This window comes from Pigmentiphaga humi (assembly GCF_900606115.1).
Taxonomy (GTDB): domain Bacteria; phylum Pseudomonadota; class Gammaproteobacteria; order Burkholderiales; family Burkholderiaceae_B; genus Pigmentiphaga; species Pigmentiphaga humi.
This window is the reverse complement of the sequence record NZ_UWPJ01000036.1, coordinates 1-57,287: the sequence shown is the minus strand read 5'-3', so window position 1 is coordinate 57,287 and position 57,287 is coordinate 1. Positions and strand designations below refer to the sequence as shown.

The window sequence follows — 57,287 nt, the reverse complement described above, 5'->3', positions numbered from 1 at the left end:
GCATGCTGATGGGCCTGGGCGGCCTGTTCGAGCACGGCCTGATCGACTGGATGACCAGCATGACCTACCAGGCCGCCTCGGGCGGCGGCGCGCAGCACATGCGCGAACTGCTGACTCAGTTCGGCCTGCTCAACGCCACTGTGTCCGGCCTGCTGGCCGACCCGGCCTCGGCCATCCTGGAAATCGACCGCACCGTGCTGGCCAAGCAGCAGGACGCCTCGCTGCCGCAGGAACACTTCGGCGTGCCGCTGGCCGGCAACCTGATCCCGTGGATCGACAAGGACCTGGGCAACGGCATCTCGCGCGAGGAATGGAAGGGCGGCGCGGAGACCAACAAGATCCTGGGCCGCGGCGAAGGCTTCGGCTCGTCGCCGATCCCCATCGACGGCCTGTGCGTGCGCATCGGCGCGATGCGCTGCCACAGCCAGGCGCTCACGATCAAGCTGAAGAAAGACGTGCCGCTGGACGAGATCGAGGGCATGCTGCGAGAGAACAACCAGTGGGCCAAGGTCGTGCCCAACACGCGCGAAGCTTCGATGGAATCGCTGACCCCGGTGGCCGTGACCGGTACGCTCGACATCCCCGTCGGCCGCATGCGCAAGCTGGCCATGGGCCCCGAGTACCTGAGCGCTTTCACCGTGGGCGACCAACTGCTGTGGGGTGCCGCCGAGCCGCTGCGCCGCATGCTGCGCATCGCCTTGGGCGAGCTCTGACCGGTTCCTACGCGGCGGGAGCGGCCGCGCGCCTCGCTCCGCTCCTGTCCGCGCCTCATCGGCCGCGCGTCCTCGCGCTTGCGGGGGCAAGGAAACAGGAATGAATGGAACTCCCTATCGAGAGCCGGGCGGCGCTGCGTCTCCCGCCCGATGCCGTCCCGCGGCGTCTCCTTCGGCCCGCGTGCTGGCGCTTGCGCTGGCGGCGGCCTTTCCTCTCGCGGCGTCGGCCGCGGACCTGGGCAGCCTCAGGATGTTGTCCGCGTCCGGCGATCCGCTGCGCGCCGAGATCGCCGTCAACACCCTGACCCCGCGCGAAGCCGCCACCCTGCAGGTAGCCATCGCACCGCGCGCGGTCTACGAGCAGGCCGGGCTGGACTACAGCGATGCGCTGGCCAAGCTGCAGCTCGGCATACAAGACCGTCCGGACGGACGCAAGGTCGTCAGTATTTCTTCCTCGTCGCCCATCGATGCGCCGGTGCTGGACCTGCTGGTCGACCTGAGCTGGAACATGGGACGGTTCATCCGCCAATACTCGTTCGTGCTGCATGCGCGGCCGGTGGCCGCTCTGGCTCCAGAGGCCGGCACGGCCAGCCTGCAGGTCCAGCGTGGCGATACGCTGTCGCAGCTTGCCGGGCAGGTGCAGCCGGACCGCGCTTCGCTGGCGCAAACCCTGGCGGCGCTGCTGCGCGCGAACCCGCAGGCGTTCATCGACGGCAATATGAACCGGCTGCGTGCCGGCGCGTTGCTGTCCGTACCGGCCGCCGCCGAAATCCAGGCCATCGATCCGAAGCAGGCCGCGGCGCTGCAAGCCGAACAGGCCCGGCAATTCGAGGACTATCGCCAGCGCCTGGCGGGCGCGGCAGGCCGCAAGCCGGCCGAGAGCGCGCCAGTGGGGGCCGGGGCGGCAGGGAGGATCGCCGACGAACCGGCGCCCGAGCAGCCCGGATCGTCGGAGGATGCCCTCAAGCTGTCGAGCGGCGGCCAGGCTGAATCGGGCACCGAGCGCGCCACGCGCGATCGCCTCGAGGAAGAGCGGGACGCCACGGCCAGAGCCATGCACGAGGCCGAGTCGCGCATGCAGGCCTTGCAAGGCAATGTCGAGCAGATGCGCAATCTGCTGGAAGCGCAGGACGAGACGCTCGCCGGTATGGAGCAGCGCGCGCGCGAGCGGGCGCAAGAGAGCGCGGCAGCGCAGGAGCCCGGTTCCGAGCCGGCTTCCGAGCCAGCTTCCGAGCCAGCTTCCGAGCAGGCGGCCGGCACGGAGCCGCAGGCTGCCGTACCTGCCGCCGCGCCGCAGGCTACCGTCCTGGGACAGGTGCGGGACCACAGTGTGGCGGTGCTGGGCGGCCTGGCCGCCGTGCTGGCGGTGGTGCTCGGCGTCTTCGCGCTGCGCCGGCGCAGCGAGCGCCGGGACGCGGCCGCCTGGGAGTCCGCGCGCCGGCAGGCCGAAGAACCCGGGCATGAAACCGGCTCAGGGAATGCGGCGAGCAGCGGCGGGGGGCAACCACCCGGCCGGGTCAACCACCTGCGGGACTGGGACGACATTCCCCCGTTTCCCATCCCCGCCGACGCCCCCCGTGTTTCCGAGGCGCCGGACGACTATCCCGACGATGACGAACCCGAGGGCGAAGCGCCGTCGCGGCCAACCATCCCGCCGGGCGCGATGGCGGCATTCGGCCTGGACCTGGATCTGCCTTCCGGCGCGGAGCCGTCCGGCCCCGTCGCAGCCAAGCTGGGGCTGGCCAAGGCGCTCGCCGGCAGCGGCGATACGGCCGGGTCCCGCGCCTTGCTAGAAGACGTCCTGCGCGAGGGCGACCCCGCGCAGCGCGAGCAGGCGCAGGCGCTGCTGGCGGCGCTGTAGGATCCCCGCCATGGCCCGAATCGCCCTGGGGGTGAGCTACGACGGCGGCCCCTGGCAGGGCTGGCAGACCCAGCCGCACGGCCGGACGGTCCAGGACACGCTGGAAACGGCGCTCGGTCATTTCCTGGGAGCGCCCGTCGGCACGGTGTGCGCGGGCCGCACCGATACCGGTGTGCATGCAGTCCAGCAGGTCGTGCACCTGGATACGCCGCTCGAACGGCCCGAGCAGGCCTGGGTGCGCGGCGTCAACGCCCACCTGCCCGCCAGCATCGCGGTGCGCTGGGCGCGTCCCGTGGCCGACGATTTTCACGCCCGTTTCTCCGCGCGCTCGCGCGCCTATGTCTATCTGCTGCTGGACGATCCCGTGCGTTCGCCGCTGTGGGCGGGCCGCGCAGGATGGAGCTTCCGCCCGCTCGACGTCGAAGCCATGCGCACTGGCGCGCGCCATCTGCTGGGCGAGCAGGACTTCAGCAGCTTCCGCTCTTCGCAATGCCAGGCGGCCTCGCCGGTGCGCACCATGCATGAACTCGACATCGCGCGGCGCGGCCGCATGGTGGTGTTCACCCTGCGCGCCAATGCCTTCCTGCATCACATGGTGCGCAACATCGTCGGCGCCCTGGTCTACGTCGGGCAGGGCAGGCAGCCGGCGGACTGGATGGGCGCGCTGCTGGCCGAACGCAACCGCTCCAAGGCCGCCCCCACCTTTTCGCCGGACGGGCTGTACCTGACGGCGGTGGGGTATCCCGCCGGGCACGGCTTGCCGGATACCGACGCGACCGACGAGGTCCGGCTGGGGGTGTGAGTTTGGTTGCGGGGACTCGCTACAGCACATAGAGCGGATCGAAGCTGCGCAGAGCGGCCGTTTGATCTCGTTGCGCCTGCGACGACGTCCCTTGTTGCAGGGTCGGGGGCTGGCCGCAGCGGATGCGGCGGGACAACAGGCCCGAATCCCGGGTCCAAGGCGGGCTGGCGGGTTTCGCTGTTCGCGCAGGCGCAGATGGCAATGGCTCGGCGGCCCGAATATTGGGGTATATTTTTTGAATCGGGACTTACGCGGAAGGGTGCCTGCCGTCCGAGTCAGATCGTCCTGATCCGCAGTCACCGCTCGGATAGGAGGCTCTCTGATGCGTTGCCCCAGCATTCCGAATGACGAATCCGAACGCCTGGCCGCACTGGCCAGCTATGGCCTGGGTCCGGATCGCCCGTTGCCTTCACTTGATTCGGTGGTGCAGATCGCCTGTCGCGTGTTCGGAACACCGGTTGCCGCCGTGAACATGATTGGCAGCGAGCACGTCTTCCTCGCGGCCCAGATCGGCATCGACGTGCTGGATCCGAGGCGCGATGTTTCCTTCTGTGGCCATGCGATCAACTACGACGGCGTGATGGTAGTGAACGACTCCCGCCTGGACGAGCGCTTTCATGACAATCCATTGGTTACCGGCTCGGCCAATCTTCGCTTCTACGCGGGAGTCCGTCTGCTGGCGCCTAGTGGGCATGCGCTGGGCGTCCTGTGCGTGATCGACGGCAAACCCCGGGCATTTTCCGAGGACGATTGCGAGCAGCTTCGTGAGCTGGCCAGGATGGCAGTGGATCGCCTCGAGCTCAGACGCCTTGAGATTTCGACCGAAGTCTCTCGACGACCGTTCGATGCTTTTGCCCGCAACTCTCCTACAGCGATCATCTGGTTCGATGTCGATCGCCGCGTCGTTCGCTGGAACCAGGCCGCGGCGATGCTGCATGGCTACGCAATCGAGGATGGCCCTGGCATGCTGATGGATGATCTGATGCCCGAGACCGACAGGCCCGCGCTCCAGCAGGCGGTCGCCCAGGCTCGGATAGACGGCAGTTTCGATGCGATACCCATTCCCGAGAATCTCACCGGACTGCGTCGCGACGGCTCCCGATTCGAGCTGGGCCTGTCGCTGTTTTGCTGGAAGGAAAACGGCGCTCTGATCTTTAACGCCCATTTGCAGGATGTGACCGAACAGAAGCGCAAAGCGGGCGAACTGCATCGCATGGCGACGACGGATCTCCTTACCGGACTTGCGAACCGGGTGTGCCTCTATCGGGCGGTCGAAGACTCACTGGTGGAAGGTGATGGAGAAGCCACGGTCCTGATGCTGGATCTGGACGGCTTCAAAGATATAAACGACACATTGGGGCATGCGGTTGGCGATAGCATCCTGTGCGAAGTGGCGCGCAGGCTGGCGGCGGTGGCTGGCCCGCACAGCCTGTGCGCGCGCATCGGCGGCGACGAATTCGCTGTGCTGTTGCGAAGTGTGGCCGATCTCGAACAGGCTCAGGTACTGGCGGATCGAATGATCGCGCTCGTGTCCCGGCCCATCGTGGTGGACCAGCACGAGGTGCGGGTTTCGGCAAGCTGCGGTGTTGCCGCGGCTCCAGGGCATGCCCACGAGCCGGTGGCGCTGATCGGCGGGGCGGATCTGGCGCTCTTCCAGGCAAAGCGGCGCGGCGGAGGACAATCTTTTGTTTTCATTCCCGCCTTGCGGATGGAAGCTGAAGCGCGCCATCTTTATGGCCTGGAGTTGCATCGCGCAGTCCAGGAGGGCGAGTTCGTCCTGTTCTACCAGCCGCAGATTCGGCTGTCCGACGGCATATTGACGGGAGCGGAAGCGCTCATTCGATGGCGCCATCCAAAGCGCGGCCTGTTGTCTCCGGCGGCGTTTCTTCCCGCACTCGAGCAAGGCCCCTTGGCCGCGATAGCCGGCGCATGGGTGCTGGAGGAAGCGTGCGCCCAGGCGGCGCAGTGGCGGCGGCTGGGCATGTCGAACTTCCACATGGGCGTCAATCTTTTCGGGGCCCAGTTCCTGGTGGATGATTTGGCCTCCGATGTGGCGGCAGCCCTGTCCCGGCATGGCCTGCCACCTGACGCACTGGAGCTGGAGATCACCGAAAACATCGTGCTGGATCACGACGAGCAGGTACTGCAGTCCCTACGACGGTTGCGGGATGGGGGCGTGGGCGTCGCGTTCGATGACTTTGGCACAGGGTATGCCTCATTGAGCCTGCTCAAGCGGTATCCCCTCAGCCGGATAAAGATCGACCGTTCTTTCGTGCAGGACATGCTCGACTCACCACAGGATCGGGCCGTGATCGATGCCGTACTCAGCATGGCGAACGCCTTTTCACTGGAGACGATCGCGGAGGGCGTGGAAACCGATGCACAACGCCGGGCTCTGGGGGAAGCCGGGTGCATGGAAGGCCAGGGCTATCTGTTTTCCCGACCATTGCCAGTACAGGAGTTCAACAGGATGTTCGGGGTCGAATTGCCCGTGGCATCACGGTGCGCGTAGGGCAGAAGAGCCGGAGCAGGGCTTTCGGGAGAGCGTCCGCATTCGAGCGCGCGTCGCTACAGGGCAGCGTATCCCAACTGGCCACGCTGCCGGTCCCGGACTTCACCGAGCTGTTCGCCCAAGTATCGCTGCGGTTGGAATCGACCATGAACGAGGGCACGCCGCGCGCCTGCACGGCAAACCGGTATCATAGCCAGATGTCCCGTACCCGTATCAAGATCTGCGGCCTGACCCGCGAGCAGGATGTCGAGGCCGCCGTCGCGGCCGGCGCCGACGCCATCGGCCTGGTGTTCTATCCACCCAGCAAGCGGGCGCTGGCGCCGGCGCGCGCCGCCGAGCTGCGGCGCCTGGTGCCGCCCTTCGTCGACGTCGTGGCGTTGTTCGTCAATGCCGCCGAGGCCGAGGTCCGGGCGGTGCTCGAGCAGGTCCGGCCCGACCTGCTGCAGTTCCATGGCGACGAGACCCCCGCGCAGTGCGAGCGCTACGGCCATCGCTACCTGAAGGCTTTCCGGGTGGGCGGCCCGGGTACGGAGACCTCGCAGGCTTTGCTAAAATCGTGCGAACCATACGGTAGCGCCGCCGGCTGGTTGTTCGACAGCCATTCGGAAGGATACGGCGGCAGCGGGAGGGTGTTCGATTGGTCTCTGCTCGGCAACGCAAGCGTGCGTCCGGTCGTTTTGTCTGGTGGGTTGCATGCCGAAAATGTGGTGCAAGCCATCGCTTCGGTGCGTCCTTTTGCCGTTGACGTAAGCAGCGGCGTCGAGCAGTCCGCCGGCATCAAGTGCGCCGACAGGATTGCGCGGTTCGTGGCCCGCGTCGCCGAGGCCGACACAGCCGCTGACGCTTTCGCAATATCGCCGGCCCGCCTTGCGCGAGGCCGGTTCTCCTAGCCGGGACCATCCCAGTGAAAACCTACGATTTCCCTGATGCGCGGGGCCATTTCGGCCCTTATGGCGGCGTATTCGTCGCCGAGACGCTGATGCACGCGCTCGACGAGCTGCGCCGCAACTACGAGCGCTACCAGAACGATCCCGAATTCATCGCCGAATTCCATTACGAGCTCAAGCACTTCGTCGGCCGTCCCAGCCCGGTCTACCACGCCAAGCGCTGGTCCGAAGAGCTGGGCGGCGCGCAGATCTGGCTCAAGCGCGAAGACCTGAACCATACCGGCGCGCACAAGGTGAACAACTGTATCGGCCAGGCGCTGCTGGCGCGGCGCATGGGCAAGCAGCGCGTGATCGCCGAGACCGGCGCGGGCCAGCACGGCGTGGCCACCGCGACGGTGGCGGCGCGCTACGGCATGGAATGCGTGGTCTACATGGGCAGCGAAGACGTCAAGCGCCAGGCCGCCAACGTCTACCGGATGAAGCTGCTGGGCGCGACGGTGGTACCGGTGGAGTCCGGTTCGCGCACGCTCAAGGACGCGCTCAACGAAGCCATGCGCGACTGGGTGACGAATGTCGAAGATACCTTCTACATCATCGGCACGGTGGCGGGACCGCACCCCTATCCCATGCTGGTGCGCGATTTCCAGACGGTGATCGGCAAGGAGTGCCTGGTGCAGATGCCCGAGGCCGCCGGCCGCCAGCCCGACGTGGTCATCGCCGCGGTGGGCGGCGGTTCGAACGCCATGGGCATTTTCCATCCCTATATCCCCTACGACGAGGTCCAGCTGGTGGGCGTCGAGGCGGCGGGCGAGGGAATGGATACGGGACGCCATGCGGCCTCGCTGGCCGGCGGACTGCCGGGCGTGCTGCACGGCAACCGCACCTACGTGCTGCAGGACGAAAACGGCCAGATCATCGATACTCATTCGATTTCCGCCGGCCTGGACTATCCGGGCGTGGGGCCCGAGCACGCCTGGCTGATGGACAGCGGCCGCGCCACCTATGTCGGTGTTACCGACGAGGAAGCGCTGGCCGCTTTCCATAGTTGCTGCCGGATCGAGGGGATCATTCCCGCTCTGGAGTCCTCGCACGCGATCGCGCATGCCGTCCGGCTGGCGCCCACGCTGCCCAAGGACAAGATCCTGCTGGTCAATCTTTCCGGGCGCGGCGACAAGGATATGCATACCGTCGCCGAACGTTCGGGCATCGTTCTCTGAAAGGCGGTCATATGTCGACATCTTCACGCATCGCCGCAGCTTTCGCCCGTCGCGCCGCCATGCCCGGCCGCTGCGCGCTGGTACCCTACGTTACCGCCGGCTATCCCGATGCGGCCAGCACCGTTCCCATCATGCATGCCTTGGTGGCGGCCGGTGCCGACGTGATCGAGCTTGGGGTGCCGTTTTCCGATCCCATGGCCGACGGCCCGGTAATCCAGCGTTCCAGCCAGCATGCGCTGGAGCAGGGCGTGGGCTTGCGCCACGTGCTCGATATGGTCCGGGAGTTCCGCGCCACCGATGCCAGTACGCCCGTGGTGCTGATGGGCTATGCCAATCCCGTCGAACGCATGGGCCAGGCCGAGTTCGCGGCCGCCGCCCAGGCTGCCGGGGTGGACGGCTGCCTGGTGGTGGATTACCCGCCCGAAGAAACCGAAACCTTCGCCGGCCTGCTGGACCGGCACGGCATCGACCCGATTTTCCTGCTGGCGCCCACCACGACCGACGAGCGCATGCAGGCCGTCGCCAAGGTGGCGCGCGGCTATGTCTATTATGTCTCGCTCAAGGGCGTGACCGGCGCAGGCAATCTGGACGTGGCCGAGGTGTCCCGCCGCGTGGCGCGGATCCGCCAGTTCGTTTCGGTGCCGGTGGGCGTGGGCTTCGGCATCCGCGACGCCGCCAGCGCCCAGGCGCTGGGCGCTGCGGCCGACGCGGTGATCATCGGCAGCCGGCTGATCCAGGAACTGGAAGCCGCTTCTGCCGGCGTGCCAGCGGAGCAACTGCCGGAAATCTGCGCTCGCGCGGCGGGCGCCTGGTTGCGTACAATCCGGGACGCGCTCGACGTCCTGCCTCCGGGCGACGCGACCAATGAATCAAGGAAATCCGCATGAGCTGGATAGAGAAACTGCTCCCGCCCCGCATCAAGACCACCGACGGGTCCGCGCGCCGCGTTCCGGAGGGTCTGTGGGTCAAGTGCCCGTCGTGCGAATCGGTGCTGTATCGCGACGATCTCGACAAGAACCTGAACGTTTGCCCCAAATGCGAACATCATATGCGCATAGGCGCGCGCCAGCGCATCGACGCGCTGCTCGATGCCGAGGGCCGCTACGAAATCGGCATCGGCACGCTGCCGGTCGATAGCCTGAAGTTCAAGGACACCAAGAAGTATCCCGACCGCCTGCAGGACGCCATGGCCCAGACCGGCGAGACCGATGCGCTGGTGGTGATGGGGGGCGCCATGCACACCCTGCCGGTGGTGGTGGCATGCTTCGAGTTCGAGTTCATGGGCGGGTCCATGGGCTCGGTGGTGGGCGAGCGCTTCGTGCGCGGCGTTCAGGCCGCCATCGAGCAGAAAGTGCCGTTCATCTGCGTGGCTGCTTCCGGCGGCGCGCGCATGCAGGAAGGGCTGCTCTCGCTGATGCAGATGGCCAAGACCACCGCTGCGCTGACCTTGTTGGCCCAGCGCAGACTGCCTTTCATCAGTGTGCTGTCCGATCCGACGATGGGCGGCGTGTCCGCCAGCTTCGCCTTCATGGGCGACGTGGTCATCGTCGAGCCCAAGGCGCTGGTCGGTTTCGCCGGACCGCGCGTGATCGAGCAGACCGTCCGCGAAAAACTTCCCGAAGGCTTCCAGCGCGCCGAGTTCCTGCTCGAAAAAGGCGCGATCGACATGATCGTCGATCGCCGCCGGATGCGTGAAGAAATTGCACGTTTGCTGGCATTGCTGACGCAGCAGCCGGCCGACGCCGTCGTCTGACCACCACCCAGGCAAAATCCATGAAAAAAATAGCCCTTCTTGCCGCGCTTCTTCCGCTTGCAGTCCTTCCGGCGCATGCCGAGCCCACAGGCGGGTTTGCCAATGGCGGCTGGAGCGCCCAATACGGCAAGCTCGACGGACACAACCGCCTGACGCTGAACTACGAAACGGCGCCGCTCTGGCATACCGGCCTGGGTGGCACGCGGCTGGAGCTCGTGGGCGAGCTGGGCGCTTCCTACTGGTGGGCGTCGAACGCGCTACCGGGCTATGCCAAGAACATGTGGCAGCTCAATGCAATTCCCATGTTCCGCTGGTGGCCCACCGAGCGTCTCTACGTCGAAGCCGGCATCGGCGCCACGCTGGTCAGCGAAAAACGCTTCCACGACAAGGACATCAGCTCGACCTTCCAGTTCGGCGATCACATCGGCGCGGGTTTCAAGATCAGCAACAACACTCGCCTGGGCGTGCGCGTCTCGCACTTTTCGAATGGCGGCCTCAAGGGCAAGAACCAGGGCCTGAACCAGCTCCAGCTCAATTTCGCCATGTCGTTCTGAGCACGAACCCCGGGGCCGGCCGCGCCAGCGGCGCAGCACCGGTTTCCGGACGGCTGGATGCGCGCGATGCGCCTTCAGCCGCCGATGTAGCTCATCTCTATCTTTCCGGCCCGCGGCGTATCGGCCGAACGGCGCTCGGAATAGTTGTCGTCGCGGCCTTGCCAGACATGCGCGACCGCAGCAGCCAGTTCAGCGTCGCTGGCGCCGCCGCGCAGCAGCGCGCGCAAATCGTATCCCTGCTGCGCGAACAGGCACAGGTAGAGCTGGCCCTCGGTCGAGAGCCGGGCGCGCGTACAGGTCGAACAGAAGGCCTGGGTGACGCTGGATATCACGCCGATTTCCCCGGCGCCGTCGCGGTAGCGCCAACGCTGCGCCACCTCGCCGGTATAGTGCGGCTGCAGCGTTTCCAGCGGCCAGCGGGCATCAATGCGGCGCAGTACCTCGGCCGACGCCACGACTTCATCCATTTTCCAGCCGTTCGAAGCGCCGACGTCCATGTACTCGATAAAGCGCAGAATGTGGCCCGATCTGCGGAAATGCCCGGCCATGGCCTCGATCTGGCTGTCGTTGGCCCCTTTTTTCACGACCATGTTGATCTTGATGGGCCCCAGCCCGGCCTCGGCGGCGGCATCGATGCCGCGCAGCACGTCCGACACGGGGAAGTCGACGTCGTTCATGCGGCGGAAGATCGTATCGTCGAGCGCATCCAGGCTGACGGTCACGCGCTTCAGGCCCGCATCGGCCAGCGCACGCGCCTTGCGCGCCAGCAGCGTGGCGTTGGTGGTGAGGGTCAGGTCCAGGGGCTGGCCGCCAGGCGTGTGCAGCTCGGCCAATTGGGCAACCAGCGTTTCGATATTCTTGCGCAGCAGCGGCTCGCCGCCGGTCAGCCGGATCTTCTCCACGCCGTGCGCGACGAACACGCGCGCCAGCCGGACGATTTCCTCGAAGCTGAGCAAGGCGTCGTGCGGCAGGTAGGGGTAATCCTTGCCGAAGACTTCCTTGGGCATGCAATACACGCAGCGGAAGTTGCAGCGATCGGTGACCGAGATGCGCAGATCGTGCAGCCGCCGCCCGCGCTTGTCGTCCAGCATGCCGGAGGGCGGCTCGGGCAGGGCGGGAACCACAGGCACGAGGCGGTGCAGGCGGTGGTCGGCTAGCAGGATGGTCTTCTGGGTCACGTCGGGCAAGCGGCAAAAGCGGGCCGGCCGGGCCGGTCCTCGTCTCCCTCAATACTACCGCATGGCGCGGATAGCCTCGGAATAGGACGCTACTAAGAGATCCTGGCTCGCTCAGACCAGTTTTCCGTGGCGCTGTCCCCGTGCCACATGAAAGTACGCCGTCCAATCCAGGAAGCGGTGGATCCGGCTCCGCCGGTCCACCCGCTTCGCCCCTGGGGGCGCGTAAGCGCGTAGGGGGGGCTTCATTGGCCGTTCAGGGCTGCCAGCACGTTGCGGGCACAGGACCGGTAGTCCTGCGTTGCCTGGCAATGGATATCGTACTCGAGGACACTCTGGTTGAACGCCAGCGCTTCGGAGACGGATTGGTCCTGGTGGACCGGCCCCACGATGCGGCTGCCGAATTCGGACCGCATGATTTGGGAAACGTCGCGAGACAGCAACCGGGAGTTGTCCACCTGATTGAGCACGAAGGTATGGTCGATGAAGTTCTGCCGGGGCAGGCAGTAGGTCTGCACCAGGCCTTCCATCATGGGTAGCGTGGCGTAGGAGGCCGCGTCGGGCAGCATGACGATCACGACCAGGTTGGCGGCCGACAGCGCCGCGCGCATGTAGATGGACGGACCGGGCGGGGTATCGAGGATGACGAGGTGATCGGGCCCGAGGTCGAGCTTGCGCAAATTGTCGGTCAGCCATGTCGGGTACTGCTCGAGATGGCGCTCGAAGGCCTGCCGGTCGTTTTCGTTGACTGCCCCATAGGGCAGCGCAACGACTCCGGAGGGGCTGATCGGGCCGATTGCGCGCCAGTCCCGCCCGCTCAGCGTGGCGCGGGAAACTCCGTCGATATGCCGGGGGGTGCCTCCGAGATGCAGGTGTAGCGCGTTTTGCGGGTCGAGGTCGACCGTGAGTACGTCTTGCCCGCCTTGCCTGAGTGCCGTGCTCAGATTGGCGGTAACCGTGGTTTTGCCCACGCCGCCTTTGGCGGAAACAATGGCGATGATTTTCACAAGCGATTCAGGCGCTCTAACAAGGATGCATGGCGGTCTTCCGCGGCAGCGGTCGGCGGCGCGGCAGACTTGGACAGACGCGAGAAAATTCCTGCCAGTCCGGCAGCAGACTGGTTCGCGCCGGAGGCGGGAGGCGCGGCGGACGATACTGCCGGGGCGCTTTCCTGCCGAACCGGGGCAGTGGCGGGCGGCGCCGCCGAAGCCGTAGGGACCGGAGCCGTGGCGGGCAATGCCGTCGAGGCGGCGCGAACCGGGGCCGGGGGCAGCCCCCGGGTACGCAACCGCTCCGGATGGGGCGGAACGAACGCTTCGGATGGCTTGGCCGGCAGCGGCGCCTGCTCTCGCTGAGCTTGCGCCGGCCTGGCCTGGGCGGGTTGCGGCGCCGGCGGCATGGCGATCCAGGGCTCCAGGCGAGGCTCGTGACGCTGGTCGGGCTGGATGGCGTCAGCAGCAGGGAAGGCAGCGGGTTCGACAGCCTGTGCGATCGGCGGCGCGAGGTCATCGCCTCGAGCGGCGGCACGGGATGCATCGGGCTGGCCGGCTGCCGCCGACGCGGCGATTTCGACAGGCGGGGCTTGGGCGGGACGCTCGGGATCGACCGAGGCCAGCAGCGGCCAACGCTCGCGGGAGACGCGAGCTTCGTTGGCGCGGCCGATCTCCTGGTATTGGTTCGCCTGGCCGCCAAAATGCTTGAAAAGCTTGGCGATGTCGTCGGATTCGTTCATGCCTTATCTCCCCATAAGCCTGGGCCGGCGGTATGGACTGGACTGCTGATTATTCTTACCGGCCGAGCCGGAGTTCGACGCAGCCCATGGCGTCCACCTCGGACGCCTGTGTGACCATAAGGTGGCTGCCCGCTCCGAGCTGCTCGAACCATTTCTGGTATACCCCTTCGAGAAAGGCGGCGATCCAGGCGCTCGAGTGCGGCCCGAACGCGGCATGGAGCGGCGAGCAGTTATGGGTAATCCGCAGCGCGTCATGTTGCTCGTCGACGGTGGCCCAGCCCCAGTCTTGATCCATCCAGACCAGATTCATGGAGCGTTGCGCATCGTCCAGCGTTTCGCAGCGGGAGAGCGCGGACTGCTCGGCAAAGCGGATTCCGACGCGCCGCATGAGCGCACGCAGGTCGGCCTCGGGAAGCGCGCCGGAAAACTCCAGCGCCAGGGCAGCCAGAAATTTCTTCCACTGCCGCGAGGCTTGGCGGCCGCCCAGATAATCGAGAACCGTTGGATTCACCATGCCTTTCGATCTTGCAAGAAGAGATTAGGAAATTTGGAGTCCGTGTCCGGAAACTGGGCAACAATCGTTTACATTGTAGCGGATACGGGCGCGCTTCTGGCGTCTCGATTGCGGCCATAAAACCCGGTTGCCGAGACCCTGGCCCGAGCGGAACAAGGTATAAATGCCGTTTATCCGCCGACGGCGTTTGTTACTGGAGCGGGTTTTGCTTTGGTGATAATCGCTGCTGTGCGATGATTCAAATTGAAACAGTCCGGCTATGACGTGCCGCAGGTTGCGGCAGACGGACCGAACCCGAATGATTGCTCGAATTGTTCCAATGCCGACGATGATGCCCGAAACGCCGGCCACCCCGGAAACGCTGGCCGACGTTGGCGAGAAAGCGTTGCTGCTGCGCGAATTGGCCGTCCTGCTGGCCGAGCGCAGGCGGGCGGCTGTGCTGGCCATGACCATCCCCCGCGACACGCCGTCGGCGATGCGCGACGAGATCCTTTCCAGGATCCGGCGCTTCATCCGCCAGGATGATCTGATCTGTGTGCTGGATCCGGCCTGCCTGGTCATCGTGCTGCGCGACGTCAGCGACAAGCTGGGCGCCATCGGCGCCGCCCAGAGGCTGTGCGAGCGTTCGTCGCTGCTGGAAGTGCTGGGAGAGAGGCGCGGTGTAGGAGAGGCCGCCTTCGGCATCGTGATGCTGCCCAGCGACATGGCCGAAGCGGCGAACGTGCTGCTACGGGCCCAGCAGGCCGCTCGCTATGCGCTGCGTACGCGCGCGCGGTGGGTATGCTGGAGCGACGGGCCGGAAGATCTCGACCGCGGCCTGCTCATGCGCGAGGATTCCTTCGCGGCCGAGGTCGCCTCGGGGTTGAAGCGCGGCGAGTTCGAGCTGTACTACCAGCCCCAGCTCGAGATCGGCAGCGGTCGCTTGCGCGGGTTCGAAGCGCTGGTGCGCTGGCACCGCCGTGGCGTTCTGGTGCAGCCGGCCGATTTCATTCCCCAGATCGAATCGTCCGGCCTGAGCGACATGCTGGACAATTGGGTGTTGCGCACCGCGTGCGAGCAGTTGGCGGCCTGGAGCCGGCAGGGTGTGCACTGTGCCCAGGTCGCGGTCAACCTGAGCGCGGCGCAACTGCACGGCGAACTGCCTGCCACGGTAGGCCGGTTGCTGAGGGAGACGGGGGTGGATCCCCGGCGGCTCGAGATCGAGCTGACCGAATCCGTCGAGATCGCGCATCCGGACGAGGCCGTCGAGATCACGCGGCAACTGAATGAAATGGGCGTGGGATTCAGCCTGGACGATTTCGGCAGCGGCTATTCCAATTTCCTGAGGCTGCGCTCGGCCCAGTTCGGTGCCGTGAAGCTGGATCGATGCTTCGTGTCCGGCGTGCTGTACAACGATTACGATCGCGAGATGCTGCGCACCGTCATCCAGTTCTGCCGCAGCGTCGGCATGGAAACCATCGCCGAAGGCGTCGAGACTCCCGAGCAGCTCGAGGCGCTGCGGGAAATGGGTTGCGATGCCTGGCAGGGCTTCCTGTGCGCCGCGCCCATGCCCGTCGAGGCCGCCACGGAGTTCCTCCGCACGGGCTGGGAACGGGCGAACGCGTCGTCCTAGCGCCGGCGCGGCTCGGATTCCGGGCCGGCCAGCCGGAACTGGTTCTTGCCGCTGCGCTTGGCCTCGTACATGGCGTGGTCGGCGGCGTGCACGAGTTCGTCGTGAGTGCGTCCATGCACCGGCGCGATCGCCGCGCCGATGCTGGCGCCCACGCTTGCCGTGCATTCCCGGCCGTTGCGCGACAACAGATACGGCGCGCGCAGGTGCGCGCACAGGTCGCCGCATTTGCGCATCACCGTTTCCGTATCGCCGGTGCCGTTGAGCAGGACGCCGAATTCATCGCCGCCCAGGCGCGCCACCATGTCCTCCGCGCGCACGGCCGACCGCAGGCGTTGCGCAAAGGCTTGCAGCAGGAGGTCGCCCACCTGGTGGCCATGGGTGTCGTTGACCGGCTTGAAGCCGTCGATGTCCACGTAGAGCAGCGCAAAGTCCTGGATCTGCGGCAGCGCCGGATCGAGGAATCGTTCCAGCGTGTCGCCGAACAGCGCACGATTGGGCAGCCCGGTGAGTGGGTCGTGGGTGGCCTGGTGGCGCACCAGTTCTTCCACGCGGCGCCGTTCCGCAATCTCGTCCTGCAATTGCCGGTTGCGCTGCTCCAGCGAGGCCAGCGCCTGGTTCAGGCGCATCCTGCTGGTTTCCAGTTCGAGGAAGACCCGGACCTTGGAAAGCAGGATCGCATCGTTGACCGGTTTGGCGATGTAGTCCACCGCACCGCTGCGGTAGCCCTTGAGCCGGTTGATATCGTCTGTATAGGCCGCCGTGACGAAAATGATGGGGGTGTCGTGATTGAGCGGCTCGCTCGACAGCAGCGAAGCGGCCTCGTAGCCGTCCATTTCAGGCATGTTGACGTCCAGCAGGATCAGCGCGAAACGCTGGTCCAGGCAATGCATCAGGGCTTCGTTGCCGGAGGAGGCCTCGACCAGCTCGGCATCGACCTGCGACAGCAGCCGGCGCATTGCGAAGAGATTGGCTGGCGTATCGTCGACGACGAGGATTTTCGGGGCGGGGATGTCGGCGTTCAAGTCTTGCATATCCGGTTGAGTGTGGCCGCAAGGCCGGCCAGGGAAAGGCAGTGGTCGGCGCCCGCAAGGTCGAGCGCCGCCTGGGGCATGGCGGGGGCTTGCGCTTCGAGCGGGTCTTGCACCAGGGCCAGGCCGCCGTGCGCACGCACGGCGAGCAGCCCTGCCGCGCCGTCGTCGTTGGCGCCGGTGAGAATGACGCCGGCGAGCCGGTCGCGGTAAGCGGCGGCCGCCGATTCGAGCAGGACGGTGACGCTGGGCCGCACGAAACTGATCTTGGGGTCCACGCTGAGCTGGAAGTGCCGATCGGTACCGATGAGCAGATGGTAGCCCGGCGGCGCGAGTTGCAGGGTGCCGGAGCGGACGGGAGTGCGTTCCTGAGCCTCGACCACGGGCATCGAGGTCCAGGGCGCAAGCAGCTCGCACAGCAGCCCGGTATCGGCCGAGGCGGTATGGATGGCCGCCACGAAAGCGGTGGCCGGGCAGGGGGCAAGGCCCCCCAGCAATACCTGCAAGGCGCGCAAACCTCCGGTCGAGCAGCCGATTACCACCAGTTCCATGACATACCTCAGCCTGTGCGCACGGATCGGAAAATACGCGCGTTGCGGTCGACGTCGATGAAATGGGCGGCGGCCGGCGCCAGCGACAGGTTTTCCTTCGTGCCCAGGCACAGGTAGCCGCCGCGCACCAGGCAGTTGGCGAACAGCGACAAGACGTGGTCCTGCAGCGCATCGTTGAAATAGATCAGCACGTTGCGGCACAGGATCAGGTGGGCTTCGCAAAACACGCCGTCGGTGGCGAGGTTGTGGTTGGCGAATATCACGTTGCGCCGCAGGCCATCGTCCAGTTTCACCAGATCGTAGCGTGCATGGTAGTAATCGGCCAGCGTGCGGCTGCCGCCGGCCTGCTGGTAGCGCAGCGAGGCCGTGCGGGCTTCGCGGGTGGAGAAGACGCCTTCGCGTGCGCGCGCCAGCGCGGCGTCGGAGAAGTCCGTGGCGTATATCTGGCAGCGGTCGTAGAGCCCGGCTTCTTCGAGCAGGATCGCCAGCGAATACATCTCCTCGCCATGGGCGCAACCGGCTTGCCAGATGTTGATGTGCGGATACGAAGCCAGCGTCGGGAATACGAGCGTGCGCAACGCGGCAAATACGTGGGGATCGCGGAACATCTCCGAGACCGGCACCGACAGGCCCTCGATCACGCGCGGCAGGAAGGCCGCATCGCGCAGCACCCGCGAGGCCAGCGCGCCGATGTGCTCGAAGCCGTGCTGGGCAACCAGGCCTCGCACCCGCCGTTTCAGCGAAGCGCGTGCGTACCGCCCCAGGTCGTAGCCGTGGCGGCTGCGCATCGCTTCGATGAAGAAGTCCAGTTCGATCTCGTCCAGGTCCGGGTCCATGGTCGCATCAGCGGTGTAGCCATACCCGCATCATAGACAGCAGCTTGGGAATGTCCACTGGCTTGGTGAGATAGTCGCTTGCTCCGGCCGACAGGCTTTGCTCGCGGTCGCCCGGCATGGCCTTGGCCGTCAGCGAAATAATGGGCAGGTTCGCGTGGCGGGGGTTCTGGCGAATGGCTTGCGTGGTTTGGTAGCCGTCCATGACCGGCATCATGACGTCCATCAGCACGAGCTCGACGTCGGGATGCTCTTCCAACTGGCGTAGCGCCTTGCTGCCGTCCTGGGCAAGCAGCACCTGCATGCCATGGTTGCGCAATACCTTGGACAGAGCGAACAGATTGCGCATGTCGTCGTCCACCACCAGCACCTTGCGGCCTTCCAGGTCGTTGCCGGCGATGGCGGCGATGGCCGGCGATCTTCCGCGCACGCTGTGCAGGAACAGGCTGACGTCGTCGAGCAGCCGCTCGGAAGACTGTGCGCCCTTGACGATGATGCTGTCGGTATAGGGCCGGATGCGCAGTTGGTCCTCGCGCGACAACTCGCGGGCCGAGTAGACCACCACGGGCGGCCGGGGCTCGAGCGCAGCCAGTCTTTCGAGGAACTCGAAACCGGACATGCCGGGCAGGCCGAGGTCGAGCACGATGCAATCGAAGTGCTGTCCGTGCGCCTTGGCCAGGCCTTGTTCCGCCGTCTCCGCCTCTTCGATGGCGATGGGCTGCGCGGCCAGCAGGGTGCGGACGGCGGCGCGCGAGGCGGCGTCGTCGTCGATGACCAGGACGCGCCGCGGCCCGCTGCCGGCTTGCCGCAGGCTATCGATGGCGTTGTTCAGGGCGTCGGCGGAAACCGGCTTGGTCAGATAGCCCGTGATGCCGGCGGCCTGGCTGTTCGCGGGCTCGTCGGCGGCCGAAACGATGTGCACCGGAATGTCGCGCAGGGCCGGGTCGGCCTTGATCTGGCGCAGCACCGTCCAGCCATCGGTGTCGGGCAGGGTCAGGTCGAGCAGGATGCCGGCAGGCCGTATCTGCCGGGCCTGCTGCAGGCCTGCCTGGCCGGTGGCTGCGGTCAGCGCGCGGCAACCCTTGCGCTGGATCAGGTCCGCCAGGACGCGGGTGAAAACGGGGTCGTCCTCGATGACGAGGATGGTCGCTTGGGCTTGCGCGTCAGTGGCGCCCGGCGCCGCCGGGGAGACTGGGGTGGCCGCGGGAACGGCTGCTTCGGTTTGGGCGCGAGGCGAGTCCGGCTGGCCGTCCGGCAGCAACACCGTGAACACGCTGCCCCGGCCCGCCTCGCTGTGCAGCCGGATGTCGCCATGGTGCAGCTGCGCCAGGCGGCGGGAAATCGCCAGGCCCAGCCCGGTTCCGCCGAACTGGCGGCTGGTGCTGGCGTCCACCTGCTCGAACGCGCTGAACAGGCGGCTGGATTTTTCGGCAGGAATGCCGATGCCGGTGTCATGGATTTCGATAGCCACCGTGCGGGCTGCCGGAAAGCCGGGCAGATCGGCGGCGGGACGCCGCAGCACCAGCCGCACCGATCCCTGCTGGGTGAACTTGAAGGCGTTGCCCAGCAGGTTGATGGCGACCTGCTCGAGCTTGCCGGCATCGCCCTCGATGCTGGCAGGCAGGGTATCGCCGATCTCCACGGTGAATGCCAGGCCCTTGCTTCTTGCCACGGGGTCGAACTGGCGCCTGAGCCGCGTGGCCAATCCGCGCAATTCCACGGGAGCCACGACGAGCTCCATCTTGCCGGCCTCGATCTTGGAGAGATCGAGGATGTCGTTGATCAGGCGCAGCAGGCTGGTGCCGCTGTCGTTCATAATGCGCGCCGATTCGACCTGTTCTTCGCTCAGGTTGCCCTGGCGGTTCTCCGCCAGGTCGTGGGACAGGATCAGCAGGCTGTTGAGCGGCGTGCGCAGCTCGTGCGACATGTTCGCCAGGAAATCCGTTTTGTACTGGCTGGCGCGCGCCAGCGCCTCCGCCTTGTGTTCCGTGTCGCGCTGCAAGGCCTCGAGCAGGCTTTTCTGCTGGCCGAGCATGTCCGATTGCTGGCGCAATTCCTCGTTGGAGGCCTGCAGCTCTTCCTGCTGGGTACGCAGCTCTTCCTCCGAAGCCTGCAATTCCGACGCCTGCATGCGCGTGCGCGCGAGCAGTTCGTCGGTACGCAGCGTCCGCATCATGTTTTCCAGCGACAGCGTCACCAGGGGCAGCAAGGCGTCGAGCAGGCGCCGGCGGCGCGCATCCAGGGGCCGCAGCAGGCCCAGTTCGAGTACGGCCAGCACACCCGCGCGCGCGGAAACCGGCACCAGCGCCAAGTGAGGGGGGAGCATCTGGCCGAGCCCCGAACGTATGCGCAGGTAGGATGCGGGAACGTCCGACAATTCGATGAGCTGATCCTGGGCCGCGCATTGGCCAACCAGCCCTTCGCCGGGTCGGAACGTGAGGGGCGGCCCGTCCGAGTCGCTTTGGAAGCCGTAGTGGCCGGCGAGCTGGAAGATGTCGCCCGCTTCCTGGCGTATGAACAATACCGCCACGCCCGCGTCCAGTTCCGGGCAGAGCTGCTCCAGCAGGGCCCGGGCGAATTCGTTGTGCGTCGTGGCTCGCTGGATGCGGTCCGACACGATGCCGGCGCAACGGTCCACCCAGCGCTGGTCGGCCGTTTCTATCGCCATTTTCTTGAATTCGGCCAAGGCGCGCGCCAGGGTGCCGATCTCGTCGCGGCGCGATAGCTGGGCAGGTGTCTCGATGGCCAGGTCGTGGCGCGCCAGCCGTTCCATCAGGCCGCTGATGTGGCGCAGCGGGCGCGTGATCAATACGTTGGACAAGCGCAGCGCCAGCAGGCCGCACAAAAAGGCGAGCAGCATCGTGCCCCGCAGGACCAGCTTGCGCAGGGCCTCGGACTCTTCGATGGCCTGCTCGCGCTCGTCCAGACGCGCGAGGGCCGTCGCGCTGATGCTGTCCATGATCTTGACCAGGTTGGCCGTGGAAGCGGGCGCGTTGACCGTCCGCAGCGACAATTGCTGGCGCAGGGGAATCGCGGCCTCGGCCGGCGCCTTCGCGATACGGTGCAGTTCGGCGACGATGGGCACGGCTACGCTATCGCGCCAGGACTGGTTCGAGGCCAGCGCGGCATCCAGCCGGCCCGAAAGCTCCGCGTCTTTCCCCACTACGCGCGCCACGGCTTGCAGGTGCTCCTCGACCGCGGCGTTGGCGGCGTCCATCCGCCGGGTGTCCGGCGCGCCAGGCGCCAGCATGAGTAGCCGCAGCTCGGATTGACGCTGATAAATAGCCCGCGTCGCGAAGTCGAGCCCGCGCAGCAACTCCACCGTGCTGCGGAACTCCGCGCGGCTCTCCTGCTCTTCCTGCAGGACGATGTTGGTAGCGACGCCGGAGAAGAGGAACAGCGCCAGCAACGACCCGAGCAGCGCCGAAAGCTTGCCGTTCAACGGCAGATTGCCCAGCCAGGATTTCTCGATGCGTCGCGACATGGGCAGCTTTTCAGGAAGAGGCACCGCCGGCCCGGCAAAGCCGCGCCGCGGTGCAAGACAAACCAAAAGAACCAACCACCCCGATCCAAGACCCTCCCCCCAGACCCAGGAGGCGGTGGATCCGGCTTTGCCGGTCCACGCGCCTCGCCCCCTGGGGGGCGCGCGTAAGCGCGTAGGGGGGGACCTACCTAGTCTCTACCTGCACCAGCACTTCCGCGGCTGCAGGCGGACGGACGCGGGGTTCGCGGCCCAGGCGAACGGGAGTGGAGGGCAGGGACTGTTGGGCAGTCGCGAGCTTGGCGGGGTCGGTTTCGACCCACTGCATGCCGGCTTGCTGCACCACGCGCTGCAGATCGTCGTTCGATGCGCCGGCGTCGACGGGAGCGACGACGGGCACGGCGGCGCTGCTGACGGCGGCAGGCGTGGGTGCAGGCGCGGCAGGCGCCGGCTGGGCGGCCGGTTCGGCTTGCGTCGGGACGCTGGCGTCAGCAGCGGGCATTTCCGCAACGGGAGCTTCCACGCGCGGGGTCGCGACAACCGGCGTTTCCACGGCGGGCGCCTCCACGACCGGCGCCTGCGCGGCGGGCGTTTCCTCGGCGGTAGCCTGGGCGGCCGGTGCAGGCGCGACGCTTTCCTGCACGGCAGCGGCCTCGGCAGGTTCGGCGGCAGGCGCTTCGGCAGTGGGCGTGCCTTGGGTCACGGCCGGGGCCGGCGCTGCCTGGTCGGGCTCAGCCTGCGGTACCGGGGCTTGCACGACCTCGGCCACGATGGGAGCCGGCGTTTCCGTTTCCAGGGGCTGGGCCGTGACGACGATGGGCTCGGACACGATGGCCGCCGGAGCCGGTTCGCCGGATTCCGCGTCGTCCTCGTCGATCGCGTCGTCGTCCTGCAGGCTGTCGTCGCTGGTGCCGGTGCCGGCCTCGTTCTGGCGGCGGCCACGGCGGCCGCGGCGGCGACGGCGCTTGCGCTCGGGCTCGCTATCGCCATCGGCCGATGTGTCGGCAGACGAGCCCAGCTCATCCTGGGCGGCCAGCGCCGGGACATCCGCCGCCGGCTCGGCCTCGGGGGCTGCCACTGCAGCAGGCGATACAGCTACGGTTTCGTCGGCCATGGCTGCGATGGCCGCTGCCGGGACTGCGGCGACCGGGGCGACGCCCAGCGCGGCTTCATCGGCCGGCAGCTCTTCGCGGCGGTTGCCACGGCGGCCGCGGCGATTGCGGTTGCGGTTCTCGGCGGATTGCTGTTCGCTTTCCTCGCCGGCAGGGGCGACTGCCGGGCGGGTTTCCTCGGCCTTGGCCGTTCGCGGACGTTCGTCGCGACGGGTATCGCGGCGCGGCGAGCGGGATTCGCGCGTGTCGCGGGCTTCCTTGCGGCTGTCGTCGCTTTCGGGGCGCTGCTCGCGCTCGTCGCGGCGGCCGCGGTTGCCCTGCGCCGTACGGCGGCGATTGCGGTTGGGGTCGCGCTCTTCGCGCGAGGCTTCCTTGCGGCCGCGCGGTTCGGGCGCGGCAGTCTCGGTGCCCGTGCCCTTGAGCCAGCCGACCAAGCGGGCGATGAAGGCGGAGAAGCCGCCGGCGGCCTCGGCCTGCGCGGGCTGCTTGCCGCGCGCCGGCCGGGCGCCGTTGGCGGGGGTGGACGACACCGGTGCCGGTTGCGAAGGGGTGATGCCCTTGACGATGGCTTCGGGGCGCGCCTTGATCTCGTGTTCCTGGGTCGAGTAGGCCAGGTTGGTCTCGGGCGCCTCGGCCAGTTCGAAGCTGGCCCTGGTGCTCTCCAGGCGAGGATCGTCGTGGCGCAGCCGCTCGATGCGGTGGTGCGGGGTGTCGAGGTGCTTGTTGGGGATCAGGATGACGTTGACCTTCAGGCGCGCTTCCATCTTGGCGATGTCGGTGCGCTTTTCGTTCAGCAGGAAGGTGGCCACTTCCACCGGCACTTGAGCGTGCACGGAGGCCGTGTTCTCCTTCATGGATTCTTCCTGGATCAGGCGCAGCACCTGCAGCGCGCTGGATTCGGTGTCGCGGATCACGCCAGTGCCGTTGCAGCGCGGGCAGGTGATGTGCGAACCCTCGTTCAGGGCCGGACGCAGGCGCTGGCGCGACAGTTCCATCAGGCCGAAGCGCGAGATCTTGCCCATTTGCACGCGGGCCCGGTCGAAATGCAGGGCTTCGCGCAGGCGCTGTTCGACGGCGCGCTGATTCTTGCCGTCTTCCATGTCGATGAAATCGATGACGATCAGGCCGCCCAGGTCGCGCAGGCGCAACTGGCGGGCCACTTCGTCGGCGGCTTCGAGGTTGGTGCGCAGCGCGGTTTCCTCGATGTCGCTGCCCTTGGTGGCGCGCGCCGAGTTCACGTCGACGGCTACCAGGGCCTCGGTGTGGTCGATCACCACCGCGCCGCCCGAAGGCAGCGGCACCGTGCGGGCGTAGGCGGTCTCGATCTGGTGTTCGATCTGGAAGCGCGAGAACAGCGGCACGTCGTCGCGGTAGCGTTTCACCCGCTGGACGTTGTCCGGCATCACCACGCTCATGAAGGCGCAGGCCTGGTCGGCGATGTCGTCGGTATCGATCAGGATCTCGCCGATGTCAGGCGAGAAATAGTCGCGGATGGCCCGGATGACCAGGCTGGATTCCAGGTAGATCAGGATGGGGCCGGTGTTCTCGCGCGCCGCGCCGTCGATGGCGGTCCACAGCTGCATCAGGTAGGACAGGTCCCACTGCAGCTCTTCGACGTTGCGGCCGATGCCGGCCGTGCGGGCGATGATGCTCATGCCCTGCGGAACCTGGAGCTGCTCCATGGTTTCGCGCAGTTCCTGGCGGTCCTCGCCTTCGACGCGGCGCGAGACCCCGCCGCCGCGCGGGTTGTTGGGCATCAATACCAGATAGCGGCCGGCCAGCGAGATGAAGGTGGTCAGCGCGGCGCCCTTGTTGCCGCGCTCTTCCTTCTCGACCTGGACGATCAATTCCTGGCCTTCGCGCAGCACGTCCTGGATGCGGGCGCTGCGCACGTCCACGCCTTCCTTGAAGTAGCTGCGGGCGATTTCCTTGAACGGCAGGAAGCCGTGGCGTTCCTCGCCGTAGTTGACGAAGCAGGCCTCCAGGCTGGGTTCGACGCGGGTGATGACGCCCTTGTAGATGTTGCCCTTGCGCTGTTCGCGGCCGGCGGTTTCGATGTCGAGGTCGATGAGCTTTTGCCCATCGACGATGGCGACGCGCAGTTCTTCCTGGTGCGTCGCGTTGAACAGCATGCGCTTCATGTATGAAGTTCTCCGTGGTCATGTCGCGCCGAAAAACCGGCGCGCAGCCTCGGGCCGCCAGGAAGCGTGCGCAAGCGCAGTCGAGTGGAGGAAACCGGTGCGCGAAAAGCCGCACCCCGCAGATCAGGTCACGATGACTGTCCGGGTGGGCATGCGCAGGGTCGGGAAAGAGCGCAGGCACCGTGGATGCCGCAGCCATCGCCTAGGTACCGCGATCTGCGGTGCCGGCGATGAAGGGTTGCGGAATCGAAAGCTGTTGTTTTCACGGTGGTTGCGAGCCAGACAGGCCCGCCTCATGGGCGAACCTTTGCGTATACGACGACGGTTTCAAGCACTAGCGTGCGCGGGCGCTTTGTCCGCCGTCGCGGGCAGGGCTTCGATGGCGAAGCGCCGGCGGTGCGACGGTCGGGCGACCTTGACGGCCCGGAAGAATCCGGCGGGCGGGACGGGTACAATTCCGGCACACCGTGCGACTTGCCCGGCCCGGCTGCGTGCTGCAACGGTTGCAGGCACTGCCGCGATGGTTCGGCGGCGTGCCGCAAACCGATGGGGCTCGCGTGCCTGGGCCTGGATCCGGCCCGCACTTGGCGGAAACGCCGCAAAAAGCGCGTCTCGACGCAGGAAGTGCAGACTGGGTGGGCGTCGACGTGTGCGTCAACCCTGTGCTCCAACCCGCCTGATTCGATCAGGCTTCAGGATTATATGTCGCTACCATTGTTGCGCAAAGCGAAATCCTCAGCCGGCCGGGATCGTCCCGCCCGGCCGCCCCAGGCCGCGCCCGCGCCTGCCGTGCGCCTGGTCGAGGTGGACGAGTCGCATCACGGCCAGCGGCTGGACAATTTCCTGCTGCGCCTGTGCAAGGGCGTGCCCAAGAGCCACCTCTACAAGGCCATCCGCGGCGGCGAGGTGCGCGTCAACAAGGGCCGGGTGGCGGTGGACCACCGCATCGAATCCGGCGACCTCGTCCGCGTGCCGCCGTTCCGGCTGCCCGAGGTGCCGGTGCGCTTCGTGCCGCCCAGCGAGTTTCCCATCGTGTTCGAGGACGATGCCCTGCTGGCCATCGACAAGCCGGCGGGCGTGGCGGTGCACGGCGGCAGCGGCGTCGATTTCGGCGTGATCGAGCAATTGCGCCGCGCCCGGCCGCAGGCCAAGTTCCTCGAGCTGGTGCACCGGCTCGACCGGGACACCTCGGGCCTGCTGCTGGTCGCCAAGAAGCGCAACGCGCTGGTGGGCCTGCATCAGTCGCTGCGCGACGGCCTGTGGAACAAGCATTACCTGGCCATGGTCGCGGGCGACTGGGTCAACGACCGCCAGCATGTGCGCAAGCCGCTGCTCAAGTGGACCACCCAGTCGGGCGAGCGGCGCGTCCGGGTCGACCAGGACGGCCAGCCCGCCCATACCATTTTCGTGCTCAGGCAGCGTTACGGCGCCTACTCGCTGCTGGATGCCGAACTCAAGACCGGCCGCACCCACCAGATCCGCGTGCATCTGCTCAGTTGCGGCTTTCCCATCGTCGGCGACGACAAATACGGCGACGAAGCGGCCAACGCCGGGGCGGCCGCGCTGGGGTTCCGGCGCATGTTCCTGCATGCGCATACCCTGTGCGTGCCGCACCCCCTGACGGGCGAGGCGCTGGCTTTCCAGGCGGACCTGCCGCAGGATTGTCTCGATTTCATCAAGAAACTGGAAAATCCATGAGCGCGCCCGCCCGGCCGCCCGGAGGGCGCGCGACCTTCCTCGGGGAAGATGTGGCGCAGCGACAGGAGGGTACATCAATGAGCGCTGTGGAAGGCTATTCGCTGGTGGTGTTCGATTGGGACGGCACCCTGATGAACTCTACGCCCACCATCATTGCCGCGATCCAGTCCGCCTGCCGCGACCTGGGCCTGCCGGTGCCGCCCGACGAGGCCGCGGCCTGGGTGATCGGCCTGAGCCTGCAGGAGGCGCTGCTGGCTGCCGTGCCCACGCTCGAGCAGCGCCAGGTTCCTGCCTTCGTCGCCCGCTACCGCTTCCACTACCTGACCAAGGACCCGGAGCTCAGGCTGTTCGAAGGCGCCGAGCAGATGCTGTCGGAGCTGGCCGGGCGCGGCGTGCGGCTGGCCGTGGCGACGGGCAAGAGCCGGGTGGGGCTGGAGCGCGCGCTGGAAGCGACCGGCTTGCGCCGTTACTTCGACGCCACGCGCTGCGCCGACGAGACCTTCTCCAAGCCCAATCCGGCCATGTTGTACGAGATCATGCGCGAACTGGACGCCGATCCGGCCGGCGCGATCATGGTGGGGGATACCTCGCACGATCTGCAGATGGCGTGCAATGCCGGCATCCACGGCGTCGGCGTCACCTATGGCGCCCATGCGCTGGGCGAACTGGCCGGCTGCGGCCCGCAGGCCCTGGTCGGCAGCATCGCCGAACTGGGCGGATGGCTGCAAAGCCGTTTGCGGCCCTGAGCCGGGCCCGCTTCGCGGCTGTCGCTGCGGGGCAACATGGCCTATCCTAGCGATTGATCCGCCGCGGCCCGGTGGCCGCGGTCCGTAGTTCGTCCTTTTTTCCGCGAGCCTTTCTTTCATGTCCCAGGACATACGCCCCGATTCGTCCTCCGATCTTCCCGCCGGCGCTCCCGGCATTCCCGGCCAGTGGGAGCGCGACGTACTGGAAAAAATGGTGTTCGCCTCGATCCGCGAGCAACGCGCGCGGCGCCGCTGGAGCATTTTCTTCCGCCTCGTGGCGCTGACGGCCGTGGTGCTGATCGTGCTGGCGGCTACCGGCGTGCTGTTCCGCGGCAGTACGTCGGGCGTGCCTGCCGCGCATACCGCGCTGGTCAACCTGGACGGCGTCATCGATGCCGATGGCGAGGCCAGCGCCGAGAAAATCAATGCCGCGCTGCAGGCGGCGTTCGACGAGGGCGGGGCCAAGGGCGTGGTGCTGCGCATCAACAGCCCGGGAGGCAGCCCCGTGCAGGCCGGCATGATCTACGACGAGATCCGCCGCCTGCGCGCGCTGCATCCGGACAAGCCCGTCTATGCCGTCGTCGAGGAAATCTGCGCCTCGGGCGGCTACTACGTGGCCGCTGCCGCCGACAGGATCTACGTCAACCGGGCCAGTGTGGTCGGTTCGATAGGCGTGATCATGGAAGGCTTCGGCTTTACCGGGCTGATGGACAAGCTGGGGGTGGAGCGGCGCCTGGTGGTGTCGGGCGAGAACAAGGCCATGCTCGACCCGTTCTCGCCCGCCAATCCGTCGCAGCAGGCGCATGCGCAGGCGCTGGTCAAGGAGATCTACCAGCAGTTCGTCGAAGCCGTGCGCGAGGGCCGGGGCGATCGCCTGCAGGAGACGCCCGACATGTTCTCCGGCCTGGTCTGGACCGGCGCGCGCAGCATCGACCTGGGGCTCGCGGACGATCTCGGCACGGTGGAAGGCGTGGCGCGCGACGTGATTCAGGCCGAAGACGTGGTCGACTACACCGTGCGCGAGAATTTCGCCGAACGGGTGGCCAAGCGCGTGGGCGTGTCTTTCGGCGCCGGCGTGGCGCGGACCGCGGTGGACCGGGGCGGCTGGCGCTGGCGCTGAGACTGCGTCAAGACTTGGCCAGGAACAGGAACAGCGTCGGCTGCTTGTCCAGTTGCGGAGGCGGCTGGCGCTTCCAGTCGGCGATGCTCAGCGTGCGCACCCATTCGTTGTCGGTCGTAAGCGAGCGGGCGACGCACAACAGCGTGGTGGGCCGCAGCGCGGCGAGCAGCGCTGCGTGCATGGCGCCGTTGCGGTAGGGCGTTTCGATCAGCATCTGGGTCTGGTTGTGGCGCGCCGAGGCCTGTTCCCAGTCGCGCAGTTGGCGCGCGCGATCGGCTTGGTCCACGGGGGCGTAGCCATGGAAGGCGAAGCGCTGTCCGTCCAGTCCGCTGGCCATCAGGCCGAGCAGGATGGAGGAGGGCCCCACCCAGGGTTGGACCCGCACGCCCATTGCATGGGCGGCCCGCGCCACGCGGGCGCCGGGATCGGCCACCGCGGGGCAGCCGGCTTCGGATACCAGGCCGATCTCGCCGCCTTGCGCCAGCGGCCGTAGCCAGTCGGCGATGTCGCGGTCGCCGGTGCGTGCATCCAGGGTATGGATGGTGATTTCCTGCAGGGGGCGCTGGGTGCCGATGGACTTGAGGAAGGCGCGGGCGGTCTTGGCGTTTTCCGCAATGTACGTGTCGAGCCGGCCGGCCAGTGCGCGCGCCTCGGCGGGCAGCCAGCGTTCGGGCGGGGCGTCGCCCAGGGAAACCGGTATCAGGTGCAGGATGCCCGAGTTCGTGTTCATGCTCATGCCTGCGCGCCGTCCGGCGCGTCGAGAGGGTCCATGCCGAATGTCGCCAGCATGCGCGTCAGCGCGATCAGGGGCAGGCCGATGAGCGCGGTCGGATCGTCGCTGTCGATGCGCTCCATCAGGGCGATGCCGAGCGCCTCGGCCTTGGCGCTGCCGGCGGTGTCGTAGGGCTGCTCGGCGTGCAGGTAGGCGCGCAGCGCCGCATCGGACAGCGTGCGCAGCGTGCAGCGCGTCAGCACGGTGTCGCTGGCCTGGCGCTGGCCGTCGTCGATGGCGACCGCAGTGTGGAAGGTGACCGTCCGGCCGCGCATGGCGCGCAATTGCTCCAGCGCGCGGCCGAAATCGCCGGGTTTGCCTATGGGGCTGTCGCCGAGGGTGGCGACCTGGTCGGAGCCTATCACCAGGGCGCCGGGGTGAGCCTGGCTGATTGCGCGCGCCTTGGCCCGGGCCAGCCGCAAGGCCAGCGCCGGCGGGGTTTCTCCCGGCAGGGGCGTTTCATCCACGCCGGGAGCGATGACGGAGAAGGGCAGGCGCAGGCGGGCCAGCAGTTCTCGCCGGTACGGCGAGGTGGAAGCCAGGATCAGCGTGCGGCGGGAGGGTGCGATACTTGCCATGGATGGTACGGTCTGGCGGATAAGTGTTTGACTTGTTTGACTCTTTTTGTCCATCCGCGCTATTATCCAACGTTTTCCCGGGTAAATTCTTCTTCTTTTGCGGGATGCCTTTTGTGAACGCCGAAAAGAAAACCGAAGCCAGGGGAATGAAAAAAGCTGCTGAACAGCGCGAATTCGAGACGAAGGCGGTCGAGACGCAGGCGGACACCATGCGCTATATCGATGCGTTCGAGTTCGTCCGCGTGGGCAAGTCGCTGGAAGGCAGCGTGCCGCTCGCGCGGTTCGTGCGCCTGCTGGATGGCTTGCCGGAGCAGGATCCTGCCGCGATGGTACGCTGGGCGGCCCAGGCCGACCGGGGGCCGCTGGGCGAGGAATTGATCCGGCTCGACGTCGCCACGGCACTGACGCTGCGCTGCCAGCGCTGCCTCGGGCCGCTGGCGATGCCCATCGAGTCGGGCGTCGTGCTGCAACTGGTGCAGACCGAAGCCGAACTCGACAATCCCGATACCTTCGACATGTCGGAACTGGCCGCTGAGCAGGCCGGCGAGGATTATGAGAAAGTGCTGGGGTCGCGCAAGTTCGACCTGCAGGAGCAGGTCGAAGACGAACTGATCCTGAGCGTGCCGTACGTGCCCAGGCACGAACGCTGTCCGGGTGGCGAGAGCGAAGGCGGCGATGGGCAGGAACGCAAGCCTTCGCCGTTCGCGGCGCTGGCCCAGCTCAAGTCTTCTTCGGGCGATGTCGGCAAATAAGCGACAGTTTTTGTGTATAGTCGCACCCGTGCGAATGGCCGGCGCCTTGTGCGCGGCCGGGTGCGGCAGCGGCGGCTGAAGGTGGGCTGCTGGTGTTTTCGCAGGTGTTTGGTGTTTTTGGACGGCGTTTCGAGCAAGCCTGCGCAGGCCGCCGTCATCTTTCGAAAAGCAGGTTTTAGAACTCGCGGCGGTCACGCGTAGGCATCTGGCTTACAATGCGCGCCGTTCCTAGGAGTCCCGTAACATGGCCGTTCAGCAAAACAAAAAATCGCCCTCCAAGCGTGGCATGCACCGCGCGCACGATTTTCTGACCAACCCCCCCATCGCCGCCGAAGCGACCACGGGCGAGACGCATCTGCGTCACCACATCAGCCCCAACGGTATCTACCGCGGGCGCAAGGTCCTCAAGACCAAGAACGACGAGTGATACGGAACGATCCCGGGCCAAGCGCCATGGGATCGTCTACTCAGGGGTGGAGTGCGGACGACGCTCAGGCCTGGTCGGCATTTCACCCCTGGGCACTTGCGGAACCTTTCCCGGTCTTGTCTGCCCTCCATCCATACGCCGAGCCCACCGGGCCTTCAGTCCGCTGCGGGCTCGAGGGCGATGATGCGCAGGGTCAGGCGTTCTTGCGTCCATGGCTATGATCCGTATCGCGGTCGATTGCATGGGAGGCGATTTCGGCCTGCCCGTGACGCTTCCTGCCGCACTGGCGTTCTCGGCTCGCCGTCCCGATGTCGAACTGCACCTTGTGGGCTTGGCCGATAAGCTCGAGGCGAGCTTAGCGCAAGCGCGCCCGCCCGCGTCCGTACGCCAGCGTCTGCGCATCGTGCCTGCCACCGAAGTCGTCACGATGGACGACAAGGTGGAGGTTGCATTGCGGCGCAAGAAAGATTCCTCCATGCGGATTGCTGCGGAACTCGTGCGCGACGGCAAGGCCGACGCCTGCGTGTCGGCAGGCAATACCGGCGCATGGATGGCGATCTCGCGCTATGTGCTCAAGACCCTCGACGGTATCGATCGTCCGGCAATCGCCAAGGCACTCCCGAACCACATGGGCGGCGTGACGGTCATCCTCGACCTCGGGGCGAACGTCGATTGCACCGCCGAGCACCTGCTGCAATTCGCCATGATGGGCTCGGCCCTGGTCTCGAGCGTGGGGCACCGCGAACGTCCCACGGTGGGCCTGCTCAACATCGGCGAAGAAGCCATCAAGGGCAATGAAGTGGTCAAGCAGGCCGCCGAGCTATTGCGCGGCAGTCCGCTCAATTTCTATGGAAATGTCGAGGGCAACGACATTTTCAAGGGAACGGTGGACGTAGTCGTCTGCGACGGCTTCGTTGGTAACATCGTGCTCAAGTCTTCCGAAGGCCTGGCCAAGATGCTGGGCGTCTTCATTAAAGAAGAATTCAAGAGAAACCTGTTCACGCTGCTGATCGGCGCGATCGCCTCGCCGGTCTTGAACCGTTTCCGGCAGCGGGTCGATCCGCGCCGCTACAATGGCGCGGCGCTGCTCGGCCTGCGCGGCGTCGTCATCAAGAGCCACGGATCGGCGGACGCCTATGCGTTCGAGTGGGCCTTGCAGGATGCCTGCGATGCGGTCACCAGCGGCCTGCTGGCGCGCACGGCGCAGACCATCGCCCAGATGACGGGCGCGCCGGCGGGTGGGGCAGGACAAGCGGACGGCCGCGAGCCGGTCCCGCATGGAGAAAATGCATGAGTGCAACAGCGGCGCGTCCCGCCGGCAATCCGGCGCCGACTGCCTGGTCGAGAATCATCGGTACGGGAAGCTGCCTGCCCGAACGCGTGGTCAGCAATGACGAACTGGCGGCGGAGATGGCGCAGCGCGGCGTCGAAACCTCCGATTCCTGGATCGTCGAGCGCACCGGCATCCGCCAGCGCCATTTGGCCGAGCGCGGTGTAACCTCCAGCCAGCTCGGCACCGAGGCCGCCCGCCGCGCGTTGCAGGACGCCGGGATAGAGGCGGCCGATCTCGATCTGATCGTGGTGGCCACCTCCACCCCGGATTTCGTCTTTCCCAGCACGGCCTGCCTGATCCAGGCGAACCTGGGCGCGTCGAAGGCGGCCGCCTTCGACGTGCAAGCCGTCTGTACCGGTTTCATCTATGCGCTGACCATTGCCGACAGCTTCGTGCGCATCGGGCGCGCCCGCAACGCGCTGGTCATCGGCGCCGAGGTCTTCTCCCGCATTCTCGATTGGAACGACCGCTCCACCTGCGTGCTGTTCGGCGACGGAGCCGGAGCGGTCGTACTGCAGGCTTCGGCCGAGCCGGGCGTGATGGCGGCCAAGCTGCATGCCGACGGCAGCCAGACCAAGATATTGTGCGCCGCCGGCAACGTCGCCTATGGCGAAGTCATCGGCGATCCCTTCCTGCGCATGGAAGGGCAGGCCGTGTTCAAACAGGCCGTCACGGTGCTGGACCGCGTCGCCCATGAAGTGGTCGAAGAGGCAGGCGTGACGCTGGCCGACGTGGACTGGCTCGTGCCTCACCAGGCCAATGTGCGCATCATCAATGCCACCGCCAAGCGCCTGGGCGTGCCCGCCGAGCGCGTGGTGTCCACGGTGGACCTGCACGCCAACACTTCCGCGGCCAGCGTGCCGCTGGCCCTGGATGCCGCCCGGCGCGACGGGCGGATCAAGCGGGGCGATACGGTGATGCTGCAGGGCGTGGGCGGCGGATTCACTTGGGGCGCGGTGCTTGCGCGCATGTGAGCCGGCCCGCATACAGAACAGCGGAATCTTCCCATGACTAAAATCGCATTCGTTTTTCCCGGCCAGGGTTCGCAATCGGTCGGCATGCTCGACGGCTTTGCCGGCAATGCGGCGGTGGCCGACGTCGTGGCGCGCGCCGGCGCCGCGCTGGGCGAGGATCTCGCCGGTCTGATGGCCAACGGCCCTGCCGAGCAGCTCAATCTCACCACCCACACCCAGCCGGTCATGTTGACCGCCGGTGTGGCAGCCTATGCCGCCTGGCAGGCGGCGGGCGGACCCCAACCCGTGGTCGTGGCCGGCCATAGCCTGGGCGAGTACGCCGCGCTGGTGGCCGCGGGCGCGCTGACGCTCGAAGATGCCGTGCGCCTGGTGCGCATCCGCGCCGACGCCATGCAGTCGGCCGTGCCGGTGGGGCAGGGCGGCATGGCCGCCATCCTGGGCCTGAGCGACGACCAGGTGCGCGCCGTCTGCGCCGCTGCGGCGCAGGGGCAGGTGGTGGAAGCAGTCAATTTCAATGCGCCCGCCCAGGTCGTGATCGCGGGCGACAAGGCCGCCGTCGAGCGCGCCTGCGAGGCCGCCAAACAGGCCGGCGCCAAGCGCGCGCTGCCGCTGCCGGTCTCGGCGCCGTTCCATTCCAGCCTGATGCAGCCGGCCGCCCAGGTGCTGGCGAAGGCGCTGGAGGCTATCGATATCCAGTCGCCCCGCATCCCGGTGCTGAACAACGTCGACGTCGCCGCCCCCACTCAGCCGGGGGCTATCGTCGACGCGCTGGTGCGCCAGGCCTGGCATCCGGTACGATGGGTGGAAACGATCCAGACCATGCAGGCGCAAGGCGTGACGCACCTGGTTGAATGCGGGCCCGGCAAGGTGCTGAGCGGCCTGGCCAAGCGAATCGCGCCCGAGCTTGCCGCACTGGCGGTCACCGACCAGGCGACGCTCGAAGCGGCGCTGGCTGCCGTGCAGGGGTGAGCGGCCGCGCCGGACGGAAGCGCGGCGCGGGCAAGAGAACGAATGGGCCGGGATGGCGCAGCGCCACCCGAAGCCGGGGAAACAAGGAAGAACCATGGAACTGCAAGGTAAAGTCGCGCTGGTGACCGGCGCATCGCGGGGGATCGGCAAGGCCATTGCGGCGGAACTGGCTGCGCGCGGCGCGACCGTGATCGGCACGGCCACCACCCATGCCGGCGCAGAGGCGATCACCGAGGCGCTGGCGGGCTTTCCCGTGAAAGGCCGGGGCGCCGTGCTGCAGGTCAATGATCCCGCCGCGGTGGATGCGCTGGTCGACGAGATCGGCAAAGCCGAAGGCGGCCCGCACATTCTGGTCAACAATGCCGGCATTACGCGGGATACACTTGCGATGCGCATGAAGGACGAGGACTGGTCGGCCGTGATCGACACCAACCTGAGCGCGGTCTTCCGCCTGTCCCGGGCCGTCATGCGCGGCATGATGAAGGCCAAGTGGGGGCGCATCATCAACGTTACGTCGGTGGTGGGCGCGAGCGGCAATGCCGGCCAGGCCAACTACGCGGCCGCCAAGGCGGGCGTGGCCGGCATGGCCCGCGCGCTGGCGCGCGAGTTGGGCAGCCGCAACATCACCGTCAATTGCGTGGCGCCCGGTTTCATCGATACCGACATGACGCGTTCGCTGGGAGACGAGCAGACCGGCGCGCTGCTGGGGCAGATTCCGCTGGGCCGCCTCGGCCGCCCGGAGGACATCGCCCACGGCGTGGCCTATCTGGCCTCGCCGGGCGCCGGCTACGTGACGGGCGCGACCCTGCATGTGAACGGCGGCATGTACATGAATTGATTTCCGCGTATTGCAACCGCGATATGCATTTGTCCGGTCGGCTCCGCTTGATGCAGGCGAGCTTGGCTATAATTCAGTTAGATATAGACCCTTTTGGAGGATCTCCATGGATAGCATCGAACAGCGCGTGAAGAAGATCGTCGCTGAGCAACTCGGCGTCAACGAAGCCGAGATCAAAAACGAATCTTCTTTTGTCGACGACCTCGGTGCCGATTCGCTCGATATGGTGGAACTCGTGATGGCTCTCGAAGACGAATTCGAGACCGAGATTCCCGACGAGGAAGCCGAGAAGATCACGAACGTGCAGCAGGCTATCGACTACGTCGGTGCGAACATCAAGAAGTAATCGTAAGCATGCGATGACGGGGGCGGCTCATCGGCCGCCTTCGTTTTTTGATTCCGGCACGGCCATGCGCAACCTGCCTGCCCCAGGCGGAAGGGGGCTGCCGGATACGCTTTTTTCCGCGCAATTGAGGAGTAGTCAGTGAAGCGACGCGTCGTCATCACCGGTCTCGGTATCGTTTCCCCCGTGGGCAATGACATCGCCTCCGCCTGGGACAACATCGTCAATGGCCGTTCGGGCATAGACCGCATCACCCGCTTCGATCCCACCGATTTCAACTGCCACATCGCAGGCGAGGTCAAGGGTTTCGATCTGGGGCAATACATCCCCGCCAAGGAAGCTCGCCAGATGGATACTTTCATCCATTATGGCATCGCAGCCGGCGTGCAGGCCTGGCATGACAGCGGGCTCGAGATCACCGAGGCCAACGCCGAACGCGTTGGCGTCATCGTCGGCTCGGGCATCGGCGGCCTGCCCCGCATCGAGGAAACCGAAGCCGAATACCTGCAGCGCGGCGCGCGCCGCATTTCGCCGTATTTCGTCCCCGCCTCGCTGATCAACCTGATTGCCGGGCAGTTGTCGATCCGTTTCGGCATGAAGGGCCCCAGCTATGCCGTGGTGTCCGCCTGCACGACCGGACTGCACAGCATCGGCGATGCCGCTCGCCTGATCGAATACGGCGATGCCGACGTGATGCTGGCCGGCGGCGCCGAGTCGACCGTTTCGCCGCTGGGCGTCGGCGGGTTCGCGGCCATGCGCGCGCTGTCCACGCGCAACGACGACCCCAAGACGGCTTCTCGCCCCTGGGACCGCGACCGCGACGGCTTCGTGCTGGGCGAAGGCGCCGGTGTCCTGGTGCTCGAGGAATACGAACACGCCAAGAAACGCGGCGCCCGTATCTATGGCGAATTCGCCGGGTACGGCATGAGCTCCGACGCGCATCACATCACCGCGCCGGACCGCGACGGTCCGCGCCGCGGCATGGTCAACGCGCTGCGCAACGGCGGCATCAACGCCGACCAGGTGCACTACGTCAACGCGCACGGCACTTCCACGCCGCTGGGCGACAAGAACGAGACCGAAGCCCTCAAGCTGGCCTTCGGCGATCATGCCAAGAACGTAGTGATCAGTTCGACCAAATCCATGACGGGCCACCTGCTCGGCGCGGCCGGCGGTATCGAGGCGGTGTTCACGTCCCTGGCGGTCTACAACCAGATTGCGCCGCCGACGATCAACATCTTCAATCAGGATCCCGAGTGCGATCTGGACTACTGTGCCAACCAGGCGCGGCAGATGAAGATCGACATTGCGCTGTCCAATTCCTTCGGGTTTGGCGGCACCAACGGCTCCATGATCGTTCGCAAGGTATAGGGTGAAAGCCCCCCCCTACGCGCTGACGCGCGCCCCCCAGGGGGCTCTACTTACGGACCGGCAAAGCCGGATCCGCTGTGCCCTGAGTCGCACAACGTACTGTCTTGCGTTGCGGGTGGTGCGCGGCGCCATGGATAACTGATTTGAGCGGATTCGCGGCGTCTTCCTCCGGCCTTGCGTTGCTGGCGCGTTTGCAGCCTTCGCGACGTGCCGGCATGCTGGCGCGGGGCATCGCGCTGGCCGCGACCCTCTCGGCTGCGGTCTTCGCGGCGTTTTTGCTGGATGGCGCATTCTTGCCCATCTCCCTGCTGGCCGCCGTCGGCGTCGGCTTGGCCGTTGCGGGGCAGCGCAGCGTCCGGCGTTCTGCCTGGCATGCCGTCGCGGTCGATGCCGGCGGCAATTGGATGCTGTCCGGCGCCGCCGGCTGGCGGCGTTTCCGGCCGTTGCGGATCTGGCGTTCTCCCCTCGGATGGCTGACGCTGCAGGGTGAGCTGGCGCCCTTGCCGCGGCAAGGGCAGGGGCCAGTCCGGGTTACTGTCACGATCTGGGCCGACAGCGTCGAACCGCAAGCTTGGCGCATGCTGCGCATCGCCGCGGCATGGACCGAACAGCGCGGCATGGGGCTGCTGGTATCGCCCCAGGCCCGCGACCCCCGACTGGAAAATCCGGCATGACGAGCGAGCGCGACATCGACGCCGAGCTGGTCGCGCGCGTGCAGCGCGGCGACAAGAAGGCGTTCGAGCTCTTGATGCTGAAATACCAGCGCAAGATATTGCGCCTGCTCTCGCGTTTCATCCGCGATCCGAGCGAAATCGATGACGTCGCCCAGGAAGCCTTCATCAAGGCCTATCGCGCGCTGCCGCAGTTCCGCGGCGAAAGCGCTTTCTACACCTGGTTGTACCGCATCGCCATCAACACCGCCAAGAACCATCTGGCGGCTTCGAACCGGCGTCCCAGCTCGCCGTCCGAGTACGAAAACGAAGATGGTGAAACTTTCGACGAAACCGACAACCTAAGCGATATCAACACGCCGGAATCCATGCTGGCCACGCGCGAGATCGCGGAAACCGTCAACATGGCGATCGAGTCGCTGCCGGAAGAGCTCCGCACGGCTATCGTATTGCGTGAGATCGAAGGAATGAGCTATGAAGACATTGCCCAGTCCATGGGATGTCCGATTGGCACGGTGCGCTCCCGCATTTTCCGGGCGCGCGAGGCCATCGCCGCGCGGCTGCGGCCCCTGCTGGATACCCAGGAGGACAGGCGGTGGTAGGCGCGAGGCGTCGGCAGGCGCGAAGTTTGGGCAAGTGTGGCAATAACCGGGCGTATAGCGGCCCCGGAGGTTATGGAAATGCAGGTGACATCGCATCGGAATGAGTCCGCCGTCTCCGGCGTGCCGGAAGGACAGGACGGATTGGCGCAGGCCGAAGCCGGGGAATGGCTGTCGGCCTACCTGGACGGCGAGCTGGATGAGCCACCCCCCCGTTTTTCCGCCTACCTGGCTTCGGCCGATGGGAAAGCGCATTGGGATCTCTACCACCTGGTGGGCGACGTGCTGCGCACGCCCGAACTGGCGGCGCCGGTTTCGGCAGATTTCCACCAGCGCCTCCTGCGGGCGCTCGAACAGGAAGCCCCCATCGTGGCCGCGCCGCGTCGAGCGTCCACGCGCCGCTTCATGGTCCGCTATGGCTTTCCTGGCCTGGCCGCCGCGGCTGCGGTGGCATCCGTGACCTGGATCGCCCAGCCTTATTTCGGTACGCCCGGCGGTTCGTTCGAACTGGCCAGCGCCCAGCCCGAGCAGCCGGCCGTCGTCCAGGTCGCCGCACCGGCTCCGCGCGCCCGGAAGGCCGAGCCGCAGGTGGACGTCGCACTGGGCGAATATCTCGACGCCCACAGGCAGGTGGCCGGCCGTAGCGCGATCCGGCAGGTTTCCGTCTCCTCGCTCGAGGCGTCAGCAGGTCAACGTTGAAGGAAAGACTCGTGTCGGAGGCAAGTCGCTCGGCAATGGTGTCGTCTACCCGTTTCCTGGCCTGGGCCATGCTCTGTCTGATGGCCGCGACGGCCCCGGTGCAGGCGGAGGCGCCCGCGCCGTCCAGCGATGCCAGGCTGTTGCAGCGTATCCAGGAAGCCGCCCGCGAGCTGGATTATTCGGGCGTGTTCGCCTACCAGCAGGGTTCCTCCATGCAATCGTCGCGCGTCACGCACGTGTTCGACGGCAAGAGCGAGCGCGAGCGGCTCGAATTGCTCGATGGCCAGCCGCTGGAATTCCTGCGCAAGGACGATGAAATACAGTGCCTGCTGCCGCAGAAGCATGCCATCCTGGTTGAGACGCGTACCGCACGCGACCGCTTTCCCGGACTGATGATAGGGGGAGCCGACCAACTGATGGCGCATTATGACGTCAGCATCGGCGAGCAACTGGAGCGCGTGGCCGACCGGGACTGCCAGGTCATCACGCTGCAGCCCAAGGACGGCGACCGCTACGGCTACCGGCTTTGCGCCGACAGCGAGTCGGGCCTCCTGCTGCGCACCCAGACGCTCTCGCCCGAAGACGACGTCGTCGAGCAGGTGGCTTTCATCGCGTTGCAGGTGGGAGCCGACGTCGATCGCAAGCAGCTCAAGCCTCGCTGGAAAACGGAGGGCTGGCGCGTGGTGCGCACTAGCTTGAATCCCGTCGATCTGGCCGATCTCGGCTGGACCGTGGGCGAGCCCGCGGGTTTCCGCAGAATCCTGGAGGTCCAGCGTTCGATGGGGGGCAAGCCGGACGTCAAGCAGGTCATGCTGTCCGACGGGCTGGCCGCCATCTCCATCTTCATCGAGCCTTACGGCAACGGCAACAAGCATCCGCAGCAGACCGGCCCCGGTGCGCGCGGCGCCGTCAATGTAGTGGGAAGACGGCTCGGCGACTACTGGATAACCGTCCTGGGCGAAGCGCCCACCGGCACCATCCAGCAGGTCGCGAATTCGATAAGCTATGCGCCTGCGGCGGCCCGCAGGCACTGAAGCCGCATTTTTGCCCTTTTTTATGTTCACCCGGAGTTGACATGTCATCGCTGTCGAAAACTGCCATGGGGAAGGCCTTCCTGGCGTTTTGCGCGTCGCTGTTCCTGTTTGCCGGCCATCCGGCCGCCCAGGCGCAAGCCCGTGCATTGCCGGATTTCACCGACCTGGTCGTCAAGGCGGACCCGGCGGTGGTCAACATCCGCACTACCGCCAAGGCGCCCGCGCGGAGCAGCGCCGGCGGCCAGGATCCCTACGAGCTGTTCCGCTGGTTCTTCGGCCCGGATTTCGTGCCGCCGGGGCGCGGCGGACCTCCCCGCCAGCCGGGGCCGGATTCGGATGGCGGCCAGGAGGTTCCGCGCGGTGTGGGATCGGGCTTTTTCATCTCGGCCGACGGCTACGTGCTGACCAACCACCACGTGGTCACCGGCGCCGACGACATCTACGTCACGCTGACCGATCGCCGCGAATTCAAGGCCAAGGTCATCGGCTCGGACGAACGCACCGACGTTGCGCTGATCAAGATCGAAGCCGCCGGCATGACCGCGCTCAAGCCTGGCGATCCCAGCCAGTTGCGCAAGGGCGAGTGGGTCATGGCGATCGGCTCGCCGTTCGGCCTGGATTCCACCGTGACCGCCGGCATCGTCAGCGCCACCGGCCGCGACACCGGCGATTACCTGCCGTTCATCCAGACCGACGTGGCGGTCAACCCGGGCAATTCGGGCGGTCCGCTGCTGAACATGCGCGGCGAGGTGGTCGGCATCAATTCGCAGATCATTTCCCGCAGCGGCGGCTTCATGGGCATTTCGCTGGCGATCCCGATCGACGAGGCGATGCGCGTAGCCGACCAGCTGCGCACTTCCGGCCGGGTCATCCGCGGCCGCATCGGCGTCCAGATCGGCGAGGTCAGCAAGGAAGTGGCCGACGCCATCGGGCTGGGCCGCACGGCCGGCGCCTCGGTCGGCATGGTCGAGCCGGGCAGCCCGGCCGAGAAGGCCGGCATCGAGCCGGGCGACGTGATCCTGAAGTTCGGCAACCGGACCATCGAGCGGTCTTCCGACCTGCCGCGTACCGTGGGTGAAACCAAGCCCGGCACCAAGACCACGATCCAGGTCTGGCGGCGCGGCGGCACGCGCGACCTGAGCATCACGGTGGGCGAGATGCAGCCGGAGAAGGGCGCGGCAGCGCGTGCAGACGAAGGCTCCGGCGGCGGCGCCGAGAAGGCCAATGCCCTGGGGCTGGTGGTCTCTGACCTGTCGGCGGCGCAGCGGCGCGACTTGCGCATCCGCGGCGGGGTGCAGGTGGATGCCGCCGAAGGCTCGGCCGCGCGTGCTGGCCTGCGCCAGGGCGACGTGCTGCTGGCGCTCGACAACACCGAAATCACCGGTACTGCGCAGTTCAACGGGTTGGTCGCCAAGCTGGACCGCAACCGCGCCCACGTGGTGCTGGTGCGCCGGGACGAACTGACCCAATGGGTGCCGATCCGGCCGGCGCGGTAATTTCCGGCAGACATCCGCACTCGGCGCTAAAATGCCGCGTTGCGGGATATCACGCCGGTCGCGGGGCGGTTCGCCCGGCGCGGCCGGCCACACCAGGCGGGGCGCGTAGCGCCCCCTTTTTTCGTTCAGGCCGAGCCGGACACACTACCAACGGATCGCATGCAGCACATTCGCAATTTCTCCATCATTGCCCACATCGACCACGGCAAATCGACGCTTGCCGACCGCATCATCCAGCGCTGCGGAGGCTTGTCCGATCGGGAAATGGAGGCCCAGGTGCTCGACTCGATGGATATCGAGCGCGAGCGCGGCATCACGATCAAGGCGCAGACTGCGGCGCTGCACTACAAGGCGCGCGACGGCAAGGTCTACAACCTCAACCTGATCGACACCCCGGGGCACGTGGACTTCTCGTACGAAGTCAGCCGCTCGCTGTCGGCCTGCGAAGGCGCGCTGCTGGTGGTGGATGCCTCGCAGGGCGTGGAGGCGCAGACCGTCGCCAATTGCTATACGGCCATCGAGCTCGGCGTGGAAGTCGTGCCCGTGCTGAACAAGATGGATTTGCCGCAGGCCGATCCGGACGGCGCCAAGCAGGAAATCGAGGAAGTCATCGGCATCCCGGCCGATGACGCGATCCCGGCCAGCGCCAAGACAGGCATGGGCGTGGAGGACATCATCGAAGCCGTGATCGAGCGGATTCCGCCTCCGGAAGGCGACGCGGCCGGCCCGCTGCAGGCGTTGATCATCGACTCCTGGTTCGACAACTACGTAGGCGTGGTGATGCTGGTGCGCCTCAAGAACGGCGTGCTCAAGCCCAAGGACAAGCTGCTGTTCATGGCGACAGGCGCCACCCACCTGTGTGAACAAGTGGGCGTGTTCACGCCCAAATCCGAATCCCGCACCCATTTGTCGGCGGGGGAGGTCGGCTTCGTCATCGCCGGCATCAAAGAACTCAAGCATGCCAAGGTGGGCGACACCATCACCCTGACATCCAAGTCCGCACCCGAACCGCTGCCCGGCTTCAAGGAAGTCAAGCCGCAGGTGTTCGCCGGGCTGTATCCGGTGGAGTCCAGCGAATACGACGCGCTGCGCGACTCGCTCGAAAAGCTCAAACTCAACGACGCCGCGCTGATGTACGACCCGGAGGTCTCGCAGGCGCTGGGATTCGGCTTCCGCTGCGGTTTCCTGGGTCTGCTGCACATGGAAATCGTGCAGGAGCGCCTGGAGCGCGAGTTCGACATGGACCTGATCACCACTGCGCCGTCGGTGGTCTACGAGGTCGAGCTGCGCGACGGTTCCGTGGTCATGGTGGACAGCCCGTCCAAGATGCCGGAAGTGGCCAAGATCGCCGAGGTGCGCGAGCCCATCGTCACGGTAACGCTGTTCATGCCCCAGGAATACGTGGGGCCGGTCATCACGCTGTGCACCGCCAAGCGCGGCATCCAGATCAACATGGCCTACCACGGCCGCCAGGTGCACCTGACCTACGAGATTCCGCTGGCCGAGATCGTGCTCGATTTCTTCGACAAGCTGAAGTCGGTGTCGCGCGGTTACGCGTCGATGGACTACGAGTTCAAGGAATACCGCAGCGCCGACGTGGTGCGCGTGGACTTGCTGATCAACGGCGACAAGGTCGATGCGCTGTCGCTGATCGTGCACCGCGCCAACGCGCGCTCGCGCGGCCGCGACGTGACCTCGCGGATGCGCGAACTGATCCCGCGGCAGATGTACGACGTGGCGATCCAGGCGGCCATCGGCTCCGAGGTCGTCGCCCGCGAGAACGTCAAGGCCTTGCGCAAGAACGTGCTGGCCAAATGCTATGGCGGCGACATCTCCCGCAAGAAGAAGCTGCTGGAAAAGCAGAAGGCCGGCAAGAAGCGCATGAAGCAGGTCGGCAGCGTGGAAATTCCGCAGGAAGCCTTCCTGGCCATCCTGCAGGTGGAGGACAAATGAGCGGCGGTACAACCAGTCAACCCATGAGGATGGCCAAATGAGCCTGAATTTCGCGCTGATCCTGTTCGTGCTGCTGGTCGTCACCGGCATCGTATGGACCTACGACCGCCTCTCGCTCAAGCCGCGGCGCACCCGGCGCATGGCGCAGGCGGCAGCGGAGTTCGATGCCGGCCGGGGCCAGTCCGTGCGCGCCGCGGGCGGCGAGGCCGAGGCTGCCCGCCAGCGCCAGGAGGCGGTGGACCGGGCCGGCAAGATGCCGTGGTGGGTCGAATATTCGGTAAGCTTCTTTCCCGTCATCCTGTTCGTGTTCGTGCTGCGTTCGTTCGTGGTCGAACCGTTCCGCATTCCCTCTGGCTCCATGCTGCCCACGCTGCAGATCGGCGACCTGATCCTGGTGAACAAGTTCTCCTACGGCTTGCGCCTGCCCATCGTCGACAAGAAAGTGGTGCCGCTGGGCGACCCCCAGCGCGGCGACGTCGTCGTATTCCGCTACCCGGTGGATCCGCAAGTGGACTACATCAAGCGCGTCGTCGGCCTGCCCGGCGACGAAATCGCCTATCTGAACAAGAAGCTGACCGTCAACGGCCAGCCCGTCGCCACGTCTCGCGCGGGGGATTATTTCGATCCCGACCGGGTCTCGTATACGGCGCTCTTCAATGAGAAATTGGGCGAGGTTGATCACCAGATATTGGTGGATGAGCGAAGATCGCCGGAAATAGAGCCCATGGGCAGCTTCCCCAGCCGCGCCGCCTGCCAGTATTCGCGCGAGGGCGTGCGTTGCAAAGTGCCCGCAGGCAACTACTTCATGATGGGCGATAATCGGGATAACAGCCTGGATAGCCGCTATTGGGGTTTCGTGCCGGATGCGAATATCGTGGGCAAGGCATTCTTCGTCTGGATGAATTTCGGAGACCTCAAGCGCATAGGAAGGATAGGCTCTTCCCAGTGAGTCCGCCTTGGGGTGGCCCTGGCGGACCGGCCAAGCCGGATCCGTTGTGCCCTGGATCAAGAACAGAAGACTATCGTGCCAAGCCAAAACATCCTTTCAATCCCCCGACCCAGGGTGCCGCGGATCCGGCTCTGCCGGTCCGCCAGCACCGCCCCCTGGGGGGCGCGCGCAGCGCGTAGGGGGGGGCCATGACAGGAGCAATGATCAATATCGGCTACACCTTCAAGAACAAGAGCCTGCTCGAGCAGGCTCTGACGCATCGCAGCCACAGCAGCCGACACAACGAGCGGCTGGAGTTTCTGGGCGACAGCGTGCTCAACTGCGCGATCGCCTCGCTGCTCTACGACCGTTTCGCCCGCATCGACGAAGGCGATCTGTCGCGCCTGCGCGCCAACCTGGTCAAGCAGGCCTCGCTGGCGGAGATCGCGCAGCGGATCGAACTGTCGCGCTTCCTGCGCCTGGGGGAAGGGGAGCTCAAGAGCGGCGGATTCCGCCGCCCCTCGATCCTGGCCGATACGCTCGAGGCGATCTTCGGCGCGATCTTCATGGACGGCGGTTTCGACGCCGCCTGCGCGGTGATCGCCCGCCTGTACCAGCCGGTGCTGGAAACCGTCGACCCGAAAACCCTGGGCAAGGATGCCAAGACCCTGCTGCAGGAATACCTCCAGGGCCGCAAGATCGCGCTGCCCGTCTACACCGTGCTCGCCACGCACGGTGCCGCGCACAGCCAGGAGTTCGAGGTCGAGTGCGCCATCCCCAAGCTGGACGTGCAGGTGGTCGGAATAGGCGGCAGCCGGCGCGCGGCCGAGCAGGCAGCGGCCAAGCAGGCGCTCGAGGCCGCCCTGGCCGCCAATCCTTCGCCGGCGCGACGCGTGCCCAAGGCGCGCAAAACTGCGCAACTGTCTCTGCCGGTGGCCGTCGCCCAGGAGGCGAACGACGACGCCGCGCCGCCCGCCGAGCCCCGGCAATCGCCGCCGCCGGCCGCCAGAATCGTTGCTTCCCGCGACATCGCGTCTGGCGCCTCGCCCCCGCCCACCGAATCCGATACGGCCCGGTCCGCCGCGCCCCAAAAAAACCCCCACGCTGCGCCTTCGGCTGCGCTGCCCCCCGAGGGGGCGCTTTTTGCCTTGGGGCGGCCCGCCGGCAAAAAATAACCATGTCGTCTTCAGCCAATCCTCCCGCCTCCAGCCGTTGCGGCTTCGTCGCCATCGTCGGCCGGCCCAATGTGGGCAAGTCGACGCTGCTCAACGCGCTGATCGGCGCCAAGGTCAGCATCGTGTCGCGCAAGGCGCAGACCACGCGCCACCGCATCCACGGCGTCTTTACGCGCGGCGCGGAGCAATTCGTGTTCGTCGATACTCCGGGGTTCCAGAGCCGGCACGGCGGCGCGATGAACCGCATGATGAACCGCGTGGTCACCCAGGCGCTGGCCGATGTGGATGTGGTCGTCCACGTGGTCGAGGCAGGCAAGTGGTCCGAGGGCGACGCCAACCTGCTGCCGCTGCTGCCGTCCCGCGCGCGCCGCATTCTGGCGGTCAACAAGACCGACCTGCTCAAGGACCGCGATGCGCTGTTTCCCTACGTCGCGCGCATTGCCGCCTTGCATCCCTACGATGCGGTGGTGCCGGTCAGCGCGGCCAAGTCGCGCCAGCTCGACCACCTGCTGGACGAAATCGCCAAGGGCCTGCCCGAGGGCGAACCCATGTTCGAGGAAGATACGCTGACCGACCGGCCGGTGCGCTTCATCGCGGGAGAATTGATCCGCGAGAAGATCTTCCGGCTGGTGGGCGACGAACTGCCCTATGGCTCGACTGTCGTGATCGAACAGTGGGAAGAAAAGCCCAGGCTGGTGCGCATTGCCGCCTGTGTCATCGTCGACCGCGACAGCCACCGGCCTATTTTGCTGGGGGCGGGCGGGGAGCGCATGAAGCGCATCGCCTCCGAGGCCCGGCAGGACATTGCCAAGCTGATCGACACGCCGGTGCATCTGGAGATCTACGTCAAGGTCCGCAAGGGCTGGGCCGAGCGCGAAAGCGCGCTGCGCGACCTGGGGTATGAGTAACGGACCGGGGGATCCCGAGGCCCCTGGTGCCGTGCCACCAGCCGCCGCGGGGTCGCTGTTCCGGCGCACGCCGCTGCCGGCGGCCGCGCCTGCCAAGCCGGCCCGCGCGCGCCCGCGCAGCCATCGGGTGGACGATGCGCCGGCTTTCCTGCTGCACAGCTATCCCTATCGGGAAACTTCGCTGATCCTGGACGTCTTTACCCGCAGCCACGGCCGGATGGCCCTGGTCGCCAAAGGCGCCAAGCGTCCGCACTCCGCGCTGCGCCCCGTGCTGATCGCCTTCCAGCGTCTGAGCCTGTCCTGGAGCGGGGCAGGGGAGATCAAGACGCTCATCCGCGCCGAATGGTCCGGGGCGCCGCAACGCCTGCAGGGCGCTGCCGCGATGTCGGGCTGGTATCTGAACGAGCTGCTGATGCGCCTCCTGGGCCGGGACGACCCGCACGAGTCGCTGTACGACGCCTATGCCGACGCGCTGGCCCGGCTGGCGGCCAATCCGCGCCTGTCGGTGGCGCTGCGCGAGTTCGAATGGCGCCTGCTGTGCGAGATCGGCTACGGCTTCGACCCGGCCAGTCTGGATGACGGGACGCCGGTGCTCGCCGGCGGACGCTATCGCGTGCCGCTCGAAGCCGGGCCAGAGCCTTGTGCCGCCGAAGGCGGCGCGCATGTATCCGGCGCGGCGCTACTGGCGCTGGCAGGCGGCCGTTTCGGTGAGCCTGGCGCCGAGCCCGAGCTGCGCCGTTTGCTCCGGGAGCGCCTGGACTATCATATGGAAGGCCGGCCGCTGGCCACACGCAGAGTGCTGCGCGACCTGCAGGACTTCGACGTCCTGCCGCGCGGCCAATGAAGAACCTACTCTTTTGCCATTCACCATGATCGATCTGGGCGTCAATATCGACCACGTTGCCACGCTGCGCCAGCAGCGCCACGTCGCCTATCCGGATCCTGTCCGGGCTGCGCTGCTGGCCGAGGATGCCGGGGCCGACCTCATCACCCTGCACCTGAGGGAAGACCGCAGGCACATCCAGGACGCCGACGTCGAGAGCCTGCGCGGCCAGTTGCGCACGCGCATGAACCTGGAGTGCGCGATCACCGCGGAGATGCTGGAGATCGCCTGCCGCATCCGTCCGCACGACGTCTGCCTGGTGCCGGAGAAGCGCCAGGAGCTGACCACCGAAGGCGGGCTCGACGTGCTCGGCCATTTCGACGAGGTCCGCGCGGCCGTGGCCCGGCTGCACGATGCCGGCGTGCGCGTGTCGCTGTTCATCGATCCGGAGGCCGCGCAGATCGAGGCCGCCGCGCGCACCGGCGCGACCGTGATCGAATTGCATACCGGCGCGTATGCCGAGGCCGAACCGGCCGCGCAGGCGGGCGAACTGACGCGCATCCGCGGGGCCGTCGCCGAAGGACTGCGCCAGGGGCTGCGCGTCAATGCCGGCCATGGCCTGCACTACGAGAACGTGCAGCCGGTGGCGGAGCTCGACGGCATCGCCGAATTGAACATCGGCCACGCCATCGTCGCGCAGGCGGTGTTCTGCGGGCTGGAGCGCGCGGTGCGCGACATGAAGGCGTTGATGGTTGCCGCGCGCACGCAGGCCCAGCGCGGCGTGCTGCTGCGGCCGGCGCATTGATGGCGGCGGCTTCCACGTCCGGAGCCGCGCCGGGCGCGATTGCCGGCGTCGGTATCGACCTGCTGCGCATCGACCGCGTCGAGCAGGCGCTGGCCCGGCGCGGCGACCGCTTCGCGCAGAAGGTTCTGGGCGACGAAGAATACGCCAAGTTCCTGGCCCGGCGTTCGCGCGATACGCAGCGGGGCCTGCGCTTCCTGGCCACGCGCTTCGCCGCCAAGGAGGCTTTTTCCAAGGCGGTCGGGCTGGGCATGCGCATGCCCATGGCGTGGCGCCGCATGCAGACGCTCAACGCGCCGAGCGGGCGGCCCGTGGTGGTGCTGGCCGAACCGTTGAAGAGCTGGTACGAGGAACGCTTCGGCGCCGCCCACGTTTCGCTCACCGATGAACACGATATGGCCGCCGCCTACGTCATCGTCGAGGCCCGGCGGCCCGCATGAACCAATCAATGAATTCCGCACACGCACAAGCCCACGCCATCCTGCCGCCCGGACCGGTGATGGTGGATGTGGCGGGGACCGAACTGACCGCGGCCGAGGCCGAGCGCCTGCGCCACCCGCTGGTGGGGGGCGCGATCCTGTTCGCGCGCAATTTCCGCAGCCGCGAGCAACTGGCAAGCCTGACCCACGCCATCCATGCCGCGCGCAGCGAACCGCTGCTGATCGCCGTCGATCATGAAGGCGGCAGGGTGCAGCGCTTCCGCACCGACGGTTTCACCGTGCTGCCGGCCATGCGCACACTGGGCCAGCGCTGGGAGCAGGATCCGCTGCAGGCCATGCAGGCCGCCACCGATACCGGCCGCGTGCTGGCGGCCGAGCTGCGGGCCTGTGGCGTGGATCTCAGCTTCACTCCGGTGCTGGACCTCGATTTCGGCGCCAGCCGCGTCATCCGCGACCGTGCCTTCCACCGCGATCCGCGCGTGGTGGCCATGCTGGCGCGCGCGCTGGCGCAAGGGCTGGCGCTGGCGGGCATGGCCGCGTGCGGCAAGCACTTCCCTGGCCATGGCCACGTCGAGGCCGATTCCCACCACGAGATCCCGGTGGACGACCGGACGCTGGAGCAGGTGCTGGACGAGGACGCCATGCCTTATCGCTGGCTGGGGGATGCCGTCCTGGGCGCGGTAATGCCTGCCCACGTGATCTATCCCAGAGTCGACAAACATCCGGCCGGGTTCTCGCGCAAATGGGTCACGGCCGTCTTGCGCAAGCGCCTGCAGTATGGAGGCGTGGTGTTCTCCGACGACCTGACCATGGAAGGCGCTGCGGTCGCGGGCGACATCCACGACCGCGCGCTCGCGGCCTTGCGCGCCGGCTGCGACATGGTGCTGGTGTGCAACCGGCCCGACCTGGCCGATACCTTGCTCGAGCGTCTGGCGTGGCAGCCCGAGGCGGCATCGGTTGCGCGCATCCGGGCGCTCAAGCCGCGCTTGGCCTCGCCGGACTGGGCCGGACTGCAATCCGACCCCGGCTACCAGAAGGCCCGCAAGACGGTGCGCGCGCTGGCGCGCGCCGGAGCGGCCTGAGGACGGCGCATGGCCGATATACGAGGGACGCCCGGCGACGGGAAACCCGCACCCGAGCAAGTGCAGGGCGATCCGCCGCAGGATTTCGACGTCAAATCCTTCCTCGCGCAGTTGCCGCACCTGCCTGGCGTCTACCGGCACATCAACGCCGCAGGCGAGGTGATGTACGTGGGCAAGGCGCGCGACTTGAAGAAACGCGTCTCGTCCTATTTCCAGAAGAACATCGCCAGTCCGCGGATCGCGCACATGCTGACCCGGGTGGCGCGCGTCGAAGTGACGGTCACGCGCTCGGAAGCCGAAGCGCTGCTGCTCGAGAACAACCTCATCAAGTCGCTGGCGCCGCGCTACAACATCCTGTTCCGCGACGACAAATCCTATCCCTATCTGAAGCTGAGCGGCCACGAATTCCCCCGGATCGCCTACTACCGCGGCGTCACGGACCGCGCCAACCAGTATTTCGGCCCGTTTCCGAACGCCTGGGCGGTGCGCGACAGCATCCATATCCTGCAGAAGGTATTCCGCCTGCGCACCTGCGAGGACACCGTATTCTCCAACCGTTCGCGGCCTTGCCTGCTCTACCAGATCCACCGCTGCTCGGGGCCGTGCGCGGGCCTGATCGGGGCCGACGATTATGCGCGCGACGTCGGCCGGGCCACCCAGTTCCTGCGCGGCCAGACCCAGGCGGTGCTGAAGGATATCGAGACGCGCATGTTCGAGGCCTCGCAGGCGATGCGCTTTGAGGAAGCGGCCGTGCTGCGCGACCAGCTTTCGGCGCTGTCGCGCGTGCTGCACCAGCAGACCATGGAGGGCGGCAGCGGCGATACCGACGTGGTCGCGGTGGCGATGCAGGGTGGCCGGGCCTGCGTGAACCTGGCCATGGTGCGCGGCGGACGGCACCTGGGCGACAAGGCGTTCTTCCCTTCCCACGTCGAGGGTGAATCGCCCGCCGACGTGCTCGAAGCCTTTCTGTCGCAGCACTACATCGACAAGGCGCTGCCGGGCGTCATCGTGGTCTCGCATCCCCTGGCCGACGCCGATCTGGCCGGCATGCTGGCCGAGCAGGCGGGTTCGCGGGTCAACATACTCAAGCAGCCGCAGGGCGTGCGCAAGAGCTGGCTGGAACAGGCCGCCAAGAACGCCGAGCTCGCGCTGGCGCGTGTGCTGGCCGAGGTCGGCTCGCAGCAGGCGCGCACCGTGGCCTTGTCGATGGCGCTCGGGCTGGGCATCGAGGCGGACGAACAGGCGCTCGAAAGTCTGCGCCTGGAATGCTTCGACATCAGCCATACTGCCGGCGAGGCGACCCAGGCTTCCTGCGTGGTCTACCACCACCACGCCATGCAGCCCAAGGAGTACCGCCGCTACAACATCGGCGACATCACCGGCGGCGACGATTACGCCGCCATGCGTCAGGTGCTGACGCGCCGCTACGAGAAGATTGCCGATGGCGACGGCGTCATGCCTGACATCGTGTTGATCGACGGCGGCAAGGGCCAGGTCGAGACCGCGCGTCAGGTCTTCGCCGAACTGGGCCTGGACATCGGCCTGCTGGTCGGCGTAGCCAAAGGGGAAGGGCGCAAGGTCGGGCTCGAGACGCTGATATTCGCCGACGGCCGCGAGCCGCTGGCGCTGGGCGGCGAATCCGCCGCGCTGATGCTGGTGGCGCAGATCCGCGACGAGGCCCATCGCTTCGCCATCACCGGCATGCGCGCGCGGCGCGCCAAGACGCGCAACGTATCGCGCCTGGAAGAAATCGAAGGCATCGGCGCCAAGCGCCGCCAGCGCCTCCTCGCCCGCTTCGGCGGCCTGCGCGGCGTCGTCTCCGCCAGCGTGGAAGAACTGGCTTCGGTAGAAGGCGTTTCCCTCGACCTAGCCGAACGCATCTACAAACAGCTCCATTGATCTCTCCCCGCACGGTATAAAAAAGAACAAAAGAACACAGAGCCTCAACCCAAGAAACCCTCTCTCAGACCCAGGGTGCCGGGGATCCGGCTCCGCCGGTCCGCCAGCACCGCCCCCTGGGGGGCGCGCGTAAGCGCGTACGGGGGGGCCCGTTCTGTTAGCATTCGACCATGCCAGTGAATTTGCCGATCATTCTGACCTGGGTGCGGATCGCCATGATCCCGCTGGTCATCAGTGTCTACTACGTGCCGGAACACATGTTGAGCGTGCCGATGCGCGATGCGTTGGCTACGGGCATGTTCATTTTCGCGGCCGTCACCGATTGGCTCGATGGCTGGCTGGCCCGGCGCCTGGACCAGACGTCGGCGTTCGGCGCCTTCCTCGATCCCGTGGCCGACAAGCTCATGGTCAGCGCTGCTTTGTTGGTGCTGCTGAACCTCGGGCGGATCGATGCGATGATCGCGCTGATCATCATCGGCCGCGAGATCACGATTTCCGCCTTGCGCGAATGGATGGCCACGCTGGGCGAGCGCACCAGCGTGGCGGTGCATTGGCTGGGCAAGTTCAAGACCGTCGCGCAGATGACGGCCATTCCGTGCCTGTTGTATGGCGGGACGGTGGCCGGGTTCAACGCGTTGTGGTGGGGATCCCGCCTGATCGAGATCGCCGCGGTGTTGACCGTATGGTCGATGATGTACTACTTGCGGCGTGCCTGGCCGATCATCAAGCGATCGGCCTGAGGCATCCGGCAGGACAAGCAAGCAGCAGGAGACGACGTGCAGCAGGCATTGGTTGGTTCGGCCCCCCGGTTCATCCGGCGCAGGGTCGATTGGTCCGTTATCGGACTGGTCGGGATCGCACATGCGTGCTCCCATTTCTTCCAGTTGGTGATTCCGTCCTTGTTCGTGCCGCTGGCGGCCGAGTTCGGGCTGAGCTTCGCGCAGCTCGGCGTCCTGGTGGCCGTGTTCTATGCCATCTCCGGCGTGGGCCAGGCCAGTTCCGGATTCGTGGTGGATCGGGCCGGCGCCCGTCCGGTGCTGTGGTTCGGCCTGTCGTGTTTCGTGCTGGCCGGCTTCCTGCTGGGGTCGGCGGGCAGCTACGCCTGGCTGTTCGTCGCCGCCGTGGTGGCGGGCATCGGCAACGCCGTATTCCATCCGGTGGATTTTTCCATCCTCAACCGCCGCGTCAGCGCACCCAGGCTGGGGCACGCCTTCAGCGCCCATGGCATTACCGGCAATCTGGGCTGGGCCACGACGCCGATCTTCATCACCACCTTGACGCAGTTGTTCAACTGGCGCGTCGCGGCAATCGGCGCGGGCCTGCTGGTGGCGGTCGTCCTGACCATGACGATCGTCGGCCGGCGCCTGCTGGCGGCAGGGCTGCCGCGCGCTGCCGCACGCCCGGCGCAGGGCGGGGCACCCGCGGCAACGAGGTTGTCGCTGGGGGCCTTGCTGCGCAACCCCGTGGTCTGGGGGGCCTTCCTGTTCTTCATGTTCTCGTCGATCGCGATTTCGGCGGTGCAGAACTACACGCTGCCCATACTCGGCGCGATCTACGGCCTGTCCACCGTGACCGCCAGTACCGCGCTGTCGGGCTATATGGTGGCGGGCGCCGTGGGCATGGTGCTGGGCGGTTTCCTGGTCTCCAGCAATCCGCATAGCGAGCGCATCGTCGGCGCCTCTTTCGTGGCGGCGGGGCTGCTGCTCGCGCTGCTGGCCATGGGATGGCTGCCGGCCGCCGGCGCCGTGCCATGCGTGGCCCTGGCGGGCCTGTGCGCCGGGGTCGCCGGCCCGTCGCGCGACATGCTGGTGCGGCGGGTGACGCCGCGCGGCGCGACCGGTTCGGTCTACGGTCTGGTCTACTCTGGCATGGACACCGGCGCGGCGCTCGCTCCGCTGGCGTTCGGGGTGATGCTCGATGCCGGCCTGCGCCAGGGGCCTTACCTGGGCGCGTTCGTTGCTTTCGGCATGTCCGCCTTCTTCGCCGCGCTGATCGCCGCCCAGGCCCGCCGTCTGCATTGACGGCCCGGCAGGGCGTGGGCAGGGGTGTCCTGCTGGGGGCGCCCTAGCACTGCCGTCCGACGATCTGCCGCAAGGCGGGCACATCGACCAGTTCGACTTCCTTCTGGTTGATGCGCAGCAACCCGGCCTTGGCGAAGCGCGAGAACAGCCGGCTTACGGTTTCCAGGGTCAGGCCCAGGAAGTTGCCGATTTCCTCGCGGCTCATGCGCAGCACGAACTGGGAAGACGAATAGCCGCGAGCCGAGAGGCGGTCGGACAGGCTGATCAGGAAGGCGGCCAGCTTTTCCTCGGCGCGCATGGCGCCGAGCGACAGCAGCAACTGCTGGTCGTTCTCCAGCTCGCGGCTCATCAGCCGCAGCAGTTGGCGCTGCAGCGAGGGTAGATGGGTGGCGACCACCGACAGGTCGCGGATCGGGATGACACAGACTTCGCTGTCTTCGAGCGCCACCGCGGTCGAGGCGTGCGTCTCGCGGCCCAGCCCGTCGAGCCCGATCACTTCGCCGGGAAGATGGAAGCCTGTGATCTGCTGCCGGCCGTCGGCCAGTTCGACCAGGGTCTTGAGCGAGCCGAAGCGTATGCCGTAGACCGCGTCGAGTCCGTCCTCGGCGCGGAACAGCGGCTGCCCCTTGCCCACGCGCAGGCGCAATTGCACCAGTTCGTCCATCTTGTGGGCGTCGGCGGGGGCCATGCCCACGGGCAGGCAGAACTGCCCCAGTCCGCAGGTCGAGCAGCGGAGGGTTTCAGTGGAGAGCTGGATGCGTTTGTTCATGGGACGATGGATTCGGATCGAGGAAGGACTGTGCCGGACGGTGGCGCTGGGCGCGGCGCGCGTCTATGGCAGGTGCGCCGCGTAGTGCTGGCGCAGCGTGTCGATGAAGACGCGCACGCGCAGCGGCAGGTGCTTGCGCTGCGGATAGACCGCATAGATGGCGTTTGGCGGTGCGGCATAGTCGTCCAGCACGGTGACCAGGCGGCCCTGGCTCAGGTCGTCCTCGACTTCCCAGAGCGAGCGCCAGGCCAATCCGCGGCCGTCCAGCGTCCAGGCATGCAGCACGGCGCCATCCGTACACTCAAGCGTACCCGATACGCGTTGCGGCGTGGGTTTTCCATCGATGGTGAACAGCCAGCCGCGTGCCTGGCTGCCGCCGGTGCCGAACGACAGGCAGTTGTGCCCCGTCAGGTCGGATGGATGCCTGGGCGTGCCATACCGCCGCAGATAGGCGGGCGCGGCCACCACCATGCGGCGGTTGTCGGCCAGGCGCACGCTGACCATGCTGGAGTCGGCCAGGTTGCCGATGCGTATGGCGCAGTCGTAGCCTTCGTTGACCAGGTCGACCAGCCGGTCGCTCAAGTCCAGGGTGACGCTCATGCCGGGATAGGTGTCGAGCAGCCCGGGCAGCAGCGGAGCGATATGGCGGCGGCCGAAACCGGCGGGCGCCGTCACGCGGAAGTGCCCCTTGGGATGTTCGCCGCCCGCCGCTACGCTGTTCTCGGCATTTTCCAGCGACTGCAGGATCTGCTGGCATTCCTCGAAGAATTCCGTGCCTTCCGCGCTCAGCGAGATCTTGCGGGTGGTGCGCACCAGCAGCTTGACGCCCAGGCGGGCCTCCAGCGCGTCGATACGCCGTCCGATGACCGCGGGTGCGACGCCTTCGCTGCGCGCTGCGGCGGACAGGCTGCCGCGCGTGACGGCGGAGACGAAGGATTCGATCTGCTTGAAGCGGTCCATAGGGCGAAGGACGCTACAGCCGCGGCAGCTTGAAGCCGCCGCGAGCGATTTATGCGTGAAAGTAAGGAATCGGCCAGCGGATTTTAACGGATATGTGCAAAATACTGCGTTGCAGATATGCCAGCGCGGATTAGCAGTGTCCGTGGCGTTGCAGGACCTGGATGAGCTGGTTGATGTCCAGCGGCTTGGTCAGATGCGCCGCGAAGCCCGCGGCCAGGCAGCGCCGCACGTCCGCTTCCATGCCGTAGCCTGTCAGCGCGACGGCCGTCTGGCCGGGCTGCGGGGCATAGTGGCGCAATACATCCAGGCCATCGCCGTCGGGCAGGCCCATGTCGCTGACCAGCACGTCGTAGCGGCGTGCATCGATGCTGTTGCGCGCCACCGAGACGTTTTCGGCCACGTCCACCGTGTAGCCGTACTCGGCCAGCAGGAATTGCATGGCCTCGGCCGTGTCCTCGTTGTCCTCGACCAGCAGGATGGCGGCCGGTCGGGCTTCGGGGACGGCTGCGGGGCGGTCCTGCGGCGCTGCCGCGGGCGCCTGGCTGCCGGCCGGATCGTCCAGCGTCAGGGTGAAGGTCGTGCCCTGGCCGGGCCCGTCGCTGTGCACGCCGAGTACGCCGCCGTGGCGATCGGCCAGGGAACTGGCGATGGCCAGCCCCAGCCCCAGGCCGCCGCGGGCCTGGGCGGTTTCGGCGTCGCCCTGGTCGAAGGCATTGAAAATGCGTTCGAGTGCCTGCGCGGGAATGCCGATCCCGGTGTCGGCGATATCCACTGCGATCCGGCCGGGTTCCGGCCGGTGGATGGCGATGCGCACTTCGCCTCCCGGAGGCGTGAATTTGAGCGCGTTCTTGAGCAGGTTCCAGATGATCTGCTGCAGTCGCGCCTGGTCCGCCTGGACGATGGCGGGTTCTGACGGCGGCTGATAGCACAGGCTGATGCGGCGGGCGCTGGCTTCTTCCCGGAAGATGTCGGCAATGCCGCTGACCGCGCCGGCGAGGTCTGTGGGTTCGAGCTTCAGGCTGAGCTTGTCGTTGACGATCTTGGAGATGTCGAGCAGGTCGTCGATCAGGCGTGCCTCGACTTCCACATTGCGCTTGATCAATTCCACGCTGCGCCGGCATTCCGGCGGCAGGTCCCGGCGCAGGTCCAGCGCCTGCGCGGCCGCGTAGATGGGGCCGAGCGGGGTGCGCAGTTCGTGCGACAGCACCGCCAGAAAGCGGTCCTTGGCGCGGTTGGCGGCCTCGGCCTGTTCCTTGGCAGCCTGCAGAAGGTCCGCGGCCGCCCGGCTGTCGGTCATGTCGCGCACGATGCGCGAGTAGCCGCGCAGCGCGCCGCCGTGGCCGACGATCGCAGTGGTGACCACCGAGGCATAGAAGCTCGTGCCGTTCTTGCGCCGCAGCCAGCATTCCTCGACCAGGCTGCTGCCGTGGTCCAGGCGGGCCAGTTGTTCCGTCAGGGAGGCGGCCGGACCCGGGGCGGTCGGAAGCAGGAACATGTCGCCCGGCTGGCCCAGAACTTCCTCGGCGGTATAGCCGAACAGCCATTCCGAGGCCCGGTTCCAGCTTTCTATCGTGCCTGCGGGGGAGAGGGTGGCGACCGAGTAGTCGCGCAGCGCGTCGACCAATTGCCCGAAGTAGGTTTCGCTGTCCTTGAGCCGCTGCTCGGCCGCGTGGCGGGAGCGGCGTTCCTGGGCTTCGTCCAGCGCGCGCCGTACGACGATGGGCAGGCGTTCGAGCCGCTGTTTGAGCACGTAATCGGTCGCGCCCTGCTTGAGCATGTCGACGGCGTGCTCTTCGCCCAGCACGCCCGAGACGAAGATGAACGGCAACGCACTGGGATGCCGGCGCGCCAGTTGCAGCGCTTCGGTGCCCGAGAAGCCGGGCATGTGGAAATCGGACAGGACCAGGTCGAAGGCGCCGGTATCGAGCGCGCGCACGAAATCCGCCTCGTTGTTGACGATCGCGCTCTCGACCTCGAGGCCGGATCGCTCCAGCCGCTCCAGCGCCAGTTCGGCGTCATGGGGGTTGTCTTCGGCAAGCAGGACGCGCATGGCCATCGGATTCACGGGGCGGGCTCCTGGCCGGTCATTCCTGCGCCGGGCGCGGGCGGCGCATGGAACCCGGCGGGGGTTCGTTCAGAACTGCCCAGAATACGCCGAGATCGCCGATGGCGCGAACGAAGTCCGGGAAGTCGACGGGTTTGACCACATAGGCGTTGACGCCGAGCGCATAGGCGTGGACCAGATCGCTCTCTTCATTGGACGAAGTGAGCATGACCACCGGTATGTTGTGCAGGTCGGGCTCGGAGCGGATGAGCTTGAGCACTTCCAGGCCGTCCACCTTGGGCAGTTTCAGGTCGAGCAGTATCACGGCGGGGTTGCCGATCGGCCGGCCCTGGTAGAGGGCGCGCCGCTGCAGGTAGTCGACGGCTTCTTCGCCGTCGCGGGTGATGACCACGTCGTTGGCCAGATGGCTTTTCTCGAGCGCGATGAGGGTCAGCTCCAGGTCGCGGGGGTTGTCTTCCACGAGCAATATGGGCTTGAGCATGGGGATCGATTAGCCTCGTTTTCTTTTGCCGCCGGGCGCTTCTCCTGGCGCGGCGGCAAAAGAAAACGAGGCTAATCGATCCC

General features: G+C 66.9%; 52 protein-coding genes (1 of these 52 running past the window's edge). 37 read left to right on the top strand and 15 right to left on the bottom strand.

Annotated elements, in window-relative coordinates:
* The 9 genes from asd to PIGHUM_RS21225 form a co-directional block, all read left to right on the top strand.
* On the top strand, positions 1-713 hold the 3' portion of the coding sequence (gene asd, locus PIGHUM_RS21265) for an aspartate-semialdehyde dehydrogenase (protein WP_124081721.1). It extends 415 nt beyond the left edge of the window; only the last 713 of its 1,128 coding nucleotides appear in the window; its start codon lies beyond the left edge, outside the window; it ends in the stop codon at positions 711-713.
* 100 nt (positions 714-813) lie between these two features.
* Entirely contained in the window at positions 814-2,574 is a 1,761-nt protein-coding gene (locus PIGHUM_RS21260) for a FimV/HubP family polar landmark protein (RefSeq protein WP_124081720.1), read from the top strand.
* A gap of 10 nt (positions 2,575-2,584) precedes the next feature.
* Positions 2,585-3,376 (top strand): tRNA pseudouridine(38-40) synthase TruA, encoded by a 792-nt coding sequence (gene truA / locus PIGHUM_RS21255; RefSeq protein WP_124081719.1) that lies wholly within the window; start codon positions 2,585-2,587, stop codon positions 3,374-3,376.
* A 322-nt stretch (positions 3,377-3,698) separates the two neighbouring features.
* Positions 3,699-5,888, top strand: coding sequence for a putative bifunctional diguanylate cyclase/phosphodiesterase (locus tag PIGHUM_RS21250; RefSeq protein WP_124081718.1), 2,190 nt, complete (start codon positions 3,699-3,701; stop codon positions 5,886-5,888).
* Positions 5,889-6,034: 146 nt separating this feature from the next.
* On the top strand, positions 6,035-6,778 hold the full coding sequence (locus tag PIGHUM_RS21245) for a phosphoribosylanthranilate isomerase (protein ID WP_124081717.1): 744 nt from the start codon (positions 6,035-6,037) through the stop codon (positions 6,776-6,778).
* A 14-nt stretch (positions 6,779-6,792) separates the two neighbouring features.
* Positions 6,793-7,992 (top strand): tryptophan synthase subunit beta, encoded by a 1,200-nt coding sequence (trpB, locus tag PIGHUM_RS21240; RefSeq protein WP_124081716.1) that lies wholly within the window; start codon positions 6,793-6,795, stop codon positions 7,990-7,992.
* Between the two features lie 11 nt (positions 7,993-8,003).
* Positions 8,004-8,879 (top strand): tryptophan synthase subunit alpha, encoded by an 876-nt coding sequence (gene trpA / locus PIGHUM_RS21235; protein WP_124081715.1) that lies wholly within the window; start codon positions 8,004-8,006, stop codon positions 8,877-8,879.
* The gene (gene accD / locus PIGHUM_RS21230) at positions 8,876-9,745 is read left to right on the top strand and encodes an acetyl-CoA carboxylase, carboxyltransferase subunit beta (protein ID WP_124081714.1); all 870 of its coding nucleotides are present in this window, start codon (positions 8,876-8,878) and stop codon (positions 9,743-9,745) included. Before trpA ends, accD begins: the two co-directional genes overlap by 4 nt.
* Positions 9,746-9,765: 20 nt before the next feature.
* Complete coding sequence (locus tag PIGHUM_RS21225; protein WP_124081713.1) at positions 9,766-10,299, top strand: acyloxyacyl hydrolase; 534 nt, start codon at positions 9,766-9,768, stop codon at positions 10,297-10,299.
* A gap of 74 nt (positions 10,300-10,373) precedes the next feature.
* On the opposite strand, the gene moaA is transcribed toward PIGHUM_RS21225, so the two are convergent.
* The 4 genes from moaA to bcsD form a co-directional block, all read right to left on the bottom strand.
* Positions 10,374-11,477, bottom strand: coding sequence for a GTP 3',8-cyclase MoaA (gene moaA / locus PIGHUM_RS21220; RefSeq protein WP_124081712.1), 1,104 nt, complete (start codon positions 11,475-11,477; stop codon positions 10,374-10,376).
* Positions 11,478-11,719: 242 nt separating this feature from the next.
* Entirely contained in the window at positions 11,720-12,481 is a 762-nt protein-coding gene (bcsQ, locus tag PIGHUM_RS21215; protein ID WP_124081711.1) for a cellulose biosynthesis protein BcsQ, read from the bottom strand.
* The gene (bcsP, locus tag PIGHUM_RS21210; protein WP_124081710.1) at positions 12,478-13,206 is read right to left on the bottom strand and encodes a cellulose biosynthesis protein BcsP; all 729 of its coding nucleotides are present in this window, start codon (positions 13,204-13,206) and stop codon (positions 12,478-12,480) included. Before bcsP ends, bcsQ begins: the two co-directional genes overlap by 4 nt.
* Positions 13,207-13,261: 55 nt before the next feature.
* Positions 13,262-13,720 (bottom strand): cellulose biosynthesis protein BcsD, encoded by a 459-nt coding sequence (bcsD, locus tag PIGHUM_RS21205; RefSeq protein WP_124081709.1) that lies wholly within the window; start codon positions 13,718-13,720, stop codon positions 13,262-13,264.
* Positions 13,721-14,039: 319 nt separating this feature from the next.
* Here bcsD and PIGHUM_RS21200 point away from each other — a divergent pair, with 319 nt between their 5' ends.
* Entirely contained in the window at positions 14,040-15,332 is a 1,293-nt protein-coding gene (locus PIGHUM_RS21200; protein WP_160142385.1) for a putative bifunctional diguanylate cyclase/phosphodiesterase, read from the top strand.
* On the opposite strand, the gene PIGHUM_RS21195 is transcribed toward PIGHUM_RS21200, so the two are convergent.
* The 5 genes from PIGHUM_RS21195 to PIGHUM_RS21175 form a co-directional block, all read right to left on the bottom strand.
* Positions 15,329-16,354, bottom strand: coding sequence for a diguanylate cyclase domain-containing protein (locus PIGHUM_RS21195; RefSeq protein WP_222929309.1), 1,026 nt, complete (start codon positions 16,352-16,354; stop codon positions 15,329-15,331). The genes PIGHUM_RS21200 and PIGHUM_RS21195 overlap by 4 nt on opposite strands.
* On the bottom strand, positions 16,351-16,911 hold the full coding sequence (locus tag PIGHUM_RS21190) for a chemotaxis protein CheB (protein ID WP_124081706.1): 561 nt from the start codon (positions 16,909-16,911) through the stop codon (positions 16,351-16,353). The genes PIGHUM_RS21195 and PIGHUM_RS21190 overlap by 4 nt, the downstream gene beginning before the upstream one ends.
* Before the next feature lie 8 nt (positions 16,912-16,919).
* Entirely contained in the window at positions 16,920-17,747 is an 828-nt protein-coding gene (locus tag PIGHUM_RS21185; RefSeq protein WP_124081705.1) for a CheR family methyltransferase, read from the bottom strand.
* A gap of 7 nt (positions 17,748-17,754) precedes the next feature.
* Positions 17,755-21,228 (bottom strand): response regulator, encoded by a 3,474-nt coding sequence (locus PIGHUM_RS21180; protein ID WP_124081704.1) that lies wholly within the window; start codon positions 21,226-21,228, stop codon positions 17,755-17,757.
* A 184-nt stretch (positions 21,229-21,412) separates the two neighbouring features.
* Positions 21,413-24,478 (bottom strand): Rne/Rng family ribonuclease, encoded by a 3,066-nt coding sequence (locus PIGHUM_RS21175; protein ID WP_124081703.1) that lies wholly within the window; start codon positions 24,476-24,478, stop codon positions 21,413-21,415.
* A 702-nt stretch (positions 24,479-25,180) separates the two neighbouring features.
* Here PIGHUM_RS21175 and PIGHUM_RS21170 point away from each other — a divergent pair.
* From PIGHUM_RS21170 to PIGHUM_RS21160, 3 genes are all read left to right on the top strand, one after another.
* Complete coding sequence (locus tag PIGHUM_RS21170) at positions 25,181-26,176, top strand: RluA family pseudouridine synthase (protein ID WP_124081702.1); 996 nt, start codon at positions 25,181-25,183, stop codon at positions 26,174-26,176.
* A gap of 77 nt (positions 26,177-26,253) precedes the next feature.
* Positions 26,254-26,922 (top strand): HAD-IA family hydrolase, encoded by a 669-nt coding sequence (locus PIGHUM_RS21165; protein ID WP_124081701.1) that lies wholly within the window; start codon positions 26,254-26,256, stop codon positions 26,920-26,922.
* Between the two features lie 118 nt (positions 26,923-27,040).
* Positions 27,041-28,042 (top strand): S49 family peptidase, encoded by a 1,002-nt coding sequence (locus PIGHUM_RS21160; protein ID WP_124081700.1) that lies wholly within the window; start codon positions 27,041-27,043, stop codon positions 28,040-28,042.
* A gap of 7 nt (positions 28,043-28,049) precedes the next feature.
* Here the strand turns inward: PIGHUM_RS21160 and PIGHUM_RS21155 are convergent, their stop codons facing one another.
* Both PIGHUM_RS21155 and PIGHUM_RS21150 read right to left on the bottom strand, forming a co-directional pair.
* Entirely contained in the window at positions 28,050-28,772 is a 723-nt protein-coding gene (locus tag PIGHUM_RS21155; protein WP_124081699.1) for an SAM-dependent methyltransferase, read from the bottom strand.
* A gap of 2 nt (positions 28,773-28,774) precedes the next feature.
* Positions 28,775-29,392 carry a Maf family nucleotide pyrophosphatase gene (locus tag PIGHUM_RS21150; RefSeq protein ID WP_124081698.1) on the bottom strand — a complete coding sequence of 206 codons (618 nt, stop codon included), beginning with the start codon at positions 29,390-29,392 and terminating at the stop codon, positions 28,775-28,777.
* A gap of 146 nt (positions 29,393-29,538) precedes the next feature.
* Between PIGHUM_RS21150 and PIGHUM_RS21145 the strand changes: the two genes are divergently transcribed.
* The 24 genes from PIGHUM_RS21145 to PIGHUM_RS21030 all read left to right on the top strand — a co-directional run bounded on the left by PIGHUM_RS21145 (position 29,539) and on the right by PIGHUM_RS21030 (position 52,929).
* The gene (locus PIGHUM_RS21145; RefSeq protein WP_246013406.1) at positions 29,539-30,144 is read left to right on the top strand and encodes a YceD family protein; all 606 of its coding nucleotides are present in this window, start codon (positions 29,539-29,541) and stop codon (positions 30,142-30,144) included.
* Positions 30,145-30,388: 244 nt separating this feature from the next.
* On the top strand, positions 30,389-30,571 hold the full coding sequence (gene rpmF, locus PIGHUM_RS21140) for a 50S ribosomal protein L32 (RefSeq protein ID WP_124081697.1): 183 nt from the start codon (positions 30,389-30,391) through the stop codon (positions 30,569-30,571).
* A gap of 217 nt (positions 30,572-30,788) precedes the next feature.
* On the top strand, positions 30,789-31,865 hold the full coding sequence (plsX, locus tag PIGHUM_RS21135; protein ID WP_124081777.1) for a phosphate acyltransferase PlsX: 1,077 nt from the start codon (positions 30,789-30,791) through the stop codon (positions 31,863-31,865).
* Entirely contained in the window at positions 31,862-32,878 is a 1,017-nt protein-coding gene (locus PIGHUM_RS21130) for a beta-ketoacyl-ACP synthase III (protein ID WP_124081696.1), read from the top strand. Before plsX ends, PIGHUM_RS21130 begins: the two co-directional genes overlap by 4 nt.
* A 33-nt stretch (positions 32,879-32,911) precedes the next feature.
* On the top strand, positions 32,912-33,847 hold the full coding sequence (fabD, locus tag PIGHUM_RS21125; protein ID WP_124081695.1) for an ACP S-malonyltransferase: 936 nt from the start codon (positions 32,912-32,914) through the stop codon (positions 33,845-33,847).
* 94 nt (positions 33,848-33,941) lie between these two features.
* Positions 33,942-34,685: a 3-oxoacyl-ACP reductase FabG gene (gene fabG, locus PIGHUM_RS21120; protein ID WP_124081694.1), complete on the top strand. Its 744-nt coding sequence runs from the start codon at positions 33,942-33,944 to the stop codon at positions 34,683-34,685.
* 106 nt (positions 34,686-34,791) lie between these two features.
* Complete coding sequence (gene acpP, locus PIGHUM_RS21115; RefSeq protein ID WP_124081693.1) at positions 34,792-35,031, top strand: acyl carrier protein; 240 nt, start codon at positions 34,792-34,794, stop codon at positions 35,029-35,031.
* A 138-nt stretch (positions 35,032-35,169) separates the two neighbouring features.
* Positions 35,170-36,399 carry a beta-ketoacyl-ACP synthase II gene (fabF, locus tag PIGHUM_RS21110; RefSeq protein ID WP_124081692.1) on the top strand — a complete coding sequence of 410 codons (1,230 nt, stop codon included), beginning with the start codon at positions 35,170-35,172 and terminating at the stop codon, positions 36,397-36,399.
* 215 nt (positions 36,400-36,614) lie between these two features.
* Complete coding sequence (locus tag PIGHUM_RS21105) at positions 36,615-37,073, top strand: hypothetical protein (protein ID WP_124081691.1); 459 nt, start codon at positions 36,615-36,617, stop codon at positions 37,071-37,073.
* Complete coding sequence (gene rpoE, locus PIGHUM_RS21100; protein ID WP_124081690.1) at positions 37,070-37,672, top strand: RNA polymerase sigma factor RpoE; 603 nt, start codon at positions 37,070-37,072, stop codon at positions 37,670-37,672. Before PIGHUM_RS21105 ends, rpoE begins: the two co-directional genes overlap by 4 nt.
* An 84-nt stretch (positions 37,673-37,756) precedes the next feature.
* Positions 37,757-38,368 (top strand): sigma-E factor negative regulatory protein, encoded by a 612-nt coding sequence (locus tag PIGHUM_RS21095; protein ID WP_425466745.1) that lies wholly within the window; start codon positions 37,757-37,759, stop codon positions 38,366-38,368.
* 11 nt (positions 38,369-38,379) lie between these two features.
* Positions 38,380-39,402: a MucB/RseB C-terminal domain-containing protein gene (locus PIGHUM_RS21090; RefSeq protein ID WP_124081688.1), complete on the top strand. Its 1,023-nt coding sequence runs from the start codon at positions 38,380-38,382 to the stop codon at positions 39,400-39,402.
* A gap of 41 nt (positions 39,403-39,443) precedes the next feature.
* Positions 39,444-40,898 (top strand): DegQ family serine endoprotease, encoded by a 1,455-nt coding sequence (locus tag PIGHUM_RS21085; RefSeq protein WP_124081687.1) that lies wholly within the window; start codon positions 39,444-39,446, stop codon positions 40,896-40,898.
* Between the two features lie 159 nt (positions 40,899-41,057).
* Positions 41,058-42,851 carry a translation elongation factor 4 gene (gene lepA / locus PIGHUM_RS21080; RefSeq protein WP_124081686.1) on the top strand — a complete coding sequence of 598 codons (1,794 nt, stop codon included), beginning with the start codon at positions 41,058-41,060 and terminating at the stop codon, positions 42,849-42,851.
* 37 nt (positions 42,852-42,888) lie between these two features.
* A complete protein-coding gene (gene lepB / locus PIGHUM_RS21075; RefSeq protein ID WP_124081685.1) occupies positions 42,889-43,800 on the top strand; it encodes a signal peptidase I in 912 nt (303 codons plus the stop codon).
* Between the two features lie 188 nt (positions 43,801-43,988).
* The gene (gene rnc / locus PIGHUM_RS21070; RefSeq protein ID WP_222929302.1) at positions 43,989-44,954 is read left to right on the top strand and encodes a ribonuclease III; all 966 of its coding nucleotides are present in this window, start codon (positions 43,989-43,991) and stop codon (positions 44,952-44,954) included.
* Between the two features lie 2 nt (positions 44,955-44,956).
* Entirely contained in the window at positions 44,957-45,862 is a 906-nt protein-coding gene (gene era, locus PIGHUM_RS21065) for a GTPase Era (RefSeq protein WP_124081684.1), read from the top strand.
* A 31-nt stretch (positions 45,863-45,893) separates the two neighbouring features.
* Entirely contained in the window at positions 45,894-46,706 is an 813-nt protein-coding gene (gene recO / locus PIGHUM_RS21060; RefSeq protein WP_246013404.1) for a DNA repair protein RecO, read from the top strand.
* A 25-nt stretch (positions 46,707-46,731) separates the two neighbouring features.
* A complete protein-coding gene (locus tag PIGHUM_RS21055) occupies positions 46,732-47,490 on the top strand; it encodes a pyridoxine 5'-phosphate synthase (RefSeq protein WP_124081776.1) in 759 nt (252 codons plus the stop codon).
* Complete coding sequence (acpS, locus tag PIGHUM_RS21050; protein WP_124081682.1) at positions 47,490-47,927, top strand: holo-ACP synthase; 438 nt, start codon at positions 47,490-47,492, stop codon at positions 47,925-47,927. Before PIGHUM_RS21055 ends, acpS begins: the two co-directional genes overlap by 1 nt.
* An 8-nt stretch (positions 47,928-47,935) precedes the next feature.
* Positions 47,936-49,009, top strand: a complete 1,074-nt coding sequence (gene nagZ / locus PIGHUM_RS21045) for a beta-N-acetylhexosaminidase (protein ID WP_246013402.1) — start codon at positions 47,936-47,938, stop codon at positions 49,007-49,009.
* An 18-nt stretch (positions 49,010-49,027) separates the two neighbouring features.
* Positions 49,028-50,908, top strand: coding sequence for an excinuclease ABC subunit UvrC (uvrC, locus tag PIGHUM_RS21040; RefSeq protein ID WP_425466746.1), 1,881 nt, complete (start codon positions 49,028-49,030; stop codon positions 50,906-50,908).
* Between the two features lie 170 nt (positions 50,909-51,078).
* Entirely contained in the window at positions 51,079-51,648 is a 570-nt protein-coding gene (pgsA, locus tag PIGHUM_RS21035; protein ID WP_124081679.1) for a CDP-diacylglycerol--glycerol-3-phosphate 3-phosphatidyltransferase, read from the top strand.
* Positions 51,649-51,684: 36 nt separating this feature from the next.
* Positions 51,685-52,929 (top strand): MFS transporter, encoded by a 1,245-nt coding sequence (locus PIGHUM_RS21030; protein WP_124081678.1) that lies wholly within the window; start codon positions 51,685-51,687, stop codon positions 52,927-52,929.
* A 43-nt stretch (positions 52,930-52,972) separates the two neighbouring features.
* On the opposite strand, the gene fnr is transcribed toward PIGHUM_RS21030, so the two are convergent.
* The 4 genes from fnr to PIGHUM_RS21010 all read right to left on the bottom strand — a co-directional run bounded on the left by fnr (position 52,973) and on the right by PIGHUM_RS21010 (position 57,204).
* Positions 52,973-53,698, bottom strand: a complete 726-nt coding sequence (gene fnr, locus PIGHUM_RS21025; protein WP_124081677.1) for a fumarate/nitrate reduction transcriptional regulator Fnr — start codon at positions 53,696-53,698, stop codon at positions 52,973-52,975.
* Between the two features lie 63 nt (positions 53,699-53,761).
* Positions 53,762-54,658, bottom strand: a complete 897-nt coding sequence (locus tag PIGHUM_RS21020; protein WP_124081676.1) for a LysR family transcriptional regulator — start codon at positions 54,656-54,658, stop codon at positions 53,762-53,764.
* 130 nt (positions 54,659-54,788) lie between these two features.
* Entirely contained in the window at positions 54,789-56,714 is a 1,926-nt protein-coding gene (locus tag PIGHUM_RS21015; RefSeq protein ID WP_124081775.1) for a hybrid sensor histidine kinase/response regulator, read from the bottom strand.
* A gap of 28 nt (positions 56,715-56,742) precedes the next feature.
* On the bottom strand, positions 56,743-57,204 hold the full coding sequence (locus PIGHUM_RS21010; RefSeq protein ID WP_124081675.1) for a response regulator: 462 nt from the start codon (positions 57,202-57,204) through the stop codon (positions 56,743-56,745).
* Positions 57,205-57,287: the final 83 nt, after the last annotated feature.

Bases quoted from the DNA above. Each gene is read 5' to 3' on its own strand.
- PIGHUM_RS21260 (WP_124081720.1), top strand. From the start codon at position 814: ATGAATGGAACTCCCTATCGAGAGCCGGGCGGCGCTGCGTCTCCCGCC.
- truA (WP_124081719.1), top strand. From the start codon at position 2,585: ATGGCCCGAATCGCCCTGGGGGTGAGCTACGACGGCGGCCCCTGGCAG.
- PIGHUM_RS21250 (WP_124081718.1), top strand. From the start codon at position 3,699: ATGCGTTGCCCCAGCATTCCGAATGACGAATCCGAACGCCTGGCCGCA.
- PIGHUM_RS21245 (WP_124081717.1), top strand. From the start codon at position 6,035: ATGAACGAGGGCACGCCGCGCGCCTGCACGGCAAACCGGTATCATAGC.
- trpA (WP_124081715.1), top strand. From the start codon at position 8,004: ATGTCGACATCTTCACGCATCGCCGCAGCTTTCGCCCGTCGCGCCGCC.
- accD (WP_124081714.1), top strand. From the start codon at position 8,876: ATGAGCTGGATAGAGAAACTGCTCCCGCCCCGCATCAAGACCACCGAC.
- PIGHUM_RS21225 (WP_124081713.1), top strand. From the start codon at position 9,766: ATGAAAAAAATAGCCCTTCTTGCCGCGCTTCTTCCGCTTGCAGTCCTT.
- bcsP (WP_124081710.1), bottom strand. From the start codon at position 13,206: ATGAACGAATCCGACGACATCGCCAAGCTTTTCAAGCATTTTGGCGGC.
- bcsD (WP_124081709.1), bottom strand. From the start codon at position 13,720: ATGGTGAATCCAACGGTTCTCGATTATCTGGGCGGCCGCCAAGCCTCG.
- PIGHUM_RS21200 (WP_160142385.1), top strand. From the start codon at position 14,040: ATGCCGACGATGATGCCCGAAACGCCGGCCACCCCGGAAACGCTGGCC.
- PIGHUM_RS21190 (WP_124081706.1), bottom strand. From the start codon at position 16,911: ATGGAACTGGTGGTAATCGGCTGCTCGACCGGAGGTTTGCGCGCCTTG.
- PIGHUM_RS21185 (WP_124081705.1), bottom strand. From the start codon at position 17,747: ATGGACCCGGACCTGGACGAGATCGAACTGGACTTCTTCATCGAAGCG.
- PIGHUM_RS21180 (WP_124081704.1), bottom strand. From the start codon at position 21,228: ATGTCGCGACGCATCGAGAAATCCTGGCTGGGCAATCTGCCGTTGAAC.
- PIGHUM_RS21175 (WP_124081703.1), bottom strand. From the start codon at position 24,478: ATGAAGCGCATGCTGTTCAACGCGACGCACCAGGAAGAACTGCGCGTC.
- PIGHUM_RS21170 (WP_124081702.1), top strand. From the start codon at position 25,181: ATGTCGCTACCATTGTTGCGCAAAGCGAAATCCTCAGCCGGCCGGGAT.
- PIGHUM_RS21165 (WP_124081701.1), top strand. From the start codon at position 26,254: ATGAGCGCTGTGGAAGGCTATTCGCTGGTGGTGTTCGATTGGGACGGC.
- PIGHUM_RS21160 (WP_124081700.1), top strand. From the start codon at position 27,041: ATGTCCCAGGACATACGCCCCGATTCGTCCTCCGATCTTCCCGCCGGC.
- PIGHUM_RS21155 (WP_124081699.1), bottom strand. From the start codon at position 28,772: ATGAACACGAACTCGGGCATCCTGCACCTGATACCGGTTTCCCTGGGC.
- PIGHUM_RS21150 (WP_124081698.1), bottom strand. From the start codon at position 29,392: ATGGCAAGTATCGCACCCTCCCGCCGCACGCTGATCCTGGCTTCCACC.
- PIGHUM_RS21145 (WP_246013406.1), top strand. From the start codon at position 29,539: ATGAAAAAAGCTGCTGAACAGCGCGAATTCGAGACGAAGGCGGTCGAG.
- rpmF (WP_124081697.1), top strand. From the start codon at position 30,389: ATGGCCGTTCAGCAAAACAAAAAATCGCCCTCCAAGCGTGGCATGCAC.
- plsX (WP_124081777.1), top strand. From the start codon at position 30,789: ATGATCCGTATCGCGGTCGATTGCATGGGAGGCGATTTCGGCCTGCCC.
- PIGHUM_RS21130 (WP_124081696.1), top strand. From the start codon at position 31,862: ATGAGTGCAACAGCGGCGCGTCCCGCCGGCAATCCGGCGCCGACTGCC.
- fabD (WP_124081695.1), top strand. From the start codon at position 32,912: ATGACTAAAATCGCATTCGTTTTTCCCGGCCAGGGTTCGCAATCGGTC.
- fabG (WP_124081694.1), top strand. From the start codon at position 33,942: ATGGAACTGCAAGGTAAAGTCGCGCTGGTGACCGGCGCATCGCGGGGG.
- acpP (WP_124081693.1), top strand. From the start codon at position 34,792: ATGGATAGCATCGAACAGCGCGTGAAGAAGATCGTCGCTGAGCAACTC.
- PIGHUM_RS21105 (WP_124081691.1), top strand. From the start codon at position 36,615: ATGCTGGCGCGGGGCATCGCGCTGGCCGCGACCCTCTCGGCTGCGGTC.
- rpoE (WP_124081690.1), top strand. From the start codon at position 37,070: ATGACGAGCGAGCGCGACATCGACGCCGAGCTGGTCGCGCGCGTGCAG.
- PIGHUM_RS21085 (WP_124081687.1), top strand. From the start codon at position 39,444: ATGTCATCGCTGTCGAAAACTGCCATGGGGAAGGCCTTCCTGGCGTTT.
- lepA (WP_124081686.1), top strand. From the start codon at position 41,058: ATGCAGCACATTCGCAATTTCTCCATCATTGCCCACATCGACCACGGC.
- lepB (WP_124081685.1), top strand. From the start codon at position 42,889: ATGAGCCTGAATTTCGCGCTGATCCTGTTCGTGCTGCTGGTCGTCACC.
- rnc (WP_222929302.1), top strand. From the start codon at position 43,989: ATGACAGGAGCAATGATCAATATCGGCTACACCTTCAAGAACAAGAGC.
- era (WP_124081684.1), top strand. From the start codon at position 44,957: ATGTCGTCTTCAGCCAATCCTCCCGCCTCCAGCCGTTGCGGCTTCGTC.
- PIGHUM_RS21055 (WP_124081776.1), top strand. From the start codon at position 46,732: ATGATCGATCTGGGCGTCAATATCGACCACGTTGCCACGCTGCGCCAG.
- acpS (WP_124081682.1), top strand. From the start codon at position 47,490: ATGGCGGCGGCTTCCACGTCCGGAGCCGCGCCGGGCGCGATTGCCGGC.
- nagZ (WP_246013402.1), top strand. From the start codon at position 47,936: ATGAATTCCGCACACGCACAAGCCCACGCCATCCTGCCGCCCGGACCG.
- pgsA (WP_124081679.1), top strand. From the start codon at position 51,079: ATGCCAGTGAATTTGCCGATCATTCTGACCTGGGTGCGGATCGCCATG.
- fnr (WP_124081677.1), bottom strand. From the start codon at position 53,698: ATGAACAAACGCATCCAGCTCTCCACTGAAACCCTCCGCTGCTCGACC.
- PIGHUM_RS21020 (WP_124081676.1), bottom strand. From the start codon at position 54,658: ATGGACCGCTTCAAGCAGATCGAATCCTTCGTCTCCGCCGTCACGCGC.
- PIGHUM_RS21015 (WP_124081775.1), bottom strand. From the start codon at position 56,714: ATGGCCATGCGCGTCCTGCTTGCCGAAGACAACCCCCATGACGCCGAA.
- PIGHUM_RS21010 (WP_124081675.1), bottom strand. From the start codon at position 57,204: ATGCTCAAGCCCATATTGCTCGTGGAAGACAACCCCCGCGACCTGGAG.